General features: G+C 39.0%; 34 protein-coding genes and 1 pseudogene. 25 read left to right on the top strand and 10 right to left on the bottom strand.

Translation table 11 applies throughout. The features are described from left to right. Positions 1-313: 313 nt before the first annotated feature. Positions 314-661, bottom strand: coding sequence for a hypothetical protein (locus RMY32_RS18990; protein WP_322709327.1), 348 nt, complete (start codon positions 659-661; stop codon positions 314-316). A 95-nt stretch (positions 662-756) separates the two neighbouring features. On the opposite strand from RMY32_RS18990, the gene RMY32_RS18995 reads away from it, so the two are divergent. Beyond that, on the top strand, positions 757-1539 hold the full coding sequence (locus RMY32_RS18995) for a 2-phosphosulfolactate phosphatase (RefSeq protein ID WP_322709328.1): 783 nt from the start codon (positions 757-759) through the stop codon (positions 1537-1539). Between the two features lie 163 nt (positions 1540-1702). On the opposite strand, the gene galE is transcribed toward RMY32_RS18995, so the two are convergent. Together galE and RMY32_RS19005 are read right to left on the bottom strand one after the other, a co-directional pair. Beyond that, the gene (gene galE, locus RMY32_RS19000) at positions 1703-2719 is read right to left on the bottom strand and encodes a UDP-glucose 4-epimerase GalE (protein WP_322709329.1); all 1017 of its coding nucleotides are present in this window, start codon (positions 2717-2719) and stop codon (positions 1703-1705) included. 10 nt (positions 2720-2729) lie between these two features. Further along, positions 2730-4142: a sugar transferase gene (locus RMY32_RS19005; RefSeq protein ID WP_322709330.1), complete on the bottom strand. Its 1413-nt coding sequence runs from the start codon at positions 4140-4142 to the stop codon at positions 2730-2732. Between the two features lie 827 nt (positions 4143-4969). Between RMY32_RS19005 and RMY32_RS19010 the strand changes: the two genes are divergently transcribed. The 15 genes from RMY32_RS19010 to RMY32_RS19080 all read left to right on the top strand — a co-directional run bounded on the left by RMY32_RS19010 (position 4970) and on the right by RMY32_RS19080 (position 22431). Then, positions 4970-7171, top strand: a complete 2202-nt coding sequence (locus tag RMY32_RS19010; protein WP_322709331.1) for a polysaccharide biosynthesis tyrosine autokinase — start codon at positions 4970-4972, stop codon at positions 7169-7171. 41 nt (positions 7172-7212) lie between these two features. Continuing rightward, positions 7213-8058, top strand: a complete 846-nt coding sequence (locus RMY32_RS19015) for an ABC transporter permease (RefSeq protein WP_322659307.1) — start codon at positions 7213-7215, stop codon at positions 8056-8058. A 41-nt stretch (positions 8059-8099) separates the two neighbouring features. Next, entirely contained in the window at positions 8100-9425 is a 1326-nt protein-coding gene (locus RMY32_RS19020; protein ID WP_322709332.1) for an ABC transporter ATP-binding protein, read from the top strand. Positions 9426-9518: 93 nt separating this feature from the next. Next, a complete protein-coding gene (locus RMY32_RS19025; protein WP_322709333.1) occupies positions 9519-10754 on the top strand; it encodes a glycosyltransferase in 1236 nt (411 codons plus the stop codon). Between the two features lie 92 nt (positions 10755-10846). Further along, positions 10847-11782, top strand: coding sequence for an SDR family oxidoreductase (locus RMY32_RS19030; protein WP_322698070.1), 936 nt, complete (start codon positions 10847-10849; stop codon positions 11780-11782). Between the two features lie 43 nt (positions 11783-11825). Further along, a complete protein-coding gene (locus RMY32_RS19035) occupies positions 11826-12557 on the top strand; it encodes a methyltransferase domain-containing protein (RefSeq protein WP_322709334.1) in 732 nt (243 codons plus the stop codon). A gap of 4 nt (positions 12558-12561) precedes the next feature. Continuing rightward, positions 12562-13599, top strand: a complete 1038-nt coding sequence (locus tag RMY32_RS19040) for a polysaccharide deacetylase family protein (RefSeq protein WP_322709335.1) — start codon at positions 12562-12564, stop codon at positions 13597-13599. Continuing rightward, positions 13592-14587 carry a glycosyltransferase family A protein gene (locus RMY32_RS19045; protein WP_322709336.1) on the top strand — a complete coding sequence of 332 codons (996 nt, stop codon included), beginning with the start codon at positions 13592-13594 and terminating at the stop codon, positions 14585-14587. The genes RMY32_RS19040 and RMY32_RS19045 overlap by 8 nt, the downstream gene beginning before the upstream one ends. 96 nt (positions 14588-14683) lie before the next feature. After that, positions 14684-15697 (top strand): glycosyltransferase family 2 protein, encoded by a 1014-nt coding sequence (locus tag RMY32_RS19050; protein WP_322709337.1) that lies wholly within the window; start codon positions 14684-14686, stop codon positions 15695-15697. Between the two features lie 159 nt (positions 15698-15856). Then, positions 15857-16774, top strand: a complete 918-nt coding sequence (locus tag RMY32_RS19055) for a glycosyltransferase family 2 protein (RefSeq protein WP_322709338.1) — start codon at positions 15857-15859, stop codon at positions 16772-16774. Positions 16775-16812: 38 nt separating this feature from the next. Next, complete coding sequence (locus RMY32_RS19060) at positions 16813-18075, top strand: glycosyltransferase family 4 protein (protein ID WP_322709339.1); 1263 nt, start codon at positions 16813-16815, stop codon at positions 18073-18075. A 174-nt stretch (positions 18076-18249) separates the two neighbouring features. Next, positions 18250-19608 carry a hypothetical protein gene (locus tag RMY32_RS19065; RefSeq protein ID WP_322709340.1) on the top strand — a complete coding sequence of 453 codons (1359 nt, stop codon included), beginning with the start codon at positions 18250-18252 and terminating at the stop codon, positions 19606-19608. A 25-nt stretch (positions 19609-19633) separates the two neighbouring features. Further along, the gene (locus tag RMY32_RS19070; protein WP_409883432.1) at positions 19634-20374 is read left to right on the top strand and encodes a glycosyltransferase family 2 protein; all 741 of its coding nucleotides are present in this window, start codon (positions 19634-19636) and stop codon (positions 20372-20374) included. Between the two features lie 160 nt (positions 20375-20534). Further along, the gene (locus tag RMY32_RS19075; RefSeq protein ID WP_322709342.1) at positions 20535-21515 is read left to right on the top strand and encodes a glycosyltransferase; all 981 of its coding nucleotides are present in this window, start codon (positions 20535-20537) and stop codon (positions 21513-21515) included. A gap of 40 nt (positions 21516-21555) precedes the next feature. Then, positions 21556-22431 carry a glycosyltransferase gene (locus RMY32_RS19080; RefSeq protein ID WP_322709343.1) on the top strand — a complete coding sequence of 292 codons (876 nt, stop codon included), beginning with the start codon at positions 21556-21558 and terminating at the stop codon, positions 22429-22431. A gap of 267 nt (positions 22432-22698) precedes the next feature. Here RMY32_RS19080 and RMY32_RS19085 read toward each other — a convergent pair whose 3' ends face one another. Further along, on the bottom strand, positions 22699-23823 hold the full coding sequence (locus tag RMY32_RS19085; protein ID WP_322709344.1) for a glycoside hydrolase family 2 TIM barrel-domain containing protein: 1125 nt from the start codon (positions 23821-23823) through the stop codon (positions 22699-22701). Positions 23824-24263: 440 nt separating this feature from the next. After that, positions 24264-24389: a hypothetical protein gene (locus tag RMY32_RS19090; protein ID WP_322709345.1), complete on the bottom strand. Its 126-nt coding sequence runs from the start codon at positions 24387-24389 to the stop codon at positions 24264-24266. A 551-nt stretch (positions 24390-24940) separates the two neighbouring features. On the opposite strand from RMY32_RS19090, the pseudogene RMY32_RS19095 reads away from it, so the two are divergent. From RMY32_RS19095 to RMY32_RS19120, 6 genes and pseudogenes are all read left to right on the top strand, one after another. Then, positions 24941-28240 (top strand): annotated as a pseudogene (locus RMY32_RS19095) (phycobilisome rod-core linker polypeptide); the annotation flags it as partial. 396 nt (positions 28241-28636) lie between these two features. Then, a complete protein-coding gene (apcA, locus tag RMY32_RS19100) occupies positions 28637-29125 on the top strand; it encodes an allophycocyanin subunit alpha (RefSeq protein ID WP_322698411.1) in 489 nt (162 codons plus the stop codon). Between the two features lie 65 nt (positions 29126-29190). Then, positions 29191-29679, top strand: coding sequence for an allophycocyanin subunit beta (apcB, locus tag RMY32_RS19105; RefSeq protein WP_104908010.1), 489 nt, complete (start codon positions 29191-29193; stop codon positions 29677-29679). Positions 29680-29901: 222 nt separating this feature from the next. Next, positions 29902-30108, top strand: coding sequence for a phycobilisome linker polypeptide (locus RMY32_RS19110; protein WP_094349821.1), 207 nt, complete (start codon positions 29902-29904; stop codon positions 30106-30108). 331 nt (positions 30109-30439) lie between these two features. Continuing rightward, positions 30440-31642 carry an FtsW/RodA/SpoVE family cell cycle protein gene (locus RMY32_RS19115; RefSeq protein WP_322709346.1) on the top strand — a complete coding sequence of 401 codons (1203 nt, stop codon included), beginning with the start codon at positions 30440-30442 and terminating at the stop codon, positions 31640-31642. A 57-nt stretch (positions 31643-31699) separates the two neighbouring features. Next, on the top strand, positions 31700-32545 hold the full coding sequence (locus RMY32_RS19120; protein WP_322709347.1) for a class I SAM-dependent methyltransferase: 846 nt from the start codon (positions 31700-31702) through the stop codon (positions 32543-32545). Here RMY32_RS19120 and RMY32_RS19125 read toward each other — a convergent pair. From RMY32_RS19125 to RMY32_RS19135, 3 genes are all read right to left on the bottom strand, one after another. Continuing rightward, positions 32520-34826 (bottom strand): hypothetical protein, encoded by a 2307-nt coding sequence (locus RMY32_RS19125; RefSeq protein ID WP_322709348.1) that lies wholly within the window; start codon positions 34824-34826, stop codon positions 32520-32522. The genes RMY32_RS19120 and RMY32_RS19125 overlap by 26 nt on opposite strands. Positions 34827-34839: 13 nt before the next feature. Further along, on the bottom strand, positions 34840-37074 hold the full coding sequence (locus RMY32_RS19130; RefSeq protein ID WP_322709349.1) for a hypothetical protein: 2235 nt from the start codon (positions 37072-37074) through the stop codon (positions 34840-34842). 296 nt (positions 37075-37370) lie between these two features. Further along, positions 37371-39446: an outer membrane protein assembly factor gene (locus RMY32_RS19135; protein WP_322709350.1), complete on the bottom strand. Its 2076-nt coding sequence runs from the start codon at positions 39444-39446 to the stop codon at positions 37371-37373. Positions 39447-39689: 243 nt separating this feature from the next. Between RMY32_RS19135 and RMY32_RS19140 the strand changes: the two genes are divergently transcribed. After that, positions 39690-41054, top strand: a complete 1365-nt coding sequence (locus tag RMY32_RS19140) for a lipid-A-disaccharide synthase-related protein (protein WP_322709351.1) — start codon at positions 39690-39692, stop codon at positions 41052-41054. A gap of 127 nt (positions 41055-41181) precedes the next feature. On the opposite strand, the gene RMY32_RS19145 is transcribed toward RMY32_RS19140, so the two are convergent. Continuing rightward, positions 41182-41904, bottom strand: coding sequence for a response regulator transcription factor (locus RMY32_RS19145; protein ID WP_322698639.1), 723 nt, complete (start codon positions 41902-41904; stop codon positions 41182-41184). A 1262-nt stretch (positions 41905-43166) separates the two neighbouring features. Between RMY32_RS19145 and RMY32_RS19150 the strand changes: the two genes are divergently transcribed. Next, on the top strand, positions 43167-44516 hold the full coding sequence (locus tag RMY32_RS19150) for an ATP-binding protein (protein WP_322709352.1): 1350 nt from the start codon (positions 43167-43169) through the stop codon (positions 44514-44516). 16 nt (positions 44517-44532) lie between these two features. Further along, on the top strand, positions 44533-45663 hold the full coding sequence (locus RMY32_RS19155; RefSeq protein WP_322709353.1) for a hybrid sensor histidine kinase/response regulator: 1131 nt from the start codon (positions 44533-44535) through the stop codon (positions 45661-45663). Positions 45664-46096: 433 nt separating this feature from the next. Here the strand turns inward: RMY32_RS19155 and RMY32_RS19160 are convergent, their stop codons facing one another. After that, a complete protein-coding gene (locus RMY32_RS19160) occupies positions 46097-47884 on the bottom strand; it encodes a ShlB/FhaC/HecB family hemolysin secretion/activation protein (protein WP_322709354.1) in 1788 nt (595 codons plus the stop codon). Positions 47885-48436 lie beyond the last annotated feature (552 nt).

Below are 48436 nucleotides of genomic sequence, written 5' to 3' on the forward strand. Positions count from 1 at the left end.
TCTCTTCTTTACAAGCTTTACGCGAGCGCATCCAAGAAATCTTCGACCAACTCACATTTGAGCAGGTAATTTCTGTCTCTTCTTATAACTTTATCTTGGAAGCTCTATTCTATGCAGCTTCATATTAATTTGGTATTAGAAGCTTGATTATTATATTTGTTGATAACATTCAGCCATCCTTTAACTTTCTCCTCAAATGTAATCACTGTTATGGCTAAATTTTCAGTATTCTGCTGGCTTATGCGTTCCGTGACTAGTGGATGACTATTTTGAAATAAAGACAAATGATCTGTATCTAATATCCACATAATACTCATTTTGTCTCATTGTCTAAGTCAACTTGATTCCGTTCAGCTTCTATGTATTCGAGTACCTCACCAAAAAGAGGGTTATCTCTGTGCATTCCCGCAAATTTAATCCAAGGGTTTTCTACTTTGGGTGCTTCAATTTCTAAAGTCACAATTTTGGCTGCTTCTAATCGAGTATGCAAACTTTGCCTGACTTTTTCTATTGCTTCCGTTTCCGTATTTCCTAAACCTTGGCAATCTGGTAAACCTAACAATGTTGCTTTAACTGTGCCATCTTGTTGATTTTCAATCAGCACATCATAAGTTAACTTAGGTACAGTTGTTATAGAGGTACTTTTTACAACTAAATTCATAATATTTTGATATTTCAAGTTTTATATTAATTATAACATTTAGGTCAATTTAGCCTTGAGACAAATTAAGATCGCTGGCTTGGTGAATTTGTAGTTTGATTTTTATCATATTGTCTTTTGCGATCGCACCAATGATTTACAACCAATCAGAGTTTAATTTACGCTGTGAATGGGGGCCACAAGGAGTTGCTGAACTAGCTCCTATCAGCGATCTAATTGTGATAGTTGATGTTCTCTCTTTTTCTACTTGTGTAGAAATTGCCACTAACAACGGCGCGATAATTTTTCCCTACGCATACAAAGATGAATCAGCCATCGATTATGCCAAATCAGTGCAAGCAGAGTTGGCAAGTCATAGACAACGTTGGACTACAACTGGATATTCTCTCTCGCCAAAATCGGTGATTCAGATTTCTGCTGGAACCAGATTAGTTTTACCATCACCTAACGGTTCTTTCCTAACTTTACATACAGGAAGTACACCAACTTTAGCTGGCTGTTTGCGAAATTGCCAAGCTGTGGCGCAGTTTGCTCAAAAGTATGGCGATCGAATTGCTGTGATTCCTGCCGGTGAGAGGTGGAAAGAACATGGTAGCCTCCGCCCTGCATTTGAAGATTTAATTGGTGCTGGGGCAATTCTCAGTTATTTAGATGGCAGTCTATCACCAGAAGCCGAAGTCGCTGTGACAATATTTCAGGCTTTCCAGCAAGATTTATTGGGGTACCTGAAAAAATTCAGTTCGGGTAAAGAGTTGATTGAAAAAGGTTTTGAGTTAGATGTTGAACTATCCGCCGCCTTTAACATCAGTAATTGCGTGCCTTTATTTAAAGATAATGCTTATGTCAACGTAAGTTCGACGAACCTCTCTCTGCGTTGAATTAAAGTCCAAGTCTGTGCTTATCCGATTCCAAGAGGGACGGTTTTGTGTAGTAAAACCTCTAAGAAATTTTTTGATTGAGTCAGTTATAGGGACACTATATGAGCCGTCGAATACGTTATCTAAATTGCAAAAACAAGGTTAATTAGGTGCCAAGTTCTAATTATGCATATGCCATATTGATATGCCTTTGACTTACCAAGTTACTCTTGTGTTTTTCCCAAGCAATGGTTGTGTTGATAATCTCGTCTAAATCATTGTGTTTTGGTTGCCAACCCAGAACCCTATGGATTTTATCAGCACAAGCTGCAACACAGGCAGGATCGCCTGGACGACGTGGTGCAGCAATAACGGGAAAATCTACACCAGAAATAGCCTTGACTCTTTCAATAACTTGTCGCACGCTGTATCCTTGCCCATAACCGCAATTGAATATTTGGCTTTCCCCTCCTTTTTCTAAGTAATCCAAAGCATCTAAGTGAGCAGTCGCCAAATCTTCAACATGGATATAGTCTCGAATTGCGGTTCCGTCGGGCGTAGGAAAATCAGTACCAAAAATTCGGACTTCTGGTTTGCGCTTGAGTGCTGCATCACAAGCAGCTCGAATCAAGTGTGTGGCATTCGGTGACATTTGCCCCAATAGTCCACTCGGTTCAGAACCTGCGACATTAAAGTAACGTAAAATTACGTAGTTTAATGAAGATACTGCTGCATAGTCCTGGATCAGCCACTCACTCATCAACTTTGAACGCCCGTAAGGATTAATTGGCTGTGTAGGATTTGACTCAGTAACAGGATTTTCTTTGACTTCTCCATAGACTGCGGCTGTGCTGGAAAAAATGAACTTGTTAACACCCATAACGCTACAGCAGCGCAGCAAATTTAAGGTGTTGCGGGTGTTGTTGGCGTAGTAGTCGAGGGGATGAGCTACTGATTCTGGAACAATCAGACTAGCGGCAAAGTGTAAGACGGCGCTGAATTTATGCTGGGCAAAAACTTGATAAAGATGCCCACTGTCTACTAAATCACCAATAATTAGTTTCCCGTGTAGTACTGATGCTGGTGAACTTGTAGAGCAGTTGTCGTAGACTACGACATCATAACCAGCTTCCCCTAGTTGGCGAACTACATGGGAGCCAATGTAACCAGCACCGCCAGTTACCAATATTTTATTTGTCATTTATTTTTCCTTATCTACCTTTACCTAACAAAACAACTCGAATCGTTTTGAAGGCGATCGCTAAATCCAACCAAATGGAATAATTTTTGATGTAGTACAGATCGTATGACAGCTTTTCGTAAGCATCTTCTATAGATGCTCCATAGGGATACATAACCTGTGCCCAGCCTGTAATTCCAGGTTTGACCAAATGGCGAACTTCATAGTAGGGAATCGCTTCTTTGAGTTTGACATCAAATTCTGGTCGTTCTGGACGAGGCCCAATCAGACTCATTTCACCCCGTAAAACGTTCCATATTTGAGGTAATTCATCAATACGTAACAAACGTAGCCAGTATCCGACTCTGGTGATTCGTGGATCGCGTTGACTAGCCCACTGCGCCCCCAACTTTTCTGCATCCTGATACATGGAGCGAAATTTATAAACTCTAAATGGTTTACCGTATAACCCACTTCGCTGCTGACTGTAAAATACTGGGCCAGGGCTATCTAGCTTAACTAGTAATGCAACCAATAACAGAAGTGGTGCAACTAATACTAGTAAAAAGAGGATCAAGATGAGATCGATAACTCGCTTCAGTTTCATACTGAAGTAACCAGGCATTAGGTTAAAACCATCACTAAAAGCCAACCATTTATCTTGTAACAGCGACGAAGGTAGTTTATACCAAAATGTTTCGTAAACATCTGGCAATGTATAAACCGGAATGCCTCGCAACCGCATCTGCATTAACTGTTGTGCTTGAGACTTAGAAAAGTTTATCTGCGCTGTCACTATAACCCCAGACCAGGATTCTTGACTCCATTGCGACAAATCGCTCAAGCTTCCCTGATAACTCAGATTTATTTTTGGTAAGTCTATGGTTTTTTGGTTTTCCTCTGCTAGAACAGTTAGCTTTCCTAAAGGATTAAGTTCTAGCAATTTTTGTGTAAATTTGATGGCATTATCCCCGCCTCCTAGTATTAACCAACGGCTTTTCAGAGCGTGCGATCGCACCCATCTCACCGCCATCACGCGTAATATTATTGCCCAGATAGTAAAGATTCCTAAGCTAGGTAAGAAGATACTCCGCCACGATATCGGGTTGTATTTGGCAATATCTGACAAGTAAATCAGAGCAGAAATCAAGAAGGCGATCGCAATGCTACAAATAATAATTCGAGCGGGCGCTCTTAAACCTGAAATTTGCCGATCTGGATGGTAAGCATCTGCTAAATAAAGTGCTGCAAGTATCATGCAGACAAATGTATAAGGTAACGGATTTAGCCAATGTAAGGGTTGATCTAAACGCAACCATTGTGCGATCGCTAAACAAATTAGCAACCCAAAAATATCCCCTAACAAGAGCAATATCGGTAGGCTGCGGACTATATTTGGCAGCCTAGTATTGATAGGTAAACTGACATAACTTGTGGAAGTCATTGGTTTTTATTATTCTTCAGTATCCTGATATCGGTTTTTTCGTTAAAACCAGCAACCGAGTCAAATAAGGGAATATTAAAGACTAGCCGTCTTGTGCCAAAGCATACAAAAATAAGAAATTTTGTCTGCTCTGTTTGTCAAAAAAATTGGAGATTATGTATTACAAACTAGGAGGGGAACTATCTGTGCGTCGGTATAGCATATCTGTAGGAGATACATCTTAACTTGCATTGGCTGTACGAACTACACTACGGCTTCAAGGTTGTTCTTTTGACATTTGCATTATGCCATGAGTGTAGTCAATCTGAACTTTATATTTAATTTTTTGATTAGCATATATTTGCTGTTAAAGTAGCTGTTCATAAAGTAACAAAATAAAGAAAAAGCTTATGTAAGCTGTTGAAATGCTGTTATTAAATTAATACCAAAGAAGTAAGTGGGTGAAAAAAAACATAATCATGTTAACCAAGATAAATGAGGCTAAAAGCTTCTTCCCTCTTATATCTTGCCTTCTACCTCCTGCTCGACCTCAACTATAAATATTTATGCTTTTCTACTTAATGAGTTAAAATAAATGCTTTTTAATGTAATTTAAAATTTTAGAAAAAAAAACTAAAAACACCTTGACATTCAGATAATATTTCTGGGATAAATCTAAGGAAATCTAATAAAAAGCAAACATTTTAAAAAATACGGATGCTTTTATTATGATTTTTTATACAAATAATTAGTAATTAATCCTAATTATGTCCAAATGGCTATCTTGGACTACCAAAATTGTGAAGCAAAATTAGTAAAAACAATTTCAGGTATTCGTAACATACTCCATGCCCTCTAACCAAGAAGACCAAAACTCCTTAGATTTGCAGCAATACTCGCTACTTCTGAAAAGGCGTTGGCTAATTATAGCTGCGGTGACTGCCTCTATTTTTGGGCTTTCAACTTTAAATGCTATCAAGCAAAAACCAATTTATGAAGCAGAAGGTAAGTTGCTTTTCAGTAAAACTGACCGCGTTTCTTCGCTGACAAATCCCTCGGCACAAGTTGGGGAGTTGAGAAGTGTGACTGAAATCAACAGTCCGTTGGATACAGAAGCAGAGGTCATTCGTTCTAATCCAATAGTTGAGAAAACTATTGCTAGTCTCAGGTTGGTAGATAAGCAAGGAACACCCTTGGAAATAAATGAATTTCTCAAACAAGTCAAAATTAAAAGTGTCCGGGGTACAGATATTTTGGCGATTTCGTACAGCAGCAGCAATCCAAAAGAAGCCGCAGATGTTGTGAATTCGCTGATGAGATATTACCTGGAGAACAATATTCACGTTAACCAAGCCCAAGCGACAGTGGCAAAGAAGTTTTTACGCAAGCAATTGCCTGAAGTTGAAGCAAGGGTAGCTAGATCGGAAGCAGCTTTGCGTCGATTTAAAGAAGGAAATCGGGTAATCGCTTTAGAGCAAGAAGCAACAAAAGGAGTGGACAAACTCGCAAACTTATCAGACCAGATTACCCAAGCCCAGGCAAATTTAACGGATGCTGAGACTCGCTCAAAACTTCTGCAACGTCAATTGAGATTGAATTCGCAGCAGGCTGTGGATATGGGGAATTTAAGTCAATCAAAAGCTGTGCAGGAAGTATTAACACAATACCAACAGGTGCAAAACCAGTTAGCAGTAGAAAAGACTCGTTATACAGACAAACATCCGACGATCGTTAATTTGTTAGCAAAAGAAGCAGCCCTCAAAAAGCAGCTAGAGACGCGAATTTTTGAGAATGCAGATAGAGAAAAATCTGTACCAGCCGAGAATTTAGGGATGGGAGAACTCAAGCAGACCTTAGTGGCCCAACTGGTACAGTCGGATGTAGAACGTTCGGCATTAGCTAACCGAATTACGGTTTTGCAGAATGCATACACACTTTCTCAAAGACGATTGAGTGTTTTACCGCAACTGCAAGAAAAACAGGAGCAGTTAGAGCGACAGTTGCAAGTTGCTACATCTACTTATGAAGAACTGCTAAAGCGATCGCAAGAAGTCGATGTAGTAGTAAATCAGAATGTCGGTAATGCCAGGGTAATATCTGCGGCTTTAATTCCTCAAAAAGCTATTCCTTCCAAAATTGCCTTTCAGCTAGCACTGGGTGGATTTTTGGGAATTTTGCTGGGTGTAGGCGTAGCTTCGATCTTAGAATCTATGGATCGATCCCTGAAAACTCTTGAGCAAGCCCAGCAGTTATTAGGTTATTCTTTACTCGGTACGATTCCTCACTTCGATCGAAAAGCTAAAAACAGTGGGGAAGGTCTAGTTGAACTAGCAGTCAAAGATAATCCATATTCAGGAGCAAGTTCAGCCTTTGAGATGCTTCAGACAAACCTGGATTTTACTATCTCCGATCGACCATTAAAAGTAATTGCCGTAGTTAGTTCAGCTTCAGGTGAAGGTAAATCATTTGTAGCTGCAAATTTGGCAGTAACTCAGGCACATCTGGGCCGCAGAATCCTATTGGTAGATGCGGATATGCGTCACTCCTCCCAACAGGAAATCTGGAAATTATCTAACCCAGTCGGACTAAGTAATGTTTTAGTTGGTCAAGCAGAGTTTCGCAACGCCACTCAAGAAGTATTAGTTAACTTGGATTTATTAACGGCTGGGACAATCCTAGCAAAACCCGCAGCATTGCTAGATTCGCAGCGTATGGCTTTGTTAATTCAAGAGGCAGTCAAAGACTATGATTGTGTGATTATTGATACTCCTGCCTTGAGTTTGTTTGGTGATGCACTCATGCTAGGCAAGATGGCAGATGGGATATTGCTAGTTGTACATCCTGGAGTGCTTGACCGTGCTGTTGCTAAGAGTACGAAACTGATGCTAGAGCAAGCGCGATCGCATGTTTTAGGAATGGTGGTAAATGGGGTTACTGCTGAAAAGAAGTCTGATTACTATCACTCTAGGGGATCTGATGGTGGAAAAAGGTCTGCTTTGAGTCAGATAAATTTGCCTGGGATTAAGAGCTTGATGAAGTTTATTTATTGACTTGACTATAAGTTAACTCTGGGTGGGATAGGTGTATTTTCATGATTAGAAAACAGACGCTCGAGCCTCGGCAGAAATTAGTGATTAAGGCAGGGCAAACTGAGCAGCAGTACTGGCAGGATATCTGGAAGTATCGGGAGTTGTTTTACTTCTTGGCTTGGCGAGACATCTTGGTGCGCTATAAGCAAACGGCGATCGGGCTGTCTTGGGCATTGCTACGACCTTTTTTAACGACAGTTGTGTTTACGGTTGTATTTGGTGTTTTACTCAAGGCTCCGTCGGCAGGAGCGCCTTACCCGATTGTGGTGTTTTCCGCGATGCTACCTTGGCAGTTCTTTTCCAATGCCTTGAGTGAGTGTAGTAATAGCTTAATTAGTAATTCTAATTTAATTTCTAAGGTTTATTTTCCGCGTTTGATTGTGCCAACGAGTGCGGTGATTGTAAGTTTTGTCGATTTTATGATTTCTGCAATCATCCTATTGGGATTTATGGCGTGGTATAACTTTGTGCCGGATTGGCGAATTTTAACGCTGCCGTTGTTTATTGCGATCGCATTTGCAGCAGCAATGGGGTCGGGGTTATGGCTGGCGGCATTAAACGTGGAATATCGGGATTTCCGATATATTGTGCCGTTTATTGTGCAGTTTGGACTATATATTTCGCCGGTGGGTTTTAGTAGTAGTGTGGTGCCGCAACAGTGGCGACTGCTTTACTCATTAAATCCTATGGTGGGTGTAATTGATGGTTTCCGATGGGCAATTTTGGGTAAAAATTTTGACATTTATTTACCAGGATTTCTCTTGTCGGTGGCGTTAGTGATATTAGTGCTGATTACTGGAATTTACTATTTCCGTCGGATGGAGCGCAAGTTTGCGGACATTATTTAGACACAGCGTTTCAGGAGTTGTTAGCAGAGGTTGGAGAATATATGGCAGATACGGTGGTTAAGGTTGAGAACTTAAGTAAGAGCTATGTGTTGAGCCATCAGCAGGAGGGATATCGCTATAAGGCGTTGCGCGATGTGATGGCGGACGGGGCAAAATCGATCGCGAAGACGTTGAACCCCTTTAATCAAAACGCAAAACACAAAACGCAAAACTCGAATCGTGAGGAATTTTGGGCAGTCAAGGATCTGTCGTTTGAGATTAAGCAAGGCGATCGGGTGGGAATTCTTGGGCGGAATGGAGCGGGAAAATCGACATTACTGAAGCTATTGAGCCGGATTACGGAACCCACTCATGGCAGTATTGAGATTACGGGGCGAGTGGCGAGTTTGCTAGAGGTGGGGACGGGTTTTCATCCTGAGTTGACAGGGCGGGAAAATATTTACCTCAATGGGGCGATTTTGGGCATGAGTCGGGAACAGATCAAACGCAAGTTTGATGAAATTGTTGATTTTGCAGAGATTGAAAAGTTTTTAGATACGCCTGTTAAACGCTACTCCTCTGGGATGTATGTACGCCTTGCATTTTCAGTTGCAGCACATTTAGAGCCAGATGTTTTGATTGTGGATGAAGTTTTAGCAGTTGGAGATGCAAATTTTCAGAAAAAATGTCTTGGCAAAATGCAGGAAGTATCCAACGATCGAGCTCGAACAGTTCTATTTGTAAGTCATAATATTGAAGCAATTCAACGGCTATGTTCTAAATGTTTGTTACTAAATAAGGGGCAGCTAGTTAATTACGGGAATACAAACAGCGTGATAACTCAATATTTATCTAGTAACTATTATTCTTATCAAGCTTTCCCCAAAAAATGGATAAATTTAAGCGATGCACATCGAAATGGCAATGGACAAGCTCGTTTTACCGCTGTTCAATATAGTAGTTCAAGAAAAGATATTTCTTTTAATGCTTATTCAAATGGTGAACTTGAATTTCTACTGAAAATTGAATCAGATTCCTCAAGAAATATTGGAAGTCTTGCAGTTGTTGTCTATAACCAGTTCGGTATAAAATTAGTAAATGCGGATATTGTATCACTTGGACAAATAATATCCCTTCAGCAGGGAGAAAATATAGTTAAATTAAACATTGAAAAGCTACATTTAAAATCAGGTACTTATGTCATTGGTCTTTGGCTTTCCGATTCTTCATTTAATACTATCTTTGATTTTATTGAGTCAGCATTTGAAATAGAGGTGGTTGAACTTCCATCTGAAGAGTTTGGCATAACATGTGACGGTCTAGTAACCTGTACCTTTCAAGCATTCTCAGCGCCAATCGCCGATTCAAATCTCAATTGCAACAGATAAAAGTTTTGCAATGAGAGATTAATAGAGATAGTCTGATGTTTATTTAAGACGAATAAAAGACATTCATTTTGATACAAGATAGATAAAAAAGGTATGGAAAAGCAAAATGTTCTTTATTTCACAAGTTATCCTTTAGACCCTAATAATGGTTGTGGAATGGCACTTTTAAATGATATTTATCAATTATCTCAGATAGAAGATATCAACCTTTATGTTGCTGTTACTTGTAACGAAAGTAGTCAATTAGAAACTAGAGTACAATTAGAAAAACTTCAAGTTAAATATTATTTAACTACTCGATTAAGTCCTTCTGAAAAAAAAGAAAATGTCTTAAAAGAAGTAGTAAAAGTATATAAAAAATTAGTGTATAAATTACACTCGACTTTTAGCTTTCAGAATGTAACGTATTACAATTGGGATCGAGCAAAACATATTTCTGAATATTTAACTGAACTCTGCGAACAACTCTCGATTCAAGTTGTTATTGTTGAACAACTATATAGTATTTTATGGTTTAAAAATTTCCTTAAACTTAAACAAAAAAAGATATATCTTGCAACTGATAAAGAAGCAGAATTTTTTAAGGCTCTTGCTCCCCATAATTGGTTCAATTACAAATCTAAACTTAGTATTTTTATTAGTTATTTAAGACTAAAGAATTTTGAGAAAAAAGTCTGTGAATTGGCTGATAAATGTATATTTATGTCCGAAGCAGATATTCCAAAATATTTACTAGGTAATGAAAAAGCATCGATAAATTCACAAATACTTCCGCCTAAACTCGGCGGCTGGCGTTATACAAATTCCAAGACAGTTTTCTTTGCTGGTAATATTAATTTCTATTTCAATTTCTTAGCTGTAAAATGGTTAATCTGTGAACTATCTCCGAGATTATTAAGACTAAATAATAAAATAAAAATTGTGATTACTGGTACAGATTTCTCTAATATGCCTAAAGATTGGACTATAGAAAGTAACGTTCATATTCCTGGTTTTATTCCTAAAGAACAGCTTGAGCTTTTGTTTCAAACTTCCGATATTTTTATATGTCCTATTGATAATGATTTTTCAGTGAAAATGAAATTAGTTGAATGTGTTTCTTATGGAATTCCTTTCTTTGCAACTGAGCCTTGTCTGAAAGCATTACCGTATTTATCTGGGTTGCCAATTTTAGATATTAATAGCCCTAACGAAGCAGCAGCTTATATTTGTGATACTTTATCGAGAAAAGAAGTCTTAGAGCAATTAAGTAACCGAATCTTAGAAGATGCTTTTAATTTTGCTAATACTCGAAAAGATTGGTGGACAAAAACTGTTTTAGATATGTAAATATTTAACTTTAAATATTGAGATAGTTATCAAAATTCATTTATCTCAATTTATAAAAATTTTCAAACACTAGTTATTACAACATAACCAAAATGACTACTTTCCATCAATCAGTTTTAGTTACTGGGGTAGCGGGATTTATTGGTCGTTACGTTGCTCGGTATTTCTCAGAGCAAGGTTGGTCGGTAATAGGCGTTGATAATTCGCCTCCTGAAAATGCTCCCCTTCACAACTTAACAGCCTATCATCGTCTCAAATTACCCGACCCCTCTTTAAATAACTTATTAAAGGAATATTCTCCTAACATTTGCATTCATTGTGCAGGGCGTGCCTCTGTTGGCTTATCGATTATTGAACCAGATATTGACTTTCAATCTAACACAACTTTAACTTTTGAAATTTTAAATGCGTTGCGAATTAATGCTCCTAGATGTCGATTTATTTTTCTTTCTAGTGCAGCTATTTATGGAAATCCAGAGTCATTACCTATTGGAGAAACTCAACGCTGTAACCCCATTTCTCCTTATGGATTTCATAAGTTACAAAGCGAACAACTATGTTTAGAATTTAGCAAAGTTTATGATTTACCAACTGCAAGTGTACGAATCTTTTCTGCTTATGGCCCTGGTTTACGCCGTCAAGTCCTTTGGGATATTTGCCGACAAGCAATTTATCAACCTATAGTTAAATTACAAGGAACTGGCAAAGAAAGCCGTGATTTTATTCATGTACTCGACATTGCCAAAGCTTTATTAGTAGTAGCAACTTCTGCACCAATGCAAGGAGAAACATATAATTTTGCAAGTGGAAGAGAAGTTACAATCTCAGAATTAGCGGAGATGGTGTTTAAATCCTTAGACTACAAGGGTAGTGTTGAGTTTGATGGAATAGTTCCTGTTGGAACCCCCATTAATTGGCAAGCTGATGTTACAAAATTAGGAAGTTTAGGAATAACCGATTTTTTATCTTTAGAACGTGGTGTCCGTGTTTATGCAAATTGGAGTTATGCAGAACTGTTGGGCATATAGTTCTTCTTTAAAAAAGCCATACTCATTAAAAAAATAATTTTTTATGATGAACAAAAAACAGTTAAAACTAATCGTTCAAAAGATATTACCATCTCCTAACCACCACTGGCTAAAGTCTCAATATAATAAGGTACGCCTGGGTACTTTGCAAAGCTTAAAACCTATAAATTCAGGTTGGGGTTTTGAACGAGGAAAACCAATTGACCGCTACTATATTGAGAATTTTTTGGGTCGCCATTCAAATGATATTCATGGGCACGTATTAGAAATTGGAGATAACTATTATACTCAGCAATTTGGAGGCGATCGCGTTACTAAAAGCGATGTATTGCATATTCAAGATAACCCCAATGCAACAATCATCGCAGACCTAACAGATGCAGAACATATACCATCAAATACATTTGACTGCTTTATACTGGTTCAGACGCTTCAGCTAATTTACGAAGTGCGACTAGCGCTCTTAACAACCTACAGAATTATGAAACCAGGAGGTGTTGTTCTGGCTACGTTTCCAGGAATCACACCACTCAAAGATCGGGAATGGAACCATTGCTGGTGTTGGAATTTTACAGCCGTATCTGCACAGCGACTGTTTGAGGAGGTTTTCCCTAAAGAGAATATTCAAGTCGAAACCCACGGAAATGCTTTGGCAGCCACAGCTTTTCTTCAAGGATTGGTAGTTCAAGATATACCCAAGGGAAAGCTAGATTATCATGACCGTAGCTACGAGGTAACTATCACCGTTAGAGCAGTAAAACCTGATATGAGGTGATGGAATGAAAATACCTGGAAGTGACAAATTGCAGCGAATGATTCGACGGCTCCAGAAAAATTTAGCATCCTCTAAGGGGCTGATTTTGATGTACCATCGCGTCGCTGAGGTAGAATTAGACCCCTGGAGTCTGTGCGTAACTCCCCAAAATTTCGCCGAGCAACTAGAAGTTTTACAAAAATATTACCAACCTCTTAGCCTGAAGCAATTCGCGCAAGCACATCGAGATGGCAACATTCCAGATCGAGCAGTGGTTGTCACCTTTGATGACGGTTATGCAGACAATCTCCATCATGCCAAACCCCTACTAGAACGCTATGGTATACCAGCAAATATTTTCGTGAGTACTGGCTACATTGGAAGGGAGCGTGAGTTTTGGTGGGATGAATTAGAACGGCTACTTTTGCGACAGGGTAAATTACCGGAGAAACTTTCTCTGAATATTAATGGTAGCCTTTGTCACTGGGAACTGGGTCAAGCTGCCAATTATACTCAACAAGACTATCAAAGCGATCGCATCTGTAAATATTGGGAAGCTAAACCCGGTTCTCGAATGTCTTTCTATTACTCAATTTGGCAAGTATTACTACCTTTACCAGAACGGGAATGTTTAAAAGCTCTAGACGAGTTAGTAATTTGGGCTAATGCCAAATCTACTGTACGCAAGACTCACCGCTCCCTTTTACCCGAAGAGGTGTGTGTTTTGGGGCAAGGAGATTTAGTAGAAATTGGCGCTCACACAGTTACCCATCCATTTCTTTCAGCACAATCAACAGAATTACAAAGATATGAAATCCAGCAAAGCAAAGCTACTTTAGAGGAGATGCTCAATCGTCCCATAACAAGTTTTTCCTATCCATTTGGTAATTACACTCAACAAACCCTTGAATTGGCTCAAACTATTGGATTTGACTGTGCTTGCACTACAACTAAAGACATAGTCTGGCGACAGAGCAACAGTTTTCAATTGCCTCGCTTCGGAATTGAAAACTGGAATGGGGAAGAATTTGCCAAGCAATTAGCGAGGTGGTTCTATGGTTGAACAGATGAATAAGAAACCGTTAGTTTCCTGCATCATCATCTTTTTGAACGCTGTTGAAAATTTCTTTATAGAAGCTATAGAAAGCATTTTTGCTCAAACCTATGACAATTGGGAACTTTTACTAGTAGATGACGGTTCAGCCGACGAAAGTACAGCCATTGCGTTGCGATATGCCCAACAATACCCTGACAAAGTGCGCTATTTGGAGCATGAAGGTCATCAAAATCGCGGTATGAGTGCAACGCGCAATCTGGGAATTCGCCATGCAAAAGGTGAATATATTGCTTTATTAGATGCAGATGATATCTGGTTGCCACAAAAACTGGAGAAGCAGGTAGCGATATTAGAAGCTCACCCTGAAGCAGGTATGGTTTATGGCTCCACTCTGACGTGGTTTGGCTGGACGGGTAATCCTGAAGATGCGAAGCACGATTGCCAACGAACTCTGGGTGTAAAACCTGATACCCTGCTAAAACCGCCAACACTGCTCAAATTGTTTTTGAAAGGCAAAGCCGAAACACCAGGCATCTGCGGCGTTCTCATTCGTCGCAAACTCGTTCAAGATGTCGGTGGCTTTGAGGAGTCCTTTCGAGGACTGTTTGAAGATAAAGCCTTCTTTGCCAAAGTCTGTGTCAAAGCATCTGTTTTTGTAGAAAGTGGCTGTTGGGATAGGTATCGACAACACCCAAAAAGCTCCTGTTATGTTGCACAAGCTTTAGGAGAATACAATCCACTCAAACCAAATCCTACCCACTTAACTTTCTTGACTTGGTTAGAGAAATATTTGTGCGAACAAGGATACCAGGATACTGAGATTTGGCAAGCTTTAAATAAAGCATTATGGCCTTATCAGCACCCACGAATGTTTTACTTATTGCAATTTTTTCCAGATGTTGCTCAATCTTTTACGAGGAATATAAAAAAAATTGTGAAATTCATATTTAGACATACTCAGTATAAACCTAGCGATCTGTCAAGCACTAATTGACAAATAGTTTTTCACAATGACTTGAAAAAATTATTTAATTACAGCAATAAAAAAACAAATTAACTGAACACCTGAACTGACAAAAAGTCAATTATTATGAATGAGCTATACCCTTTTCGATCTGTTATTCAACCTGTGCCCGATGGAGAACCACGACCTTTATGGTCAGTGATGATTCCCACTTACAACTGTGCAAACTATCTGCGTGAAACACTGACGAGTGTGTTATCACAAGACCCAGGACCAGAGATAATGCAAATAGAGGTGGTTGATGACCACTCCACCAAGGACGATCCTGAAGCTATTGTTAAAGAATTAGCTGGCGATCGCGTTAGTTTTTATCGCCAGCCAGAAAATGTTGGACATGTTAAGAACTTTACCACCTGCTTAGAGCGATCGCGTGGCAAACTCATCCATCTTTTGCATGGTGACGATTGCGTTCGGGAAGGCTTTTATCGCAAGATGCAACAAACATTTGATACTCAGCCGGAAATAGGAGCCGCTTTCTGTCGTCACATCTTTATGGATGAGACAGGGCACTGGCGACACTTTTCTGAGATATTACAACCTCAAAGCGGCACAATTGATAATTGGTTGGAAAAAATTATAGTTAAACAATATATTCAAACTCCCTCGATTGTCGTTCGCCGACAAGTATATGAAAAGTTAGGTAGTTTTGACCATCGGTTTTGTTTTTATTATGAAGACTGGGAAATGTGGGTGCGAATTGCCGCACAATACCCTGTATGGTACGAAGTTGAGCCACTAGCTATTTATCGACTACATTCTGTATCTAATACTGGACAAACTGTGCGCACAGGCAAAAACATGCAAGAGGTACGCCGTGGATTGGAAATTGCACAGTCTTATTTGCCTGCTTATCTGCCACAATCAACAGTCGATCGCCTGATCGATGCCAATAAAAAACACTCGGCAATCTGTGCTCTCAGAACAGCCCAAAATATGCTGATGATTGGCGATTTATCTGCTGCGATCGCCCAAATAAAAGAGGCATTTAAATGCAGTATCTCACCAAAGGTCATGGCATATTTTATTTACTTTGCTACCCAAGCGGGATTGAAACGTTCGCTGTCATTTTATCGAAGTTAAATAAACTAAATAGTCCCAATTGGGGAAAGTAATTGAGATAGTCCCTCCAGTCATTAAAATGCTTCCAGACTTGTTTATTGTTTTACGACTTTAGGATTTACGCACTGTAAAAACACATCATCTCTTGTATCAACTTTCAGGAAGAAAGGTATTGTCAAAATGCAAACTCCAGTTGCGTTCATCATTTTCAATCGCCCAGATAGAACCGCAAAAGTGTTTGAGGCAATTCGCCAAGCACGTCCACCGATGCTTTTAGTTGCAGCGGATGGGCCTCGTGTAAATCGAACAGGAGAGTCCGAAAAATGTGCAAAAACGCGATCGATAATCGATCGCGTAGACTGGCCCTGCGAAGTCTTAACCAATTATTCTGACATCAATATGGGGATGAAGCAGCGAGAAGCGACTGCTTTTTCTTGGGTATTTGACATCGTTGAAGAAGCTATTCTTTTGGAAGACGACTGTTTACCTCATCCGACATTTTTTCCTTATTGCGAAGAATTATTGAGGTATTACCGTCATGATGAGCGGGTTATGACAATTTCTGGAGATAATACCCCCTTGGGCAATCCTAGAAATCGGCAGACTCAGGATAGCTATTACTTTTCAATTTATACCCGAACATGGGGATGGGCAACTTGGCGTAGGGCATGGCAACATTACGATCTAGAAATGAAAAAGTGGTCAACTATTCGTGACGAGGGTTGGCTAAAAGACATTCTCAGAGATTCCAGAGAAGTCCAATTTTGGCAAAACCAATTCCAATCTACCTATGATGGTTTTGACACTTGGGACTATCAATGGATGCTCTGTTCCTGGTTACAAAATGCCTTGAGCATTATCCCCACAGTTAATTTGATTAGCAATCTGGGATTCGATCTGGATGGAACCAATACAACAGATCGAGGCGATCCACGCTCTAATGTTCCGACACAACCTATGCAATTTCCATTACAACATCCGCCCTTCACGATTCCAGATCGCCAAGCCGATCGCTTTACAAGAGAAAATGTTTATATGTCAAGTTTGTTGAGACGTGTCCAGAGAAAACTCAGAAAAACATTCAAAAATTTCAAATAATTTGTCGAGCTGTTAATGTTTAATCATTGAATCTATTTATGCAAATTATTCATACTAGTTATTCTGATTTATCTGGAGGTGCTGCTCGTGCAGCTTACCGGATTCATCGTTGTCTATTACAGGCAGAAATAGACTCTCGAATGCAAGTTTTGTCAAAAATTTCTGACGATCCAACAGTTAGAGGTAATTCATTAAAAATCGGAAGAATAACAACAGAAATTCGTACAGGGATTGGTTTATTAGCCAAAAAAACCATCAAAAGTTCCGATCCAACGCGTTTTTCAGCGGGGATTCTTCCTTCTAATTGGGTAAAATCTTTCCATACCTCTGATGCAGATGTGATAAATCTTCATTGGGTAGGTGCAGAGACTTTATCCATTAGTGAAATTGGTCAGATTCGTAAACCAATAGTGTGGACATTTCACGATATGTGGGCATTTTGTGGAGCAGAGCACTATACAAACGATGGACTTAATGCTCGCTGGCGTGAGGGTTATCGAGCAGACAATCGTCCCCAAGACGAGTCTGGTTTCGATTTAAATCGTTGGACTTGGGAACGCAAACAGCGTCACTGGAAATATCCTTTTCATATTGTGTGTCCTAGTAACTGGCTAGCAGATTGCGTTCGCAATAGTGCATTGATGGCAGATTGTCCCGTCTCAGTCATACCATATCCCTTAGATTTAGATAGCTTTCGCCCGATTGAAAAAACATTAGCACGACAGCTTTTGAATTTACCTCAACAGCGATCGTTAATTTTATTTGGTGCCTTGGGTGGAACTAACGATCCTCGCAAAGGTATTGATTTATTATTACAAGCTACCAGTTTTCTGGAAAATCAAAAGTCAAAAGATATAGAAATTGAAATAGTAATTTTTGGACAGTCACGTCCGCCACAAGTTCCTAAATTGGGTTTCCCACTTCGATATACAGGACATCTTGCTGATGATATTTCTCTGGCTCTACTCTATTCTGCTGCTGATGTCTTTGTTGCACCTTCTAGACAAGATAACTTACCGAATACAGTTGTTGAGGCAATAGCTTGTGGTACTCCTACTGTTGCTTTCAAAATTGGAGGAATGCCTGATTTAATTCAGCATAGAGTGTCAGGCTATTTGGCACAACCATACGAAGCACAAGATTTAGCAACAGGAATTCAATGGGTTCTACAACAACAAAAGGAAAGTAAATCTCTTAGTTTAGCAGCCCGTCGTCATGCAGAATATATGTTTGATCCAGTTCGGATCGCACAGCAGTACGTTGCGGTTTATAAGGAAGCAATGAATATACAAAAAAAGTGAGTAACTATATAGGGCTTGCTGAAAAAGCCCCACTATGGATTTATAATTCACGCAGCTTGATAAATACTAGCTTCGTAACAGAGTCTCATCAAATTCATTTAGTAACCTCCCAGAGAAAGTGCAAGGGTTTTGAGTCTATAGAGATGATAATGTTGCACTTATAATCTAAAAATTATGCTTCTTAAATTCATACCAGAAAAAAATCAAATCCATTCAATACATAAAGTTTTTTCTTTGTTTGGCAATTTTAAAAATTTTATTTTGATATTTGGTCTAGCTATTTGGGCTATCATTCCGTTATTAGGTGTAGTTTTTCTACTCGTATATTGCCAAATTAATATTTCCCAAAATAAAATAGTCGGAAACCAAAAACGTATACTTAATATATTTACAATCTTACTAGTTTTATTTACAATTACTACATATATAGCCAGCTTTGAGCCATTTCAAGATACAATTGTATATCTTGATATTTATTCTTCGCTTCAGAAAGAAACAGGGTTGACTATTCCAGATATCGAATTAGAACCAGTCTCTTTCATCTTGCCTAAATATTTGAGTGTATTAATAGGGCCTAGTCAACTGAGTTTTTTATTCCTTCAATCTTTGAGCATGAATACGGCTTTCACCGTTTTCTCTATGCTATTTATGCCCGATTTTTATCCATTAATCATATTAATTAATGTAACGACTCAAGGATACTATTTTCAACTCTTTTGGATGAGACAAATTTATTCATGGATATTTATAATACCTGCTATTTATGTTGATAATTTTGTGATTGCTTGCCTTTGTATATATGTCGGCTATTGGACACACAAATCTTCTTTAATGTATATTTTTGGCATATTACCTGGACTATTCAAGTATAAATTTATTAATGCATTAAATCCATTCAAATCCTTTTCTAAATATTTGAATAATAGATTTAGTATTATTATTTGTTTTGGAGCAATACTTTTATTTTCATCAGTAATAATGAAATCACTGCTAGATTTAACAATTTCATTATCATCTTTTGATGGTTCTGTATCTCAGAGAATTGATATTTATGGCGGTGGCGGTGATGACTACAGTTTTGGAGATAAAATTAAAAATCAAATACGTCCTATTCTTGATTATATTATTATCTCTATATTTATCTTGAGAACTGATATAAACAAAATAAATAGAGTATATAGCAAAACAAATAGAAGATATATAAGATGGATTACAACATTCTTTTTGCTTTTCTTACTTTATTTTGGGTCTTTGACATATGGATTTAATTTAAGAATTACCAGTATCTTTTTTTGCATCCCTGGTTTTTTTTATATTATCGCTCTTTCTTCAGACAAACTTGATGGTGCCTATAGCTATGATACTTTTATATTTATATTGGCAATTGTTTTCAGGATGATTTACTTTTTTATTAGTATCACACTTCCTCAAAGCTACCTAACTTTTTGGAATGGTGAACCGCTAACTACACCAATCAGTGAATATTTTTACCTTTTTTATCAGTTTGTATTAAATCTAATTAATCATAACTAATATGAACAATTACCAAGTATCAATAGTGACGATATCCAAAAATAATTATCAAGGATTACAAAAAACCTTACAATCAGTCAAAGAACAAGACTATAAAATAATAGAGCATATTGTTATTGACGGAGATTCTTCTGATGGAAGTAAAGAGTTTTTAGATTCATATACCCATTCTAAAAATTATATTTATTTGTCAGAACTAGATAATGGGATATCTAGCGCATTTAATAAAGGTTTACAAAAAAGTAATGGGGATTTAATTTTCTTCTTAAATGCGGGAGATGTATTCTTTTCCAAAACAGTGATTTCTGAAGTTGTGCAAAGCTATATACAACATAAATGGAAATGTGCTATTGGTGTTACCGTCACTACAAGTTTTACTGGAGAAACCATATTTTATCGTCCGCCACAACTTTCATCAAAATTTCTAAAATATTTTATGTTTTTACCACACCAGGGGTTTTTCTGTGAAACTTCTCTACATAAGAATTACAAATACAATGAATCTCTAAAAATTTCTATGGATTACGAGTTATTTCTGCGAATGCTCAAAAATATAACAATCTTTTATTTACCTACAGTAATATCAATACGCGAACCTGGAGGTATTTCTAGCCAAACTCAAAAAAGAATTAGCGAACATTCACAAATACGTTTGATTTACGCTAATAAAATACATGAACAATTGATAATTAACATTTTAAATACATTAATTTTACTTAAAACCTATCTCAAAATTGACTCCCCTTTTGCATCAAAACATGAATAAATCAAATATTACATTAGCGAAGATTTCCTAATAATTCATCTCAAATATTTATTTTTGAAATAACCGCGTTTTCATCCATTTGTTAATTATGCATATAATATATCTTTTTAGACCGAAAAATCCCAGAGTGCATCATTGCTCAGAATCTTTTTACAAAGCAATGACATTAAACACTGTTTCTAATGTAGCTAGTTATTCTGTAAAATACTTGTATTCCGTCAATATGCAAGAAAGTTGGTTATTAATCAAACAGTTAGTGAGTATAAATAAGCAAGAAAGAATATCAGTATTTTTCTTTTTAATCCAGTTAGATTATTTAGTATTAGCTTTAGTTTTAAAAATAATTAGTAAATTTTTCAGTAAAAACTTAGAAGTTTCTTATTTAATGCATGAACCTAAATTTGAAAAAGGAAGAATTAACCCTTTCAAAGCATATATTGTATTTTTATATCATTTAGTCTTTGGTTATATAGCAGATAAGATATTATTGCCTAGCAATGAAGCGTTTTTGAAAGCAAAAGACTTCGTTAATAATGATAAACTTTACAAGTTAAACTTATCATTTATTTCTCTACCAGAAGAGATTTTACAAAACAATTTAGCACAACTAAAGTATAGTTGGGATAAGGAAAAAACTTTTTTATTGTTAGGTCGAGCAGATAGAGATAAAAACCCTCAAGGATTTTTATTTCTAGCAAGTATAATTAACAAAAATTATCCAAAACAAGCGAGATTTATTTGGGCTGGAAGTGAGAGGAATATACAAGTAAACTACGACGAAAAACTAATAATTAGATTTCCTGGCTTCATTTCAAACAGTGCTAAAAGTTTCTTACTTGGTTTAAGCCACTTTGTTGTGATTCCCTACTCATTCTCAACTCAAAGTGGTGTAGTGACAGAAGCTTTGAGTTATGGAAAGCTTTTAATTATTAATGATATCCCCACTTTCTCATATTTAAAAGGTCTAAGTTTTGTTTTTTTTACTGATTTTAATGACAAAAGCTCAATGTCAAAATGTATCCATGATGTATTTAGTATGGACATCAATGATTATGAAACCCGCTATTGGGAAGCAATAAGATACTTCAAAGAAAATCATTCAGAAGCTTATCTTTCAAAAACCTTGCAAGAAATTTTATAAACACATTTTTTTTTGAAATATACAGAGGTAAAATACATCCATGTCGAATACAATACCTACATTTTCTAGCAACGTACAGCCAAGTATTACAGTGGGTATTCCTTTTTACCAAGGTAGCAATATTGCACATCTTCGTGCTGCTATTGATTCTATTTTATGGCAAAGTGTATTAGCAAAGGAAATTCATTTAATTCAAGATGGTTTGGTTTCAAAAACTTTGGAGGAAACTGTTAATGAATATACTGCAACTTATCCTCATATAAAACACCTCTTAATTTCTCAAAACATGGGTTTAGCTCATGCACTTAATATCTCCATATTAAACTCTTCATCTACATACTACGCAAGAATGGACTCTGATGACATTGCACATCCAGAGCGATTAAGTAAACAAATAGATTTTTTAGAAAATAACTTAGATATTGACATCTTAGGTACTTACGCTTATGTCTTTGAGGATGAATTTCCAAGAGAAAATTGCTCAATTAGGATAATGCCTGTATGTAATAAAGAGATACATGCACTGTTTCATTATCAAAATCCGTTGATACATCCATCTGTGATGTTTAGAAGTAGCGTTTTTGCTAAAACAGGACTTTATAACATGGAATTTCGTTCTGAATGTGATTTAGAATTGTGGGCAAGAGCATTGAAATTGAGAGTTGGTATTTCAAATTTATCTGAACCTTTACTTTATTATAGAAATACAGGCGTTATCAGTAGAAGGTCTGCGGCTTTAGGACAGCAAATTAAAGCACGATATCAATACAATACTCTTTCACTAAAATTAAATATTCTTAAAGTAATGTCTTTACTATTTCGCATTCTTCCCTATCAAATGCAAGTTTGGGGATACAAGAAATTTAAAAAAGAAAGCAATTTTAATCAAAATGCTGGCGGATTTTTAGTTAAATAAAAATCGAAAGTTTATATTTAATTATATTCAAACTATAAGTATTAATTATTATCATAAAAATTGGTTTAATATCATATTTATTTAATCTCCGTAAAAAATGTTTATCATACTGTATCTCTGAGTGGAACAACGCAATTAAACATAAGATAGACTTAACTACGCCATATAGCTCAAACTTCTTCATCCCTACTTCTCGGAGTTAAGAGATACGGGATAAGAAGTTTGAAGAATTTAGATGTTTTATATTTAATTACTAAGCTTATTAACTTATCTGACTTGATACAACTTTACTTCATAAGGATTTAAACGAGTACTGAAACTTGCATTATTAAATAAGTTATTAATAGTTTTTTCATTAAAAGTAACTATTTTGCCGGCTAAACTATGAGTCAGTTTTACTACGAAATTTATTTGAGTGGAAGTGTGATTAACAGCTATAATTAAAAATTTTGTAGTATTAGGAATAGGAAATAATTTAACTTCTATATTTAGGTTGTTTACTTGTACCGGATTACTTAAATCTTCTCCTCTAACGATTGCAGGAATGTAATCTCGGAATTCTTTAATAGTAGGATACAAAACTGACTCATTCCAGGAAGGTGAAGAGAGATAGTGTATCCAAAATAGCAGCCCATCAGCCCCTGTAAGGACTGATAAATAAAACATATAGCGAAATTCTAACTTTGTTGGTAATCGGAAATCAGTCTGATTTCCTTTATAAGCTTGTATTACGTTCCAAAACTTTTTGTTTTTAACATCAGCAAGGGAAATGACATCGTAAAGTGCTTTTCGGTAAAATGATACCCATTGAAATTCTACAACTCCATATTTACAAGGATAACAATCCCACATTAGTATATCCATTGCATCGCTGTAAGGTTCAATTTTTTCAATTTTGGTAAACACTAATGCCACTGGCTTTGACTTATCTTCTTCCTTAATAGCTTTGTATACCTTTTTTAACAAATTTGGAGAAATTGGTCTAGGTTTTTTTATTTCTGGTTCATCATAAAGATACCAAGCATAAACGGAAGGATGGTTTTTATAAGTACGAATAAAGTCTTTTACTCCTGAAATATTTTCTGATTCGATTAAAGGACGAGGAATCTCAAGCAGAATTTTTATTGGTGTTTTTTTAGAAGCATCCAAAAATGCCTGGATTTTTGCCTTGCCTTCTTTTTCAACATAGGGCATTAATAAGTCAATTCCTTTAGAAGATGCTTTGATTGGTACATCAATATTATTAATATTGTCGTACCATCCTAAGAAAAAGGGTAAACTTCGTTTCCGATTAGTTAAATATTTTTTGGGATTTAAACTTACAAGTATGCTGCTAGTACTAGCTACTACAAAACCAGGAATTAAAGCTATAAATTTACGTCGCGTTATCATTATAAAATATTAAATTTCAGAACAAGATTAATTAAACATCACATTGATTGGTTTGGCAATATTTGATATTATCTATGAACTATTGCAAGTTATTCAAGGACATTTGAGTACCTACCTCATACCTCAGTAGCGATGTAAGCAAACATTTGTCTGCGCTCAAACTGGTCACGTCCAATTTTGGCGATATATGCTGGTTCTATGAAAATCATTGGCAATATTTAAAATTAAAATATCTTGTAACAGTTTCACTGCATTAACATTTTTTGTAGTGAATTTAAAGTGATCGCTACCACTAACAGTTATGTTTTCATTTAGTCACTATCCCTTTTTAAGAAGTAACATGAATACAAAAGTATAAGTTTATACATTTTATTTGTATCGTCGTAATCGTGGGCTTCAGTGTTGTATACCAGAGTTGGTATTTTAGGTCTAGTCTTTGCTCACTTGACAACGGTGTTGATATTTTCTTTAGAAGCGTATTTGCCGAAGTGACAGCGAAAATAATTGCGATCGCAGATGGGTAACATTGAATCACTAGTTAAATTTACAACTTTTGTTCTTAACATTTACCCTTAATCCTAATACTGACTATTTCCAGATTAAACTACCACAAATTAAAAATTCTTTTCCCTATAGTGTCAGTTTTAATATTCTTTTACTGGTAGCAAAAACAACTTAGTATCGACGAATAACCACTGTCCGGTGACTAAGTGCAACCTTTAATTAATGCATAGCCAATTCTTTGCGTGCCTCTGCCTTTCCCTCTGTGCCTTTACCCTGCAAAAAGGCGAAGTGCTTATGCGTTTAAATAAAAAAGAAATCAGCAGACAGTTCCCAACCGACTACTTAGTTACAAAACTTAGACTTAATCTCAGACAAATTGGGGTATGCACTTTTAAGACTGGAGACAATATAAGATATAGGTTCTACATACTTCTTAATAAATCCGCCTTGAGAACGCAAAACGTTTTAATCTAAAAGCTAACTGGGTTAATTTACTGGCAGTTTTGCAGGCAAAACTCTCAAGCTTATAAAGCATGGACACGCCGATGTGTCAAGCCTCAAAACAATCCAGACTTAACATATAAACGCTTATGATGGGAGTTTTACAAATCCGATGAGTGTTAAGGCGAGTGGTGGAAGCTCGGTTGCGCGTCCGCAACTATATCAAACCCTAACTGTATCCACAATTACCCAAGCGGAGCAGCAAGACCGTTTCTTGGGAAGTGGTGAACTAAATGAACTGGCAAGTTATTTTGCATCTGGTGCAAAACGTCTAGAAATTTCTCAGACGTTGACGGACAATGCCGAGATTATTGTGTCTCGAGCTGCCAACCGGATTTTTGTTGGTGGTTCGCCAATGGCTTTTTTAGAAAAGCCCAGAGAAGTAGAAATAGTACCTGTTAGTGCTGTTGCTGGTGCTAATGTTCAACAAGGGATGCAACTAGGAACTGTAACCTACGTTGAAAGTCGTGGCGGGTTCCTAGAAAATTTACGCTCAATATTTAACTCATCCCCCAGCGGCCCGACACCTCCAGGTTTCAGACCAATTAACATTGCTCGATATGGCCCAAGCAATATGGCCAAGAGCTTGCGGGATTTATCCTGGTTCTTGCGCTACGCTACTTATGCGATCGTTGCTGGCGACCCCAACATCATAGCGGTGAATACAAGGGGTTTGCGGGAAATCATTGAAAATGCCTGCTCTGGAGAAGCCACGCTAGTAGCTTTACAAGAAATTAAAGCTGGGGCACTTTCATTTTTCCGCAACGATGCTGAGGGTACAGAAATTGTGTCTCAGTATATGGATGTTTTGTTAACAGAATTCAAAGCAGCCACACCTTCAAATAAACTGCGCCAACGCCCTTCTAGCGACCAGCAAGGGTTAGAATTGCCGCAAATCTACTTCAATGCCTCAGAACGTCGTCCCAAATTTGTAATGAAGACTGGGTTATCCAGTAGCGAAAAAAATGAGGTCGTTAAAGCGGCCTATCGACAAATCTTTGAGCGCGACATTAGCCGTGCTTATAGTTTGTCCATATCTGACCTAGAATCCAAGGTGAAGAATGGCGACATCTCGATGAAAGAGTTTGTCCGTCGTTTAGCTAAATCTCCCCTTTACCAAAAACAGTTTTACCAGCCTTTTATTAACAGCCGAGTCATCGAACTAGCTTTCCGTCACATTCTGGGACGGGGCCCAAGTAGCCGAGAAGAAGTACAAAAATACTTCTCGATTATTTCTAATGGTGGTCTACCAGCTTTGGTAGATGCCTTAGTAGATTCTGCTGAATACGGCGATTATTTTGGCGAAGAAACAGTACCCTACCTGCGGGGTCTAGGTCAAGAAGCACAAGAATGTCGCAACTGGGGGCCTCAGCAAGACCTGTTTAACTACAGTGCGCCTTTCCGCAAGATTCCTCAGTTCATCACCACATTTGCGGCTTACGAGCAACCGCTACCAGATCAACATCCCTACGGTTCTGGTAACGACCCCTTGGAAATTCAGTTTGGGGCGATTTTCCCGAAAGAAACTCGCAACCCCAGTACCAGTCCGGCTCCTTTTAGCAAGGATACCAAACGCATCCTGATTCACCAAGGAGCAGGGATTAATAACCAAAATAGTAATCCCAAAGCGCGGGGTGAAGCTCCTGGTACCCTTGGCCCCAAGGTGTTCAAATTAGACCAACTGCCTGGTACTAGAGGTAAAAAGGCTCCCAAAAGTTCTAGTATCAGATACTCCGAAAGCTCCACGCAAGCAGTAATTAGAGCTGCTTACCTGCAAGTTTTTGGTCGCGATGTCTACGAAGGTCAGCGCCCGAAGGTATTAGAAATCAAGCTGGAAAATGGTGACATCTCAGTACGGGAATTTATCCGTGCTTTGGCTAAGTCGGATGTCTTCCGCAATCTGTACTGGTCATCGCTGTATGTTTGTAAAGCGATCGAGTATATTCACCGCCGCTTGTTGGGTCGTCCGACTTATGGTCGTCAAGAAATCAACAAGTACTTTGATATTGCTTCAAAACAGGGCTTTTACGCGGTGGTTGATGCCATTATTAACAGCGTAGAATACAGCGAAGCCTTTGGTGAAGATACAATTCCTTACGAACGGTATCTGACTCCTGGTGGTATAGCAGGGCGACAATTACGTGTTGGTAGCATTCGTGATGATATTGCCGCGAAAATCCAGAAGGAGGTAACACCAAGCTTTGTGACACTGGGTACAGTGACAGAAAAGCGGTCAGAACCAGATATTCAGTTCCGCATTAACCAAGGTGTTAGCAAGCAACGGGAACAAACCAAAATCTTCAAATTGGTGGCGAATACTACTGACAAGGTTGCAATCAAAACTTTGATCAGCGCTGCCTATCGTCAGATTTTTGAGCGGGATATTGCACCATACATCGCCAAAAACGAATTTAGCAAATGGGAAAGCAAGCTGGGGAATGGCGAAATTAGCGTGAAGGAATTTATTGAAGGTTTGGGTTACTCTAACCTCTACCTGAAAGAGTTCTACACACCTTACCCCAATACCAAAGTGATTGAGTTAGGAACCAAACACTTCTTGGGACGTGCGCCACTAGACCAAGCAGAAATCCGCAAGTATAACCAAATTTTGGCTACTCAAGGTATTCGTGCCTTTATTGGTGCTTTAGTAGATAGTGTGGAATATAATCAGGTGTTTGGTGAAGATACGGTTCCTTACCGCCGCTTCCCGACCCTGCCAGCGGCAAACTTCCCGAATACAGAGAAGCTTTACAACCAGCTGACCAAGCAAAACGATGACGTGGTTGTACCAAGCTTTAAGCCAGTACAAGCCCGTGTCGGAGTTAGTAACGATACACCGCTTTTGGCACAGGCGATCGCAGATATCGCAGCCCAAACAAATGGTCAGCCATCCTTTGCTGAACTGGGTCGTTCCTACAACGATGCTAGCGGACAATCCTTGGAACAGAGTGTGCGTAAACATGCACGTATTTACCGTCTAACAGAAAACACCAACCAAAGCGAAAAACAACAGGCAATCAATGCCATTTATCGTCAAGTGTTGGATGTATTTAGCGGTGAAGTGCCCGATAATTTCCGTCGCACTGACCTAGATAGCAAACTCCAAAATGGTGAAATTTCCGTGCGGGAGTTTGTGCGTGAACTAGCTAGTTCCCAAATCTATCGCCAGCGCTTCTTATCACCTTATCCTCATACCAAGACCATTGAGTTCCTCTTCCGTCATCTGTTGGGGCGTACACCCGCAACTCAGGAAGAAATTGGCCAATATAACAAGCTGCTAGTCGATAGTGGTTTGTCAGCCGTTGTAGAAGCAATAGTCGAAAGTCCAGAATATAACCGCTACTTCGGTGAAGATGTTGTGCCTTACAACCGCTTCCCATCTCTGCCAGCAGGTAACTACCTCGGCAGTGTTGCGGTTGATTAAGGAGTAGGAGTCGAAAATAGGGAATAGGGTACAGATTATTTACTGTTCCCTATTCCCTGTAACCTATCCTCTGTCCCCTTCTTAACCTTTCGTAATACCGCTCTCAGATTGCAGTTAGAACAGCAAATTCTGAAAAGCAATATTACAAAGTATTAAGAGCAGTCATAAATGCTCAACAGAATGCCGGAAAATGTTTTGCGGAAGGTAACTGCGTTTGAAAGCTTGTGTACTTATGTTGACTCAAGCAAACTCGTATTTTTTTAGCCGTAGCAGTTGTAAAATTGTTGTGTCTAAAAGGACGAAAAAACAAACTCAATAAACCAAACTCAAAGTCGCACCAGTTTAATCAAATCCTGGTTTCATTCGTATTGGAGGAATCCATTAATGAGTATCGTCACGAAAGCTATCGTGAATGCTGATGCAGAAGCTCGCTACCTCAGCCCTGGTGAGTTAGATCGGATCAAGTCTTTTGTTACAAGTGGTGAGCGCCGGGTGCGGATTGCTCAAGTTTTATCAGAAAATCGCGAACGGCTTGTTAAGCAAGCTGGCGATCAACTGTTCCAAAAGCGTCCTGATGTTGTGTCTCCTGGTGGTAACGCTTACGGTCAAGAATTGACTGCTACTTGTCTGCGTGACCTAGATTATTACCTCCGCCTCGTTACCTACGGTATCGTTGCTGGTGATGTCACCCCCATCGAAGAAATTGGTGTTATTGGTGCCCGTGAACTGTACAAGTCCTTGGGAACTCCTATCGATGGTGTTGCTGAAGGTATCCGCGGGCTGAAGAATGGCTCTGCGTCACTGCTCTCTGGTGATGAAGCTAGTGAAGCTGCTGGCTACTTCGACTACCTAGTTGGTGCCCTTCTAGGATAGGGTAAAGCTGTTTACCTACTTAAACAGAAGTATTGCAATACGGTTGGAAATAAGGAATTAACAACATGGCTCAAGACGCAATTACCGCTGTCATTAACTCCGCAGACGTTCAAGGCAAATACCTTGACTCTTCTGCTTTAGAAAAGCTAAAAGGCTACTTCTCTACTGGCGAACTACGGGTACGTGCTGCTAGCACCATCAGCGCTAACGCTGCTGCGATCGTCAAAGAAGCTGTAGCAAAATCTTTGCTATACTCTGACATCACCCGTCCCGGCGGCAACATGTACACCACCCGCCGCTATGCTGCTTGCATCCGTGATTTGGATTATTACCTCCGCTACGCTACCTACGCTATGTTGGCTGGCGATCCTTCCATCCTAGACGAGCGTGTGCTCAATGGCTTGAAGGAAACCTACAATTCCTTGGGCGTTCCCGTCGGTGCTACCGTGCAAGCTATCCAAGCAATCAAAGAAGTAACCGCCAGCTTGGTAGGTTCTGATGCTGGTAAGGAAATGGGCGTTTACTTAGACTATATCTCCTCTGGCTTAAGCTAAGAACTAGTTTGCGCTTAAGAATTTAGGTGCGGCTTTATTAAGGTCTGGAAATCAGCCGTGAGTGCTAGAACGTTATATTGCTTATCTTGGTAAATTATCAGTGATGAGTGTTGGTGGTCTAGTATTGATGTTTGATTTCCAGCCTTTGAATGATTAAAAGATTTGCACTCAAGATTTTGAGATAAAAAAGTTTTCGCAAAGTATACAGGAGATTTTCAAAATATGTCCCGTTTGTTTAAAATTACTGCTCTAGTTCCTAGCCAAACCCGAATTCGTACGCAACGCGAACTGCAAAATACTTACTTCACTAAGCTAGTTCCTTATGAAAACTGGTTCCGCGAACAGCAACGCATTCAAAAAGCAGGCGGCACAATCATCAAGGTGGAACTAGCAACTGGTAAGCAAGGCGCTAATACTGGCTTGTCGTAATTCTGTAAATAGAATATTATTTTAGGAAATTGGTAAGAGGTCGAGAAAGACCTCTTTTTTGTTGAGAATTGATACTACAAAAAACTTTTAGAACACTTTCAGTCAATTTTCGAGCGATCGCTTTTAACTATAGAAACCTGAAATTTGAGTATAAAATAGTACTTTATTTTACAGTGTAGAGATGGCAATTTGTCAGAAATATTGAACTAGTGGTGTATTGAAGTTAACAACTCTAATATTTATGGTTGTAAAGCCTACTTATGAGTTATAAGTTATGATTTATGAGTTTTATTTTTAACTCCTAATTTCTAACTTTTTACCTGTACCGATCGTGAATCTACGCCACCTGATTCCAATTTTTGATAGTTCAGTCTCCAACTGGGCATTAGAAGCGCGGTTCTTGCGCTGGTTAACCTTGATTTGGCTGTTCGTCGGCTTGATCATGCTATTTTCAGCATCATATCCTGTCGCTGATGCTCGTCATAATGATGGTTTGTACTACTTTAAACGTCAACTGCTTTGGGTCTTAGTTTCCTTAATTGGATTCAATATTATTGTTAATTCGCCGTTGCAGAAAATTTTGGGACTATCCCATTGGTTTTTGTTGCTGTTTTTAGGGTTAATTTTTGTCACACTGATCCCAGGATTGGGAAGAAAAGCTTTTGATGCAGCGCGTTGGATTGCGATCGGGCCAATTCCGATTCAACCCTCAGAACTAATTAAACCTTTTTTGGTGCTGCAAAGTGCGCGGCTTTTTGGTCAATGGGAACGAATTAGTTGGCGGGTTCGCTTCGCTTGGTTGGGCGTTTTTGGTTTGGTACTTTTAGGAATTCTTGCCCAGCCGAACTTGAGTACAACGGCACTTTGCGGCATGACTATCTGGCTAATTGCTCTTGCAGCAGGCTTACCTTACAAGTACTTGGGAGGAACAGCAATTGGCGGAGTGATGTTGGCAATACTCAGTATTAGTATTAAAGAGTATCAGCGTAAGCGGGTGATGTCATTCCTCAATCCTTGGGCGGATGCTACAGGAGATGGCTACCAGTTGGTGCAAAGTCTACTAGCTGTGGGTTCTGGGAAAACTTGGGGAGCTGGATATGGGCTTTCTCAACAAAAGCTGTTTTATTTACCAATTCAAGATACCGATTTTATTTTTGCGGTGTTCGCTGAAGAGTTTGGCTTTGTTGGCAGTATGGTGTTGTTGGTACTTTTAGCTACATTCGCTACTCTCGGATTAGTTGTGGCACTGAAGGCTAAAAATATAGTACATAGATTAGTAGCGATCGGTGTGACGACTTTGATGGTGGGACAATCATTGCTCCACATTGGTGTTGCTACAGGTTCTCTACCGACTACTGGCTTACCTTTACCGATGTTTAGTTATGGTGGCAATTCCATGATTGCTAGCTTAATAGCTGCTGGGTTGCTGATTCGGGTAGCACGTGAGAGTAGCGAAGCTGAGGTAGTACCGTTGCGAAAACCTCAACTTGAAAATGGGCGCAGACGCCGAGCTTTTCATAAAACTAGAAATTGAGCTAGCAAAAGCTACGATAGACAAAGTTTTACGCTCTTTGCAGGAATTGAATAGATTATGAAAGATTTAAAACAAACAATAATCAGCTACTCCAGCACAGACCTAGAACAGCGCAAACATTGGTATTCTCCAGCCGCGGAAGCTTACAATCAGGCAAGACCACGCTATCCTCAAGATTTAATTCACCAAGTTGTGGAACTTGCTCAACTCTCCACTAACTCAAAAATTCTAGAAGTAGGATGTGGGCCTGGAACTGCAACAGTAGCGATCGCTCAATTGGGTTGCTCTATAATCTGCTTAGAACCCAATCCAGATTTTTTCCGGTTAGCTCAACAAAATTGTCAACCCTATTCCAATGTAGAGATACAGAACACATCCTTTGAAGAGTGGGAACTCAAGGCACTTGAATTTGATGCCGTTTTAGCAGCGAGTTCTTTTCATTGGATATCACCAGAGGTTGGATATCCAAAAGCAGCAAATGCTCTAAAAGAAAATAGCAACCTAATTTTATTGTGGAATAAGGAACTTCAACCCAGCTACGAAATATACCAAAGTTTATCGCAAGTCTATCAACTACATACTCCATCTCTTGACCGATATGAAGACCAAAAAACTCAAAAATATATCTTGAGACAATTAGGAAATATGTCCATTGATTCGGGGCAATTCCAAAACTTGAGAACAGGACAAGTTATATCAGAATTAACCTACACTGTCGATGAATATTTAACACTTTTGAACACTTACTCGCCATACATAAAATTAGATCCAGAAACTAAAGAATCTTTATTTTTAGGATTGAGGCGTTGTATAGAAGATGATTTTGGAGGCAGTCTGCAACTTTCATATATCTCTGCTTTTCATATTGCCCAAAAAGTTACCTCTGAGGTAAGGGAGTCTTAAATGGGCTATTGCTAGGTGGCAGAGTAGGTGGAATTGGGTTAAAGCTAGGTATAGGAGTAGGCACTACTTTTTTGAGGACTGTGATTGCAAATCCTCTTTGCTGGGGTTGTTGCTTACCAGATATATCATTGACTAGCAGCCCGATTTGAGCGGGGAAGGCTTGATTTACTGGAAACTTGGTTGAACCAACTGCTGGAACGTCATTGCCGTATGGTAGAAGTTTAACCTGAATATTTTCTCCCTCTACTCTCCAACTCAAAATAGCAGATGTTCCTTCATTGAGAACCAAATTTGGTTGTTCGCTACCGTTAATTTTGAAATAGACAATTTTAAATGGTTTGGGTAATATTGAAATTTTTGATTCAGCTTTTTTAGAACTAATTTTGTCGCTTCCATTGTTAGAAACAGCTTTGATTTCAAATGTAAAACTTCCCACTTTATTTGCTAATAAAGGAATATTTTTACATTGCAGTTGTTGATTTTGTTGTATACATAGTTTTTTAAGTTTAGGGTCTGTAATATTGCCTTGATTAAATTTGTAAGTAACTAGTCCACCATAAGATGTACCATCATCTGCGTTGCCAACAACCTGTAGTTGTGACAGCAATAATGGACGTGCAATTGTCCAACTAAAAAGAATATTTTCACCTTTTGTATACTGGGGTTTATCTAGCTGAAAATTAATTACTGATGCAATTGGTTTTTCTGCAATTTCTACTTGGGTAGTTTGCGCTACTACTTGGTTAGTTCGGGAAAATATTTGTATACCATTGCGATAAATGGCTTGTAATTCAAAAGTGTAATTACCTTTTGTTTTCACTCCAGTTTTGACGTTGCTACAAATTAACTCTTGTTTATCTTGTACCTGACAAGGAGGGATTTCATTAGCACTTCCTTTACCCAGTGTTTCAGGAATGCCATTGCTAAAGTCATAAGTAATCGGCTGAATAGGTTGGGAACCTTTAGCCGTCAAAACTAACTTTTTTAACTGTTTATATTGATGAATTTCCCAGTTTAAGGCTACCTCATCACCTTCAGTAATTTGAGAGTCATTTGCACTAAAATTTTCTAATCTCAAAGGATCGGGGTTTAAAATTCGCCAAATGATAAATCCTATCCCTCCTAATAACCCCAAAATTGCCAAAATTAACAGAAGAAATTGCCACCAAGGGCGGGGTTTCCATACCAAAGTTCCTTGAGGTAGTGTGTTCGGTAGGGGTAAATTTTGTTGGTCTTTGATGTTGAGTTGAAAGTTGATCGCTAGCCCTGCACCAAACCACGGTCGTCGCCACCAAGGTTTGGGTTTGACCGTCAAATTAGCCACAGCACTTCTATTAGGTAATAATCTGACTTCAGTGGGATCAAATTTGTAAGTATATAGTTCTTCTTCGTCTCGACTTTTTAAGTTTAATATCAGTTCGCGGACAATATTGCCTTGGTTAGCTAGTGATAACTCGTACTTGCCAAGACTACGGCTAACTTGTCCCAAAATGGTATTAAGTTCTACATCTAAGCGATAATTTGTCGGAATTTGGATATACACCAAATCCAGCAGTACTAAATCTGGAGAGTTTTCTGAATACAAGCGGATTGTCGGCGAATAGCTTCCGGCAAGGGTATCTCTAGGTGGGTGAAATTTCAACAATATTTGACCTTGAGTACCAGGATTGAGTTCTAATGCAGTCACATCAGACACTAATCCTGGCCCCTCAAATCCAGTCGCAGGATAATTAATTGTGAACCAATCATCGTCTAAATCTGGACAACTCAAGCGGAATCTATCTACGAGATAAGAGCGATTGTCAACTATTACCTCTACTTGCAAAGGCTCACTAGGATTGAAAATTAACGGTTTGTTGGGGTTGGTGTTAGGTCTGATGGAAAATGTCGGGTCGTTCACCCGAATTGCAGTCTGTTCTTTTAGCAGAACCTTAATTTGGTTTGCGAAAGTTATGGGAGTATCTTGGGGATAATGTAGAGGAGAATCTACGACTAGTGTATAGTCATAGGTTCCTGGGAGAGCATTTGCGGCGATTTGAAACTCAAATCTGACTTCGTCGCTATTTTGCCCTGGAGCTAATGCTAAACTTTCTCTGGGAGAACTAGACCAACCAGTTAAATTTTGAAATACTTCATCAAAAACAAAATATAAGTCAATAACCGCACTTTGATTTCCCTGATTTATTACAACAATATAAAGTTCAATGGTATCTCCTGGCATCCCAAATTGAATTCCAGGTGGGTTGATAATAACTTGCAGTGGATTGAATTTAGCTTGCATGTCATTGATTCCCTTATTTGATGCGGTGTAATTTGACCTGAAAATCTTCACCACCACTGACAATCATGGTTCCTTGATTGGTTTTCAAGTCGATACTATTGATTTTTTTAGAGCTTTGGTAAATTGTTTTACCTTCTGCTGCTCTTGTTTTGTCAAGCTTATGTTCGGGAGTTAAGTACCAAACTACGACTCGTCCATCATCGCCACCACTTACTAAAAGACTACCATCGTCACTAAATGCTAGAGTCCGCACAGAAGTTTTTGATGCTGGCCAACGGTCTAGTTGTAAACAATTAAGTTCATTTACTTTTTCTAGCGGATTCGGATTTTTGATAGTTTGACACTGATTTAAATCCCAAATGGTAATAAATCCCGCAGAATCAGAAGTTGCGAGGATTTTTCCTGTTGAGTCAGGAACAAAAGCTAATCCCCAAATATAATCTTCAGGCCCAACTAATGGGTCTAGTTTTTCTAGATTTTGCACCGATAAACTTGGGAATTGTTTATTAGATTGAGTTTGATTCCACTGCCACAATATAAAACGCTTAAAGTTTCCAGCAATTACTAGAGTTTTTGCATCTGGGCTGAGATTTAATGCCCGGACTTGGAAACCTGAGAGTTTCAATCTACTTTGTACGTCAATAACTTGGGGTTCTGGCAGAAAATCGCTGTTAGGTGCTGGTCTTGACCATAGTCTGACTTTACCACTGCCATACCCACTGAATAAGTTAAGTGAGTTTGAGGTGAAAGCTAGGTCAAAAACGCGATCGCCTTTTGCTTTAGGATCTTTAAGGTCTTGAAGTTGGCTAATCTTGGCACCTGATGGGACATCTCTAAGTTCAATTACACCATTATCTAAACCAACAGCAGCGCGATTATTTTGTAATGGCATGAAGCGCAAGACTTCTACAGCATCATCAGTAATCGCCATCAAGCCTTTAGGCTGTTGTGCTTGGTCGCAAGCAAGGGGTTGCCCAGAATATTTTACTGTATCATCAGGGTCTAGGCTATCAGCACCAATTCTCCAAAGTCTTAAGGTGCAATCATCTGAGCCACTGACCACAGATAAACCAATGCCACTAAAACGGACTGAGTTGACAGAACGGGTATGCATTACTCCTGTTGGTTGCAGGATTAATGTTAGGAGTGCGGCTAATAGTGCGATCGCAGCCAATTGTAGCCATAAAGGTATAATTGGCAGAGTCTCTACTTCTAATGTCTGCGTGGCTGGGTCTGTACTTCCTAAACGTTGGTCGGATAATTCTGATTTAGCCTCTAATAATAGAGTTTTCCCAATTCCTACCCAAGGGCGTTTTGTTTTAACTTCAAGGATAACTTTACTTGTCTCTCCTAGATGAAGATTGGCGGTTTCAGGAAGCTTTTTAAAACTACATTTTCGCCAGTCTCTACCCTGTACCTGCACATTAATTTGCTGGTTGAGATTGCTAGCATTTTTAAATAGTAATTCAAAGGAAGCTGTATTAGATTTCCAGTCAGGCAACCATGCCGATTTACTCGGAATTTTCAGGTGTTTTTCGGTGGTAGTAAAGTCTATAAAACCCACTGGCAAAACTTCAACGTTGCCTCCAGCATTAGTTGGATAACCATTATTGCTAACAGCTTCAATAGTAAAAGGGTAATTTTGACTGGGCGCTTGCACTACAGAAGGAGGTTGGCATTGGAATGTAGCTTCTGCTAAACCACCCGGATCTAAAGGTAATCGGCGTTCTGCACTGCCAGCCAGCCAAGACGGATCGACGCCTGCAAAACGCAGCATTACCTCAGTTGGTTGTTGCCCCAAGTTCCGCACCCGTACTGGTATATCGACAGAATTGCGGGGATAAACTTGGAACTCTCGTACAGGTAATTCTACACTTAAATGTGTTGGTCTGTTGTCTCGCTCGATTTTCAGGCGTAGCACAAGTCTGGACTGTTGTGCTAATTGCGGTGAAAAAATGTTTACCATCAGGTTGACAGTACCAACAAATCCTGGCATAGGTGTATTGAATACGAACACTTGGAAGATGGTACTACTGCCCGGTGGCTTGGCTGCCGCTACCTCTGGTTCGAGTCTATACCAGCGATATCCTGTGTTGCGGATTTCTCCTGCCGCAGTAATTTCTATCTGAAAATTGACGAAGCGATCGCTGTCATTATTGACAGTTACCTCAAATGATACAGGAGTATCACCTGGACGAAAGGTTAGGTTTTGAGTAGAAAGGCTGGCATTAATAACACTTTTTTCCATGCTATTACTTATAATCTTTTTTTATATTCTGCATGACTAGCGCTATTAAAAAATTAATGTCTCGTGAAAACGTGACAATAGCTTTTTTTCTTTGATTATTGAAATTTATATACTATTAAATATTGTGTAATAAATTGGCCAATTTATAAAAGTCATTTTCAAAGGCGATCGCTAATAGAGATATGAGCTAAAAAGAATGTAGAGACACAGCACTGCTACGTCTCTACAAAGGTTCTGGATAACGCATATTTAATTTATTTTTTGGATATCACCTCTCAGCAACGCCTAAACTCAAATTAAAATCGCTGCCCAATTCCCAGATGCACTTTGCTTTCTCCTTGGTCGTTAATGCCATAGTCAGCCCGAATTAAGCCTAGTGGTGAATTTAATCGCACTCCCGCCCCATAACCAAAACCATAACCTGGTTTATCCCGTACACCTGCCGGATCTCCTAATACAGTATCACCAGAACCTAAATCTGAGGCGAAGTCGGCAAACAATACACCGCCTACGATTGGTAAGACGGGAAAACGGTATTCTGCCGAAGCTAATACATAACTGCGACCACTACCAACTTCGCCAGAATCGTAACCGCGTACCGAGTTGGAACCACCCAAGTTAAAACTTTCGTAGGGCGGTAAATTCCCAAGGACGGTACCGGCTTGCAGATTCACCGCAAATACTTGTGGCTGTTTGCTGTTAAATAACTGCACTGGTAAATATTGGCTGTAGTTGGCTTTGAGGCGATTCAGGGAAATATTACCTTCGCCGATGGGTATAGATTGTTCTGTACTCAGACTCAAGACGGAACCTTGAGTTGGATTGAGGGGATTATCTCGTTTATCTTTGGTGGCGGTGAAGGATACGGTAGTTAGGTCGTCAATACCAGTTCCACTCGCAGAGAGGGGATTGCCTTGAGCGTCGGTTGGGGTAATATTACCTTGGCGATCGCGAATACTAGTTCGGGTATAGTTTAATCCTAATGAGGTATTCCAATCGTCAATTGGTCGCTGCAAGCTGACACCACCGCCAATTTGACCTTCTCGCACTTTGTCGCCGTTAGCTAGCTTAATCTTGTCATCAAAGGTTTCCGAAAGTTCCTGACTACGAAAACCATTTACAGTGTAGCCCAAGCGATCGGGGTTAGTTATCCGATAGGGGCTAATAAATTTGGTATTAAACTGCAAGTCTCGACTACTTACTCCAACATTCACACCTAAAGTATCATTAACACCACCGACATTTTGATCTTGATAGCTGATTGTACCTACCAATCCTTGATCGGCATTGTAACTACCACCCAAGTTAACACCACGCGCCCCAGTTTCTTTGAGTTGGTAAACTAAATCAAGTTTTGTCGCATCCCCTTCTAAGGCAACATTCACATTTTCAAATAAACCAGTACGATATAGCTGTTGGATGTCTTGTTTAACGACGTTTTCTTGGAAGATTTGACCGGGTTTCAACTTGAGTTGTTGTTGTAGGAAATCAGCTTTGGTGCGTCCTCCAATGGGATTACCCTTGCTATCAACAGTTTTACCCTCATCGTTGACAAAGCGAAATTTGATATCACTCACCAAACCTTCAGCAACATTTACAGTGAGAATGCCTTGAGAACTGGGTTTAATTGATAACACCCGTGCTAAGTTATAACCATTATCGGCGTACCACTTGTTAATTTGTGCTACTGCTTGTTGCAGTCCACTGGGACTAATGGTGGTTCCAATTTGAGATTGCAAACGTTGTTGAGCGACTTGATAGGTAAGTACTTTAGCACCAGATAATTGCAGCGATCGCACAATCACCGGTTGGACTTGGTATACTACATTCAATCCAGCCTGAGTGCTAAAGCTATTCACACTGACACTACTAAATAAACCTGTATTTAAAATTGCTGTTACATCTTTTTGTAGCTGGCTTTGACTGGTTTCTCCACCCACCTGGGTTTTAATTACCTGGCCAATGATTTGCTGTAATTCTTGATTGGCTCCCACCACCTGTACATCTGTAGCTCTGACTACCAAATCGCCTTCAGTCGCAGGAGTTTTAGGGGATGAAGGGGAAAAAGAGGGAGTGGGAAGAAGCGTTACTGATGAATTTCCCTTGTCTGTTGATTTTAAGACTACTGGGGAATTTTTGTTTGCACCTGTTTGCACGGCGACAGGATTTTGAGAAAATTGTTGTGCAACTATAGTTTCTGGGGAAGCAATTGTCTCTACCCGTGCGGGAGTGTCTTCAATTATCGGTACCACCAAGTTACCAGCTTTTGCAGTTGAAATAACGGTTTTAGCAGGTGCAGCCGTTGCTTGCTGAGTAATATTGCCAGTAGCTAATGTAGCTAATGTAAAAATAGCAGTAGCAGAAACTCGCATAAATATTTAACCTAATTAACTGGGAGTTATACTAATTTTGGATTTTAGATTTTAGATTTTTGATTAAAAGTATTGACCAAAAGGCTGTTCTAGAAATTTCAAACAATTACATTCCTATCCAAAATTGGTATTAGTTGTAGGGAAGTAAAGGAATAGGGAAATACTAACTTCCAGCTTCCTTGTCGATTTCCCTATTTATACCTCTTACCCAAACAGACAGTTAATTTTGATATTTTGTTTCTTATGAGTAATCTATCTCGGTCATCTTTAGCTTCTAATTCCCAATCAGCAACTTCTCCTTTGCGGTTACTTGTATTAAGTAATGGTCATGGGGAAGATGTGATTGCACTTCAGATTTTGCAAGAACTCCAACGACAACCAAACCCACCAGAGATATTTGCTTTGCCTCTGGTGGGTGAAGGACGCGCTTATGAACAGTTGGATATCCCCTTTATCGGTTCAGTCCTGAATATGCCTTCTGGCGGCTTTATTTATATGGATGGCCGCGAATTAGCGCGGGATGTACGCGGTGGTTTATTGCAACTTACCTTCAGCCAAATTAAAGCTATTCGCCGTTGGGTAAGTTCTCAAAAAAAATTAGGTAATAGAAGAGCGATTTTAGCAGTGGGAGATATTGTGCCGCTGTTGTTTGCAACATTTAGTGGCGCTAATTATGCTTTTGTCGGTACGGCAAAATCTGAATATTATGTGCGAGATGAAGCTGGATTATTACCACGAAAATCTAAAGACGCAGGTTGGGAAAACTTTTCTGGTTCAGTTTACCATCCTTGGGAACGTTGGTTAATGAGTCGTCGTCGTTGTAAGGCTGTGTTCCTGAGAGATGCGCTGACAACAGAAACATTAAAACAATGGCCAATTCCAGCTTTCTATTTGGGTAATCCGATGATGGATGGTCTAGAATCGAGGTTTTCACGCCAACAATTTTATAGTCAGAATATCCAACAGCAAGAGACAGTTCGACCTTTTGTAGTGACTCTTCTTCCTGGTTCTCGTCCGCCAGAAGCATACATCAACTGGGAAACAATTATGATTGCCGTATCTGCATTGATGACAAGTTTTCAACAGCGAGATTCAATCTTTTATAGCTCTAACAAATTAATGTTTTTAGGTGCGATCGCTCCTAGTTTAGACTCTAATATTTTATCTCAAAGTGTGCAATCCCAAGGCTGGCGCGCTGAATCAGCATCTCCTATCCAACTGAGCGATCCAAATGTCTTGACATTTAAACAGAGAAATGCTTATCTGCTATTAACACAACGATCCTATAATGATTGCTTGCATTTAGGAGATTTAGCGATCGCAATGGCAGGTACAGCCACAGAACAGTTTATCGGTTTAGGCAAACCTGCGATCGCAATTCCCGGTAATGGGCCACAATATAACCTTGGGTTTGCTGAATCTCAAAGTCGTCTTTTGGGATCGTCTTTGATTTTAATCGAGCAACCGACAGATGTAGCGAAGGTTGTACAATCCCTGTTTAAAAATCCTGATAATTTGCAAATTATTGCTGAAAATGGTGGGCGGCGTATGGGCAAACCGGGCGCAGCACTACTTATTGCTAATTGCTTGCGGGAAAAATTGGGATAATGGGGTATTGGGCAAAACAGTATTGAGGTTGTTAGCTTTCTTTGAAACTTTGAGCCAGTGCTAAGTTAGGAGTCAGGAGTTAGGAGTTATTCTCCTTATCTCCCCATCTCTCCCTTGTCTCAATTCCTCATGCTACTAATCCAGAACGTAAGGCCCTGACAGCAGCTTGGGTACGGTCATCAGCACATAGTTTATTTAAAATATTACGAACATGGGTTTTTACAGTACCAACTGTAATGTAAAGTTTCTCGGCAATTTGACCATTGCTACACCCAGCGACAATCAACTCTAGGATTTCCAGTTCCCGTTGAGTCAGAGGGTATGTTTCCAAAACTTGCTCGTATTCTGTCGCCAGCGCTTCAATTTTTACAGTCTTCGGCTTGTCAGAACTTTGACTTTCTCCAGGAATACCTTGGCGCATCTTCCGCAATACCACGTTGGCAATTGCCGGATCAATCCAAGAGTTACCGCCGTGAGTTGCTTGAATTGCCTCAGTTAATTTACTGATGCTGGTTTCTTTCATATAATAAGAATCAGCGCCAGCGGCGAAGGCTGCAAGTACAGCATCCTCTGTATGATCCATTGTCAAGATCAGAATTTTCGTAGTAGATTGCCCATTTTCAGCCTGGGAGCGTTTGAATTTCCGAGTGAGTTCGATGCCATCCATGTCAGGCAAGCCGATATCTACTACCGCTACATCTGGCTTTGCCGTTTCTAAAAGTTTTAACCCTTGAGTAGCATTTGCCGCTTCCCCAATTACTTTCAATGCACTATGAGACTGTAATGCTGCTCGTAGTCCCATTCGCGTTAAGTCATGATCTTCAATTAAAATAATACTAATTTCATTCATCGCTACACTCGCTCTTGCACTGTTTGCATCTTTCAAAGTATTGCCTTTTGTAACTATTATCTATTATTTTCCCAAACTCAGGATAGATGATATTTCAACCTGTCTGCATCCACCGATAGAAATAACAAGTGGTCAAAATTTTTACATTGAGATAGAGGACAAATCTAGCTGAAGATATATAGATACTTACACAAAAAGTATGAAATATTGAAACGAATGCCAAATTGCTCTTCCTTGCCGATCGTTTAGCTTTGAGTTGTCATTGTTTCATCCGTTAATTATTATGATTTTGGAGCAAACTTTAAAAAAAGCTTACAAAAATGAAAAAATTACACCGTGTGAAAGTTGCTTTACGAGAAAGTAAAAGATGGTAGCGAACGATTTTTAATCAAACCTTCGGATTCATCCGATTGATAGAGCCAATAGAGATCCTCATGGAAGGAAATCAGCCAGCGTTAAAATTTACTAAAATCAGAAACAGCAAAGTAATTCATAGTCCTTTGTAACAAACTTGTCCGTCTGACTTTTCACAGGATATGATATAAGCCGCTCTGTACTAACCTCTCACTTTTTAGATTTTGAATTTTTGCCTAACTTTTGTCGGGAACTTTTCTTTGGAATTAAGCTTTGGTCATTTTGCGAACATCTATAAGTTCGATATACCTGGATAAATACTAACACAGATGTGGCGATCGCTAAGAAAATTGTTGCAATTTCAGGAGGTAGGATTACTTCAGATTCACAAATAGCTATAGATATTACTTTTTTATTTATCTGGTCTAACTAACCTGATAGGTAAAACAGTTCAAGCTTATGGTACACGATCGTGGGATGCAACTCTCACCAATGACTGACGACGGTGGCTTTCTCACTCATCTACAATTGTTTTAAGCTTGGTAAAGTATTTTATTTTACTTTATATCAACGGTGTCTGCTTGTTAATTACTAATTTTTTGCAAGACATTGGTCATTTGTTAGGAGTTTAGTTAACATTTGGTAAATTAACCAGATTAAAGATATAACAGACTCAATTCAACCTAAAGAAAGACTCGAAAGAGCAAGCGACATACTACTAACGGAGTATAACGAAGTTGTAGATGTGATGAATGTCAAGCAGGTATTAAAGTGGATCTTATGCAAAATCTCTTAATCAATCAAATTACAGGTTTTAGATGAAGGGAAATCTTATATTCTTTAGTTGGATAATCTAAAAAGATAAATATTATACATCAACCTATGTTTGGCGGCGAAAATAAAAACCGATGGAAGAGACGCTGAAAATTTTGGTTGTAGACGATGACGAAGTAGACCGGATAGCAATCTGTTCTGCCCTGGCTAAAGCAGGTGTTCAGATAGAACTGTCTGAAGTAGACAATGCTAAAGAAGCATTTTCTGTCTTAAGCATTACTACTTACGATTGTGTTTTCCTCGACTATCGTTTACCAGATCGGGACGCACTAACCTTGATTCAACGGCTACGTTCTTCAGAAATTAAAGTTCCTTTAGTAGTTATAACTGGTCAAGGAGATGAAGCAATTACTCTTCAGTTATTGAAAGCTGGTGCTACAGACTATCTCTCTAAGTCTAGAATATCCCCAGAAATTTTGTCGCAGGTTTTGCGGAATGCAATTCGGATTTATCGGGCGGAAATACAGGCAGATTTGGCAAATCAGCAGCTTAGAGAGACTCATGAACAACTCATTTGTAAGAACCAAGAATTGGAGAGACAACAGCAACAGATTCAAATGCAAAACTTCAAGTTATTGGAGGCATCACGTCTAAAATCACTGTTTTTAGCAACTATTTCCCACGAACTTAGAACGCCGATGAATGCAATTATTGGTTTTTCACAAATACTCTTGCGTCCTAAGTTTGGTCAACTAACGCACCAGCAAGCAGATATGGTTGAGCGCATTTTGAATAATGGGAAGCATTTACTGATGCTACTCAATGAAGTTCTCGATTTTTCCAAGCTGGAGGGAGGAGGATTAGATTTCAAGGCAGAAAGATTTGATATATCAAAGGTAATCAATCTCGTTGTCAGTGAAATGCATTCCCTAGCTGATGCTAAAAATCTTTCATTGTTAGTACAAACCGATTTACAAAATCCTTTGATATTTAACGATCCAGTTCGTGTCAAACAGATTTTGATTAACTTGCTTTCCAACGCCATTAAATTTACAGAGTCTGGTGAAATCTGGGTTGAGATTAAGGAACTATCTGGAAATCGAATATTAATTATCGTTCAAGATACAGGTATTGGCATAGCGCCCAAAGATTTTAAAAATATTTTTGAAGCATTTCGGCAAGTCGATCAAACTATCACTCGCAAATATCCAGGTACAGGTCTGGGTTTGGCAATTATAGATTCGCTAGTGCGAATGATGGGCGGTAAAATATTTCTTGAGAGTAAATTGGGGGTAGGTTCAATGTTTAAAATTGAATTGCCACGTCAAATTACATTACCGACTGTAGCAGCAAATGCTCCAGCTTCACAGTTAGATAAGGATGATTTTTTTTCTCCTGCGCAAAATCCTCATCAGTCATCTTCTCAAGCCAGAAAAGCACCAATAGAATATCCTAAATTAAAAAATTACTTCCAGAAAAACTGATAAAAATTTATAAATCATGTCTATAGTTGAAAATAATAAAATTTATCGGATCTTAGCAGTTGACGACACTCAAGATAATCTAATTTTGGTTCAAGCAATTTTAGAAAGTGAGGGGTATGAAATTGATTTGGCTTCGGATGGAATAAAAGCTTTACGGAAAATTGAGCAATCTCCACCCGATCTGATTCTGTTAGATGTAATGATGCCGGGGATAGATGGCTATGAAGTCACACGTCGGATTCGGAATAACTCTGCAATCTCTTATATTCCAATTCTATTAATTACTGCCTTTCATCAATCCAGTGTTGTCGAAGGTTTAGATGCTGGTGCTGACGATTTTATTCGTAAACCATTTGATACTGATGAACTACTGGCAAGGGTGCGATCGCTATTACGTCTCAAGCACAGTCTGGACGAACAACAAAAAATGGCCCGTCAACGGGAAGATTTTGTTTCCCGTCTGACTCATGATTTACGAACTCCCCTAGTAGCCGCCGATCGTATGTTGAATTTGTTTGAAATGGAAACATTCTGCAAAATTTCGCCAGAAATGAAACAAGCGATCGCAGTCATGATTCGCAGTAACCAAAATTTGATGGAAATGGTCAACACCCTATTAGAAGTCTATCGCTTCGAGGCGGGTAAAAAAACGTTGAATTGGGAGGAATGCGATTTATGTGAAATATCTCAAGAAGTAGTCAACGAACTAAGTCCTCTAACTAATGAAAAAGGCTTAACTCTAGAAATTGATACCCGTCAATTAGATCCACTGAGTCCAAACGCTGCTATTATCATGGGCGATTGTTTAGAATTACGGCGAGTGTTAAACAACCTGATTGCAAATGCCATCAAATTTACAGATACAGGAGGCATAACAATCCGCATTTATGAAACATCATCTAATCCAGGAGATCCAGATCCAGATTCGGTAATACTTGAGGTAGAAGATACAGGATATGGAATTGCGCCAGAAGATCGAGCAACAATTTTCGAGCGATTTCGCCAAGGCAGAAATAAACGCTCGGGTAGTGGCTTAGGACTACATCTATCCCATCGCATTATAGAAGGGCACGCAGGAACTATCAACGTCGCTTCTGAAGTAGGGAAAGGTAGTTTATTTACTGTGCAACTACCTAAAAATACTTAAGTTATTCTCTTTCACCACCTATTATTTTGCGGATATCTCCCAAGAAATTACATTTAATTTTGGATGTATTTTGATGCCTCCAGCAAAAATAAAATTAGCTTAAATTATATGGATTACTTAAAGCAGCATTTTAAGGTTAGTCCAATCAAAATATTGCCGGATAACTTGCCTCTTCCAATATTTGTATACTCCCAACGATAGATGTATCGATCAACTCAAATAACTAAATCTACTTTTGTATCATTCTATAGATAGTAGAAATAACTATTTTACAAAGTTATTATTCAACCTATTAATGCCTGAAAAACGTGTATGCACCCTGGAATCATAACCCAGGGTCTTTTTTATAAAAACCTAAATAATCATCATTTTTTCATCATTGACTACTGTCCATGTCCACGCTCAACTTTTAATAGGTGGACATAGACACCAGTTAAAAAGGATTATAAAGTAAACTAAAATACAGACCGTTTTCTTGTAATGTTCTCTCATTTGAGTTAACAGATACCAAAGGAATACCCCAGTCAAGACGAACGGTGAAGCGATCGCCCTGTGCCCAACGCAACCCCAGACCAACAGCAGCTAAAGTATTGCGATCGGGATTCTCTTTACCAGAACTGTTCCAGCCAACACCAAAATCCACAAAGGGGATAACCTGTAAGATGCTATTTATCTGAGGTAAGCGCAGAATCGGTACTTGAACTTCCGCAGAAACAAAAGTACCATTATCCGTCAGCAGATAATCTTGACGGTAGCCGCGAATGCTATCCTGCCCACCTAAGCCAAACTGCTCTATAGGCAGAAGTGTTGTAAATGCAAGTTGCGTATTTAAACGTAATAACAATAAGGTTTCAGGAGCTAAAAGGCGGGCCCACTGTGCTTGCCCTTGCCAAGCAAAAAAACGGCTATCAGGAGCATCTTGATTAACCGTGGCATTCAACACATCTATGCCCAAACTAAATTGAGAGCGTAGGGCGATGACTTCCCGACTGTTACGACTCGTCCATTCTTGAAAAAATCGCAACGCAGATACCCTAGTGCGTCCCTTTTCATCAGATCCAGGCGAAAGGCTAGAGGGGGGCCCAAATTCTGGTTTCCACGAGATATCACTTTCGCGTCGGGAGGCTGTCAACCCAAGGGCAAACTCTTGTGTAGGAGTTTGGATTATTGGCTGGCGGAATGTCAGTTCGTAGTAGCGAGAAGCCGATTCGATATCTAGGAAGTCGAAAGGAGGCTCAATGACATTACTCGACGTAGTGCCATAGTTAAAGGTAAGCGTTCCGTTGCGGGGGTTAAGAGGCAACGTGTAACTAGCATCAAAGGAGTTGCTACCATCAGTGTTGGTGTAGCCTACACTCAGACCATCTCCCAATCCGAGTAAATTGGCTTCATTCAATCTTAACCCGCGTCGGAAACTGCCAACACTAGGCGATCGCCCATTATCAAGAACTATTTGGCCGCTAAAGGTTTTTGCCTCACTGATTTTAACTTCCAAAAGACTTGTACCCGTTTGCGATCCTGCTGAGAGTTCAGCAGTCACGTTTTTAATCAAAGGATTAAGTTGCAAAAGTTGCAAGGCTTCTAATAGACGCTGGCGATTCAGAGGTGGTGATGTCGCAATTGCTAGTCGGCTGCGGACATAATTCGGATTCAGCCGCCGAGTCCCAGTTACCTGAATATCTTCTAATTTACCTTCAACCACCTGAATTTTAAGAACACCGGATTGGATTGTTTGAGGTGGAATATAGGCACCAGAAGTAATGTAACCATTTTTGACATATAGCTCGGTGATTTTAGAACGTGCTTGATACACTTCAGTCAGTGAGATCGGTCGTTTGGTAAATTCAGCAGTAGCTTTGGCTAATTCTTGGGCACTAAAAACTGTGCTACCAACAACTTCAAAGCGTTCAACGACAATAGTTTGAGGAAAGTTGCCTGGGAGTGGTGTATCAGGCGTAGGAGATGGGGCAGAGGGTGGAAGTAGTTCTGCTGGTGGGGGGAGTGGCTGTGGCACTTCCGGTGAGGGAGGTGGTGAAGGTATGGGTGGTTGGATATCCTGTGGTGGTGGAATTTGTTGTGATAGGATGAAATTACTAGTTAGTAATTGTGTAGTATCAACAGTCTCAGCTTTCAGTGGACTTAAAGATGTACTGCCAAGTAATAGAAGCATACTCAGCGGTAAGCAGGACACTATAATATTCTGAGGGTATTTATCAATCATCGCACTGGACTATTTTTGTCAGAAACTATGGGATTATACGGGGACTGCTTCAGATGTGAATCTTACTTCATCTTTTGTCGCTAAAGTTGATATCTTGAGCAAATCTCAATTTAAAAGCTAAATCATCGGGTGATTGCAGACTTAAAAGTATTAATGAGATATCTGGTGAAATTCAATTAATTATGCGTTGCCCGAAATCCTTGGTAGGGAAAATTTATGTAGTTAAAGGCTTCCCGTACTACTACGTAAAAGCAAGCTACGCGTAGGATCTCCGTGCTTTTTTTACAGTTTAAATTTGATACCAAATTTCTAATGAGAGTGTGCTGCAATCAATGTAGGTCTTTCCCTTGTGCGTCTCTGAAAGATAAGCCTACACCGCTCATTTAAACCTCCTACTTGCTGCCTTCTTCACTGTGCTTTTAACCCCTAGATGACCAAATTTTGAATCATACCCTGACCAAAAATTAACGACATTTCAAGGGTTATAGCCTAAACAGAACATAAAACTTTGCATAGAATTGTGACCGCGTGTCCTGATTGTGAATCATAATA

Origin of the sequence: Nostoc sp. ChiSLP03a (assembly GCF_034531215.2) — a bacterium.
Classification (GTDB): domain Bacteria; phylum Cyanobacteriota; class Cyanobacteriia; order Cyanobacteriales; family Nostocaceae; genus Nostoc.

Bases quoted from the DNA above. Each gene is read 5' to 3' on its own strand.
- RMY32_RS19010 (WP_322709331.1), top strand. From the start codon at position 4,970: ATGCCCTCTAACCAAGAAGACCAAAACTCCTTAGATTTGCAGCAATAC.
- RMY32_RS19110 (WP_094349821.1), top strand. From the start codon at position 29,902: ATGTCCCGTTTGTTTAAAATTACTGCTCTAGTTCCTAGCCAAACCCGA.
- RMY32_RS19140 (WP_322709351.1), top strand. From the start codon at position 39,690: ATGAGTAATCTATCTCGGTCATCTTTAGCTTCTAATTCCCAATCAGCA.
- RMY32_RS18990 (WP_322709327.1), bottom strand. From the start codon at position 661: ATGAATTTAGTTGTAAAAAGTACCTCTATAACAACTGTACCTAAGTTA.
- RMY32_RS19090 (WP_322709345.1), bottom strand. From the start codon at position 24,389: ATGTTAAGAACAAAAGTTGTAAATTTAACTAGTGATTCAATGTTACCC.
- RMY32_RS19005 (WP_322709330.1), bottom strand. From the start codon at position 4,142: ATGACTTCCACAAGTTATGTCAGTTTACCTATCAATACTAGGCTGCCA.
- RMY32_RS19150 (WP_322709352.1), top strand. From the start codon at position 43,167: ATGGAAGAGACGCTGAAAATTTTGGTTGTAGACGATGACGAAGTAGAC.
- RMY32_RS19065 (WP_322709340.1), top strand. From the start codon at position 18,250: ATGCTTCTTAAATTCATACCAGAAAAAAATCAAATCCATTCAATACAT.
- RMY32_RS19030 (WP_322698070.1), top strand. From the start codon at position 10,847: ATGACTACTTTCCATCAATCAGTTTTAGTTACTGGGGTAGCGGGATTT.
- RMY32_RS19160 (WP_322709354.1), bottom strand. From the start codon at position 47,884: ATGATTGATAAATACCCTCAGAATATTATAGTGTCCTGCTTACCGCTG.
- apcA (WP_322698411.1), top strand. From the start codon at position 28,637: ATGAGTATCGTCACGAAAGCTATCGTGAATGCTGATGCAGAAGCTCGC.
- RMY32_RS19045 (WP_322709336.1), top strand. From the start codon at position 13,592: ATGGTTGAACAGATGAATAAGAAACCGTTAGTTTCCTGCATCATCATC.
- RMY32_RS19145 (WP_322698639.1), bottom strand. From the start codon at position 41,904: ATGAATGAAATTAGTATTATTTTAATTGAAGATCATGACTTAACGCGA.
- RMY32_RS19040 (WP_322709335.1), top strand. From the start codon at position 12,562: ATGAAAATACCTGGAAGTGACAAATTGCAGCGAATGATTCGACGGCTC.
- RMY32_RS19015 (WP_322659307.1), top strand. From the start codon at position 7,213: ATGATTAGAAAACAGACGCTCGAGCCTCGGCAGAAATTAGTGATTAAG.
- RMY32_RS19135 (WP_322709350.1), bottom strand. From the start codon at position 39,446: ATGCGAGTTTCTGCTACTGCTATTTTTACATTAGCTACATTAGCTACT.
- RMY32_RS19125 (WP_322709348.1), bottom strand. From the start codon at position 34,826: ATGCAAGCTAAATTCAATCCACTGCAAGTTATTATCAACCCACCTGGA.
- RMY32_RS19130 (WP_322709349.1), bottom strand. From the start codon at position 37,074: ATGGAAAAAAGTGTTATTAATGCCAGCCTTTCTACTCAAAACCTAACC.
- RMY32_RS19080 (WP_322709343.1), top strand. From the start codon at position 21,556: ATGTCGAATACAATACCTACATTTTCTAGCAACGTACAGCCAAGTATT.
- RMY32_RS19120 (WP_322709347.1), top strand. From the start codon at position 31,700: ATGAAAGATTTAAAACAAACAATAATCAGCTACTCCAGCACAGACCTA.
- RMY32_RS19025 (WP_322709333.1), top strand. From the start codon at position 9,519: ATGGAAAAGCAAAATGTTCTTTATTTCACAAGTTATCCTTTAGACCCT.
- RMY32_RS19020 (WP_322709332.1), top strand. From the start codon at position 8,100: ATGGCAGATACGGTGGTTAAGGTTGAGAACTTAAGTAAGAGCTATGTG.
- RMY32_RS19060 (WP_322709339.1), top strand. From the start codon at position 16,813: ATGCAAATTATTCATACTAGTTATTCTGATTTATCTGGAGGTGCTGCT.
- RMY32_RS19035 (WP_322709334.1), top strand. From the start codon at position 11,826: ATGATGAACAAAAAACAGTTAAAACTAATCGTTCAAAAGATATTACCA.
- RMY32_RS19085 (WP_322709344.1), bottom strand. From the start codon at position 23,823: ATGATAACGCGACGTAAATTTATAGCTTTAATTCCTGGTTTTGTAGTA.
- apcB (WP_104908010.1), top strand. From the start codon at position 29,191: ATGGCTCAAGACGCAATTACCGCTGTCATTAACTCCGCAGACGTTCAA.
- RMY32_RS19055 (WP_322709338.1), top strand. From the start codon at position 15,857: ATGCAAACTCCAGTTGCGTTCATCATTTTCAATCGCCCAGATAGAACC.
- RMY32_RS19155 (WP_322709353.1), top strand. From the start codon at position 44,533: ATGTCTATAGTTGAAAATAATAAAATTTATCGGATCTTAGCAGTTGAC.
- galE (WP_322709329.1), bottom strand. From the start codon at position 2,719: ATGACAAATAAAATATTGGTAACTGGCGGTGCTGGTTACATTGGCTCC.
- RMY32_RS19050 (WP_322709337.1), top strand. From the start codon at position 14,684: ATGAATGAGCTATACCCTTTTCGATCTGTTATTCAACCTGTGCCCGAT.
- RMY32_RS19075 (WP_322709342.1), top strand. From the start codon at position 20,535: ATGACATTAAACACTGTTTCTAATGTAGCTAGTTATTCTGTAAAATAC.